General features: G+C 44.1%; 39 protein-coding genes and 3 pseudogenes (1 of these 42 cut by a window edge). 40 read left to right on the forward strand and 2 right to left on the reverse strand.

Translation table 11 applies throughout. The features are described 5' to 3' along the window. The 10 genes and pseudogenes from L6I86_RS26085 to L6I86_RS26130 form a co-directional block, all read left to right on the forward strand. Positions 1-86 carry the end of a pectinesterase family protein gene (locus L6I86_RS26085; RefSeq protein WP_236291325.1) on the forward strand. The gene continues 4,513 nt to the left of window position 1, outside the view, so 86 of the gene's 4,599 nt are visible here — the last part of the coding sequence; its start codon lies beyond the left edge, outside the window; its stop codon occupies positions 84-86. Between the two features lie 252 nt (positions 87-338). After that, positions 339-785 carry a hypothetical protein gene (locus L6I86_RS26090; RefSeq protein WP_236291326.1) on the forward strand — a complete coding sequence of 149 codons (447 nt, stop codon included), beginning with the start codon at positions 339-341 and terminating at the stop codon, positions 783-785. A gap of 1 nt (position 786) precedes the next feature. After that, positions 787-1,014, forward strand: a complete 228-nt coding sequence (locus L6I86_RS26095) for a helix-turn-helix transcriptional regulator (RefSeq protein WP_236291327.1) — start codon at positions 787-789, stop codon at positions 1,012-1,014. Next, positions 1,011-1,724, forward strand: a complete 714-nt coding sequence (locus L6I86_RS26100) for a DUF4386 domain-containing protein (protein WP_236291328.1) — start codon at positions 1,011-1,013, stop codon at positions 1,722-1,724. Before L6I86_RS26095 ends, L6I86_RS26100 begins: the two co-directional genes overlap by 4 nt. A gap of 27 nt (positions 1,725-1,751) precedes the next feature. Then, complete coding sequence (locus tag L6I86_RS26105) at positions 1,752-2,669, forward strand: NAD(P)-dependent alcohol dehydrogenase (protein WP_236291329.1); 918 nt, start codon at positions 1,752-1,754, stop codon at positions 2,667-2,669. Between the two features lie 717 nt (positions 2,670-3,386). After that, a pseudogene (locus tag L6I86_RS26110) lies at positions 3,387-4,037 on the forward strand (fructose-bisphosphatase class III); the annotation flags it as partial. Positions 4,038-4,362: 325 nt separating this feature from the next. Continuing rightward, on the forward strand, positions 4,363-4,500 hold the full coding sequence (locus L6I86_RS26115; RefSeq protein ID WP_236291330.1) for a hypothetical protein: 138 nt from the start codon (positions 4,363-4,365) through the stop codon (positions 4,498-4,500). Positions 4,501-4,993: 493 nt separating this feature from the next. Beyond that, positions 4,994-5,788, forward strand: coding sequence for a Cof-type HAD-IIB family hydrolase (locus L6I86_RS26120; RefSeq protein ID WP_236291331.1), 795 nt, complete (start codon positions 4,994-4,996; stop codon positions 5,786-5,788). 989 nt (positions 5,789-6,777) lie between these two features. Then, positions 6,778-7,107, forward strand: coding sequence for a helix-turn-helix domain-containing protein (locus L6I86_RS26125; protein ID WP_236291332.1), 330 nt, complete (start codon positions 6,778-6,780; stop codon positions 7,105-7,107). 98 nt (positions 7,108-7,205) lie between these two features. Beyond that, the gene (locus tag L6I86_RS26130) at positions 7,206-7,502 is read left to right on the forward strand and encodes an immunity 53 family protein (protein WP_236291333.1); all 297 of its coding nucleotides are present in this window, start codon (positions 7,206-7,208) and stop codon (positions 7,500-7,502) included. Between the two features lie 261 nt (positions 7,503-7,763). Here the strand turns inward: L6I86_RS26130 and L6I86_RS26135 are convergent, their stop codons facing one another. Further along, on the reverse strand, positions 7,764-8,267 hold the full coding sequence (locus tag L6I86_RS26135) for a C40 family peptidase (RefSeq protein ID WP_236291334.1): 504 nt from the start codon (positions 8,265-8,267) through the stop codon (positions 7,764-7,766). A 265-nt stretch (positions 8,268-8,532) separates the two neighbouring features. Between L6I86_RS26135 and L6I86_RS26140 the strand changes: the two genes are divergently transcribed. Further along, on the forward strand, positions 8,533-8,916 hold the full coding sequence (locus tag L6I86_RS26140) for a hypothetical protein (protein WP_236291335.1): 384 nt from the start codon (positions 8,533-8,535) through the stop codon (positions 8,914-8,916). Positions 8,917-9,099: 183 nt separating this feature from the next. Continuing rightward, positions 9,100-10,605 carry a polysaccharide lyase 6 family protein gene (locus L6I86_RS26145; protein ID WP_236291336.1) on the forward strand — a complete coding sequence of 502 codons (1,506 nt, stop codon included), beginning with the start codon at positions 9,100-9,102 and terminating at the stop codon, positions 10,603-10,605. Positions 10,606-11,289: 684 nt separating this feature from the next. Here the strand turns inward: L6I86_RS26145 and L6I86_RS26150 are convergent. Beyond that, complete coding sequence (locus tag L6I86_RS26150; RefSeq protein WP_236291337.1) at positions 11,290-11,607, reverse strand: NIPSNAP family protein; 318 nt, start codon at positions 11,605-11,607, stop codon at positions 11,290-11,292. Positions 11,608-12,139: 532 nt separating this feature from the next. Here L6I86_RS26150 and L6I86_RS26155 point away from each other — a divergent pair. From L6I86_RS26155 to L6I86_RS26290, 28 genes and pseudogenes are all read left to right on the forward strand, one after another. Beyond that, positions 12,140-12,376, forward strand: a complete 237-nt coding sequence (locus L6I86_RS26155) for a hypothetical protein (protein ID WP_236291338.1) — start codon at positions 12,140-12,142, stop codon at positions 12,374-12,376. Beyond that, positions 12,349-12,672 (forward strand): carboxylesterase family protein, encoded by a 324-nt coding sequence (locus L6I86_RS26160; RefSeq protein WP_236291339.1) that lies wholly within the window; start codon positions 12,349-12,351, stop codon positions 12,670-12,672. The genes L6I86_RS26155 and L6I86_RS26160 overlap by 28 nt, the downstream gene beginning before the upstream one ends. 146 nt (positions 12,673-12,818) lie before the next feature. Beyond that, positions 12,819-13,613, forward strand: a complete 795-nt coding sequence (locus tag L6I86_RS26165; protein WP_236291340.1) for a hypothetical protein — start codon at positions 12,819-12,821, stop codon at positions 13,611-13,613. Between the two features lie 511 nt (positions 13,614-14,124). Beyond that, entirely contained in the window at positions 14,125-15,252 is a 1,128-nt protein-coding gene (locus L6I86_RS26170) for a glycoside hydrolase family 88 protein (RefSeq protein WP_236291341.1), read from the forward strand. Between the two features lie 85 nt (positions 15,253-15,337). After that, positions 15,338-17,680 (forward strand): helix-turn-helix domain-containing protein, encoded by a 2,343-nt coding sequence (locus tag L6I86_RS26175; RefSeq protein WP_236291342.1) that lies wholly within the window; start codon positions 15,338-15,340, stop codon positions 17,678-17,680. A 150-nt stretch (positions 17,681-17,830) separates the two neighbouring features. Beyond that, entirely contained in the window at positions 17,831-19,525 is a 1,695-nt protein-coding gene (locus L6I86_RS26180; RefSeq protein WP_236291343.1) for a type 2 periplasmic-binding domain-containing protein, read from the forward strand. Positions 19,526-19,605: 80 nt separating this feature from the next. Further along, complete coding sequence (locus L6I86_RS26185) at positions 19,606-20,526, forward strand: ABC transporter permease (protein ID WP_236291344.1); 921 nt, start codon at positions 19,606-19,608, stop codon at positions 20,524-20,526. 13 nt (positions 20,527-20,539) lie between these two features. Beyond that, positions 20,540-21,421: a carbohydrate ABC transporter permease gene (locus tag L6I86_RS26190; protein ID WP_236291345.1), complete on the forward strand. Its 882-nt coding sequence runs from the start codon at positions 20,540-20,542 to the stop codon at positions 21,419-21,421. Positions 21,422-21,474: 53 nt separating this feature from the next. Continuing rightward, positions 21,475-25,491 (forward strand): beta-xylosidase family glycoside hydrolase, encoded by a 4,017-nt coding sequence (locus tag L6I86_RS26195; RefSeq protein ID WP_236291346.1) that lies wholly within the window; start codon positions 21,475-21,477, stop codon positions 25,489-25,491. A 2-nt stretch (positions 25,492-25,493) separates the two neighbouring features. After that, the gene (locus L6I86_RS26200) at positions 25,494-27,254 is read left to right on the forward strand and encodes a beta-xylosidase family glycoside hydrolase (RefSeq protein ID WP_236291347.1); all 1,761 of its coding nucleotides are present in this window, start codon (positions 25,494-25,496) and stop codon (positions 27,252-27,254) included. A 208-nt stretch (positions 27,255-27,462) separates the two neighbouring features. Continuing rightward, entirely contained in the window at positions 27,463-29,286 is a 1,824-nt protein-coding gene (locus L6I86_RS26205; protein ID WP_236291348.1) for a sensor histidine kinase, read from the forward strand. After that, positions 29,264-30,841 carry a helix-turn-helix domain-containing protein gene (locus L6I86_RS26210; RefSeq protein WP_236291349.1) on the forward strand — a complete coding sequence of 526 codons (1,578 nt, stop codon included), beginning with the start codon at positions 29,264-29,266 and terminating at the stop codon, positions 30,839-30,841. Before L6I86_RS26205 ends, L6I86_RS26210 begins: the two co-directional genes overlap by 23 nt. A gap of 144 nt (positions 30,842-30,985) precedes the next feature. Beyond that, a complete protein-coding gene (locus L6I86_RS26215) occupies positions 30,986-31,846 on the forward strand; it encodes an ABC transporter permease (RefSeq protein ID WP_236291366.1) in 861 nt (286 codons plus the stop codon). Next, positions 31,840-32,700 carry a carbohydrate ABC transporter permease gene (locus L6I86_RS26220; RefSeq protein WP_236291350.1) on the forward strand — a complete coding sequence of 287 codons (861 nt, stop codon included), beginning with the start codon at positions 31,840-31,842 and terminating at the stop codon, positions 32,698-32,700. Before L6I86_RS26215 ends, L6I86_RS26220 begins: the two co-directional genes overlap by 7 nt. Positions 32,701-32,746: 46 nt before the next feature. After that, entirely contained in the window at positions 32,747-34,300 is a 1,554-nt protein-coding gene (locus L6I86_RS26225) for an extracellular solute-binding protein (protein ID WP_236291351.1), read from the forward strand. Positions 34,301-34,320: 20 nt separating this feature from the next. Further along, entirely contained in the window at positions 34,321-35,601 is a 1,281-nt protein-coding gene (locus tag L6I86_RS26230; RefSeq protein WP_236291352.1) for an FAD-dependent oxidoreductase, read from the forward strand. A gap of 168 nt (positions 35,602-35,769) precedes the next feature. Next, positions 35,770-39,762 carry an OmpL47-type beta-barrel domain-containing protein gene (locus tag L6I86_RS26235; protein WP_236291353.1) on the forward strand — a complete coding sequence of 1,331 codons (3,993 nt, stop codon included), beginning with the start codon at positions 35,770-35,772 and terminating at the stop codon, positions 39,760-39,762. A 268-nt stretch (positions 39,763-40,030) separates the two neighbouring features. Continuing rightward, positions 40,031-40,552, forward strand: a complete 522-nt coding sequence (locus tag L6I86_RS26240; RefSeq protein WP_236291354.1) for a DinB family protein — start codon at positions 40,031-40,033, stop codon at positions 40,550-40,552. Between the two features lie 160 nt (positions 40,553-40,712). After that, on the forward strand, positions 40,713-41,522 hold the full coding sequence (locus tag L6I86_RS26245; protein ID WP_236291355.1) for a hypothetical protein: 810 nt from the start codon (positions 40,713-40,715) through the stop codon (positions 41,520-41,522). 115 nt (positions 41,523-41,637) lie between these two features. Next, entirely contained in the window at positions 41,638-41,940 is a 303-nt protein-coding gene (locus L6I86_RS26250) for a Dabb family protein (RefSeq protein WP_236291356.1), read from the forward strand. Between the two features lie 263 nt (positions 41,941-42,203). Beyond that, positions 42,204-42,800, forward strand: a pseudogene (gene thyX / locus L6I86_RS26255) (FAD-dependent thymidylate synthase); the annotation flags it as partial. Between the two features lie 238 nt (positions 42,801-43,038). Then, the gene (locus L6I86_RS26260) at positions 43,039-43,548 is read left to right on the forward strand and encodes a DinB family protein (RefSeq protein WP_236291357.1); all 510 of its coding nucleotides are present in this window, start codon (positions 43,039-43,041) and stop codon (positions 43,546-43,548) included. Positions 43,549-43,900: 352 nt separating this feature from the next. Continuing rightward, a pseudogene (locus tag L6I86_RS26265) lies at positions 43,901-45,074 on the forward strand (IS110 family RNA-guided transposase). A gap of 502 nt (positions 45,075-45,576) precedes the next feature. Next, entirely contained in the window at positions 45,577-47,430 is a 1,854-nt protein-coding gene (locus L6I86_RS26270; protein WP_236291358.1) for an RCC1 domain-containing protein, read from the forward strand. A gap of 135 nt (positions 47,431-47,565) precedes the next feature. Continuing rightward, a complete protein-coding gene (locus tag L6I86_RS26275) occupies positions 47,566-48,021 on the forward strand; it encodes a hypothetical protein (RefSeq protein ID WP_236291359.1) in 456 nt (151 codons plus the stop codon). A gap of 159 nt (positions 48,022-48,180) precedes the next feature. Further along, positions 48,181-48,345, forward strand: a complete 165-nt coding sequence (locus L6I86_RS26280; protein WP_236291360.1) for a hypothetical protein — start codon at positions 48,181-48,183, stop codon at positions 48,343-48,345. A gap of 98 nt (positions 48,346-48,443) precedes the next feature. Next, positions 48,444-48,923, forward strand: a complete 480-nt coding sequence (locus L6I86_RS26285; RefSeq protein WP_236291361.1) for a hypothetical protein — start codon at positions 48,444-48,446, stop codon at positions 48,921-48,923. A gap of 140 nt (positions 48,924-49,063) precedes the next feature. Next, positions 49,064-49,504: a hypothetical protein gene (locus L6I86_RS26290; RefSeq protein WP_236291362.1), complete on the forward strand. Its 441-nt coding sequence runs from the start codon at positions 49,064-49,066 to the stop codon at positions 49,502-49,504. The last annotated feature ends 653 nt before the right edge of the window (positions 49,505-50,157 follow it).

Consider the following 50,157-nt stretch of genomic DNA (forward strand, 5'->3'; position numbering starts at 1 on the left):
TGAGTCTTTCCGGTCCTAGTGTCACGATTCGAACGGATCACGATAACAGGGACAAAAATCCAAACGACCCAAAAAAGGGTAACTAAACTTGTAGAGCACTCCTTAAAATAGACATTGGAAAACCCTTTGGTTAATCCAGTGAATTATAAGGGGTGCTTTTTTTATGGCGGTCTTTGGAGGATTTCATGAAATTATTGAACTGGCGTTAATAGCGACCCTCCAAGGTTGTCCTATTCAGATGGTGATCGGCCTTTTTTTGTATAATAAAATTGACATAATGTATAGTTTGTTATACATTATGTTTAGTGTATTTTACTTTATTTAGGGCGGTGTCATACATGACTTATCAAGAAAAGAAGAGCATCGTATCGCTAATCAGCACCATACTCATTTTTACAGTATATTGCTTGTACAAGTACCCAGAGTATCCCAAAGAAGTACTGGATTCAAAAGTAACCTTCCATTACTGGGGATCCTTCATTCTTGTATTGACCTTGGTTTCGATCGCAGCACATATCGTGATTAGCATTATTTTTAATATCGTCTTCCGAATGACGACGGGTGAAAAGGAACCTACATTCGCGGATGAACTGGATAAGCGTATCGACCTGTTGGCCTTTCGAAATTCATTTGCAATGTTTGTCATTGGTTTCCTTCTGGCTATGGGCACATTGGTAATTGACCAGCCCTTGAAGGTGATGTTTATCGTCCTAATCATCTCTGGATTTCTTTCAGACGTAACCGGTTCAATATCGAGACTGTATCACTACAGGAAAGGAGTTTAAGATGGGTAAGGTTCTTGTTGGCAATCACATCAGAAAATTACGATTCAATCATAATGAAATGACCCAGCAGCAGCTGGCCGACAAGGTGGGTGTAACTAGACAAACAATCGTGGCTCTTGAAAAAGGAAACTACTCCCCGTCACTGGAGTTGGCCTTTCGTTTTGCTCACGTCTTTAACTTGCCGTTGGAAGAGATATTCTTTTACGGAGAAAACGCAGAGGAGAGATGAGGAAAATGGATTTTTCATCGAAGACAGCATCAAGAATCGTAGGTGTTCTGTTTATTGTGGCTGCCCTTACAGCTATAGTAGGTGTTATTTTATATAAACCGATTCTGAACGATTCGGACTATCTGATTCAAGGTTCCGCACATGCTAATCAGGTAGTCCTTGGAGCGCTTATGGAGTTAACTCTTGTCGTTTCAGCGGTCGGTACTGCAACCACAATGTTCCCGTTCTTGAAAAAGTATAATAGAACGATTGCTATTTGGCATGTTTTCTTCCGATTTATGGAGGCTGTTGTTATTACGGTTGGGATCATCAGTGTACTGTCCTTGTTAGCTTTAAGCCAGGACTATGTAGCAGCGGGGGCTCCGAATATCACGTCTTATCAGGTTTCGGGTACATTGCTAAAAGCAGTGCATGACTACACATTTTTGCTTGGCCCTAATTTTTTTCTAGGAATTAATACGATGATGTATAGTTATATCTTTTATAAGTCAAAGCTTGTACCCAGGTTCATCCCCGTATTGGGTTTGACAGGGTCAGTATTGATCTTACTTGCTGCCTTACTAGAGATGTTTGGGGTCATTGATCAAGTCTCTGCGTGGGGAGCGATCTTGGCGATTCCGATATTTGCCAATGAAATGATTCTAGCGGTGTGGCTCATTACGAATGGGTTTAATGGATCTGTAGTCCATTCAAGGCAAACATCAGTATGAAAATATTACAATCAAGGAGGGTAGAGGATGAGAGCAATTGTATATGCCAAATACGGATCGCCCGATGTTCTTCATCTGATGGAGCTTGAGAAGCCTACTCCCAAGGATAATGAAATACTGGTCAGAATATATGCGACAACGGTAACAGCGGGGGACTGGCGCATGCGAAAGGCCGACCCATTTCTTGCAAGACTGTACAATGGTCTCTTAAGGCCCAAAAAAGTAACGATATTGGGGTTTGAGTTAGCTGGGGAAGTTGAAGCCGCAGGCAAAGATGTAACACGCTTTAAGATCGGTGATCAAGTATTTGCGTATTGTGGTTTTCGCTTTGGTGCATATGCCGAGTACAAATGTTTGCATGAAGATGAAATGGTGGTCATCAAACCGATTAATGTGAGTTATGAGGAGGCCGCTGCTGTTCCCATCGGGGGAATAACAGCGTTGAACCTTCTGAGGAAGGGGAATATCGCGAGAGGAATGAAGGTTCTTATTTATGGAGCATCTGGAAGTGTGGGTACTTATGGGGTGCAGTTTGCCAAGTATTTCGGTGCAGATGTAACAGGGGTTTGTAGTACTGCCAATATCGAGATGGTAGGATCTATAGGAGCCGATCGAGTCATAGATTATACGAAACAGGATTTCATGGCGCTTGAAGAAAGCTATGATTTAATCTTTGATGCAGTCGGGAAACCGATATCGAAAATCAAAAAATCGACATTCAAAAAAGCACTGCGTACGAACGGAACATATGTGAGTGTGCATATGTCTCAAAAGCCCCGTGTTGAAGACCTTATTTTCCTCCAAGAGCAACTTGAAACCGGTAAAATTAAACCAGTTATCGATAGACGCTATTCATTGGAACAAATTCCTGATGCCCATCGTTATGTCGAACAAAAACATAAGAAGGGAAATGTAGTCGTAACTGTAAGAGACACTTGCCGTTAGTGACAACGTGGGGTTTTGTATACGATTCGATATTACGAATGTGAACTCGACAGTAATCGAATTATTTGAATATATTTCGAAGAAAATAAATCATATTTTGTTAGGTTGGTTTGAATGGTTGGTTTGAATCTAGAGTTAACCTAACGAGAACAACCAATAGAACATCAGGAGAAGGCTGCCGAGATCAAGGGATCGGTAGCCTTCTCAGCTAAAGGGCAGATTAGTTACAATAAAGGGAATATGCGTTTTTAACTTACGATCCAAGGAGACCCCACGATAAAAATGAAAGTCCCATTCGAGTAAGATGATCATGATGAGGAAAAATATTTGATTGTGTATTAAAGTTATTGAAAGTAAATTTAAAGGGTTTTAATTTTATCGAAGTATGTGTAAGTGGACAAAAACATATATGCATTATCAGCCGCGTATGACGCGGATTTTTTATTTTATGGATACAATTTCTTGTCTTTTCCAAAAGACAAGAAATTGTATTGTGTTCCATTGAAAGAACTAATGATGATGTGTTCTCCGAGGTAATTGAACGATGCCTTTTGAGGGTTGTTTTTCATAATACAATACACATTAGTGACTCGCAATTCGGCTAACGCAGAACGATAGTGTGGGAAGTTTCAATTAATAGCTGTAAGTAAGAGTACCAAAGGGAACTTTGGAAACATAATGTTTTCCCCGTTACTGTTTATATTAAGCTTAAAGCATGCTTTTCAGCATGTACTAAGAAACGGGTCTGGTACCGTAAAAGAAAAAATCAAAGCCTTGTTCCGTGAGGTTTGGACAGATCATGAAATCAATGATTTTACGGCGTCAGTTTATTATCCAGAAGAAAAAATACAGCTGGTTAAAGAAGACCTGTGCAATAAACAAGCCTTGAACCGATGGTATAGAAAAACGATTGAACAAATGCTTAAGCTCATTTCTAATGCCTCTTCCAAATATACGCGCTCGAAATTACGTAAAGCTTTGCCGGAGCAGTTTGTATACATTGTAGAAGAGCTTCTATACAATACGGATTCGACCAACAATAAGGACCCTTATTATGAGGAAATATACCGGCAAATTGTTTCCTTGGGCCAGGCGGACAAGCTCATTATCAGTCTTGCTTATACGACCCAGCGCCTGGTGGTTGACCATCTTCATGTGGTCGGAGATATCTATGACCGAGGACCGGACCCCGATAAAATTATGGACACGCTGATCTACTATCATTCTGTAGATATTCAGTGGGGGAACCATGATGTCCTGTGGATAGGCACCTATGCGGGTTCCCTGGTCTGCCTTGCGAATATTATCCTGATCTGCGCCAGATACGACAATCTGGACATCATCGAAGATGTATATGGAATCAATTTAGTTGGTTAATTGCCGCTTTAGCCTGTGGTACGAGTAAAGTGCTGTTAATTGCCATGGGATAAAATCACTCTTTTTCTCAATGTGCTTTATTTTGTGGAGATTGAGGGGAGGATTATGCAAGAATAATCTCAATCTCCTTTGAAAAGCTTTAGCTCCCAGTAAGAAATTATTGTTTAATTTCGCCCACCAACTAAGTGATTGGCACAATGTGTCTGCTTATATTACTTCTTAAGTGAGTACAATATGTATGTTTCAAATTAACTCCAAAGAAAAGCGTGAAATCAGAAACTTATTATTTCATCAAGATAGAAAGGAGGTAATTTCAATGTCTGATAAAACTAAAACTAAAACTAAGATAACCAAATCTCAGCGTACCGTAGATAAGGAACTGCAATCTCGAACTCGAAAATCGCCTGACCAGTCTGCACAAAATAATACACACGATCAACCAGGTGAAGCTTAAAAACATTTAAGCGAACCATTAGATTAACAGTTCCATGGCACAGGACAAATTGTTAAGCAACTGAACAATCAAGCCCAAGCCGCGGATATTGCAGCCGCAAACGAACATAGTTCAGAACTGGATGAAATCATTGATATGGATGTCAATTCCTAAGTTGAGCTTCGGTATGAAACGATCTAAAGTGAATACGAGTTAGAGACCTGCTGCATGCTTCATGCTGCGGGTTTTTTCTTGTTCGGCGGCACAAACATAATCGTTATCTTCAGGTTGGTAGGATAAGTTGAATTAATAACATTTGCAGACGTGTGTCGGGTGACAAGAACTTGATCTCATTCCCGACAGATGAGTTTGGGAGTGAATGAGGTGGATATAGAAATACCTTGGAAAGGATACCTAAGATTGAACTAAAGGGCAGACTAATTCAATAGTGAGTATAGCATCTCTCCTAAAATTAGGTTAATATTGGAAGAATTACTTGTGAGGAGAGATGCAGATGTCGGACATACAGGCAATTGTTTTAGACTTGGACGGAACTTTGCTCGGCAGTGACAAATCCATATCACCTAGAAATTATCAGACCGTTAAAAGATGTTTTGATTCTGGAATTCATATTATTGTTGCCACGGCGCGACCGCCTAGAGCGGCTGATCAATTTGTAAAGAGTTTTCCTTTTGTAGACTACTTGGTTTATTACAATGGTGCCCTTATAACATGCAAGTCTAAGCAAACTCAGCGGCACATTAGTATCCCAATTGAGATTAACCAACAAATTAACAACTTCATCGAGTTACATGCACCTCAATCGTTAATTTCATACGAGGTCAATGACTCATGGTATATGTGTACACCAATTCCCGACTCGCAACTTGGTCATTTCGGTATCCGTTCAAATGATCCTAAACCCCTGGTTGTTGATAAGGATTTTGTTAGTTCACTATCCCCGACAAAAATATTGGTTCATGGCTACAGCACGTGGAGGGATGTTATCGAGCAATTCGGGGACCATGTGAACGTAATCGCAACCGATGGAGGATTATTGGTTCAAATCATGCAAAAATCAGCCTCAAAGGAAGAAGCCGTGCAATGGGTGCTTCATGATATCGGGGTGAAGTCAGAAAATGTAATGGTATTCGGGGATGACTTTAACGATTTAGGACTATTCCATAAGTGCGGATTTCCGATTGCTATGGAAAACGCGATAATTGAGTTGAAAAATTTTGCAAAACACATTACCGAATCAAATGATAACGATGGTGTTGCTGTTGCTCTTGAGAAATTTGTGGTTTAATCACTTGCTGATGATAATACAACTACCCTGAATGTAGCCGCTCACCAATCGAATTTTGGGACATGGATGGCTAACGAATGACTATAGTTGAACAAACGTAAAAAGGCTGCCGCGTGCAGCCTTTTGTGCTAATGGGCAGGATAATTGAATCATTTCACGAATACCTTAATCAAAATGTAGAATTTGAGAAGTAAAAAAGGCAATTTTATTAAATAGCCTAAAATAATGATATGGAGCTAAATCAAGGGTGAAATTTCATTTTAAGAAGACAATCATAATTACATTGGTTGTATATCCAATATTCCTTTTTATATTTTACTTAATGGCGGGCTTTGTTATTGAGGCATTTGTTTTGTTTTCAGTTATATTTTTATTTTTTTTGATTTTCCTATTCGGATATTACTGGGTAATTGAAGGAGAGAAGATTAATAAATACATATTTTTTAAGAAGCATATCGAAATTGAAATATCTGAAATAAAACTAATTGAGGCATATAAAGTGGAGGAAATAGGGACTATTCACTTTTATTTAGGTAAGGGACCACATGAAGGTGAATATCAATTCATTTTGAAGGATGGAATAATAATTAAGAGTTACTCACATTGCTATAATTCGAATGGTATAACTATAGGACGTTATTTGAATCACGAGAAGCGAATAACGCTAATAGAAAAAACTAGATATAAAATCAATAATTCATAGGGATTCGGTATTCTTCGAGGAAGGGGCTCCTTTTGATAACACCGTATTTACGCGTAGGTCTAGCGCCCTCGGTCTGTCCGGAGATTTCGGAGAAGCGACTCAGGTAGGCAAACCTGCACCGCCTACCACATCGCATCAACGCAGAACGTTAGTTATAGCGGTTGCTTCGGCATTCCGCTTTTTGCTGCTCCGCTAAGTTCTTATTTGGAAAAAAGAGGATATTTGTCATTTTTCTAGAATATAAAACTATATACGGTAAATAAATGTGGGGTTTATGGAGGGAAATATGAAGAATTATGCATGTGCCTTGGCTATTGTTTTTCTAGGACTTTGTATCATAGTTGGATGTTACCTGTGTTCGATTTCATTTAAAAATAAGGTAATAACCCCAACGGTAATAACCCCAACTTCTAATCATCAGCTGTTAAATCGCTCTGAATTAGCCCATTATTTAGGAATAAGTGAAATCGAGGTTGACAAACTTGGTCCGCAAAATATTGGTGCTGGACAAACTCAGAGTTTAATACCTTACGTGAAAATCGGTAATAAAATATATTATTCTGTAACTGCTATTGATAAATGGCTGGAAAGTGCAAATGGCGTGATCGTACAGTAGTTTGTTCCGCTAACGAGAAACGTTAGCTTATCCAAGTAGCAAAATTGCTGGGACAATTATTCTAAGATTCCACATTGGCTATATTAAGGGAGATTTAAATGACAAATAATTTACTTTGGTTACAGCAGTGGTTTTTTGATCAATGCGATGGTGACTGGGAGCATATGCAGCAAATAAAAATTGATACAGTGGATAATCCTGGTTGGTCCATTAGAATCGATTTACTTGAAACGAGTCTCGAAAAAGAAATTTTCAATCGTATTCAAATAGAGCGTACAGAAACTGACTGGTTAATATGTAGAGTTGAAGACCACACTTTTATGGCAAGTGGAGGAGTCTTTAATCTAGATGAAATAATAGAAATTTTTAAAAATTGGGTAGCTACAATTAAATGATATTTAATTCATCCACCTTACGGCAGTCGGTCACAACGATCGGGTGCCGTTTCCACGCTAACGGGCAGGTTAATTCCAAAAATGGTGCCCAAGTGACATGAATAAATATTGGTGGCAGAAACCGATCTCAGGTTTTAAAACTCGATCTTATTATGTCATCTCTAATACATAATTATTAGGTTAACATATAATAATAAACGAACTACTAATCTCAAAGAGATCAATAGTTCGTCAACCCTTCTGTGATTAAAGTTATTTTGACTATTTAATCACTCGTCGTGCTGTCATGTAGTGAGAATTCCAGTAGGAGTTAATCGTAGTGATTTTCACACCGCCAGCACCATAAGTGTTTAACATTTTGTTATTTCCAAGGTAAACGCCTACATGACCGACTCCTGATCTGCCAGGGACGGAGAAGAATAGCAGGTCGCCTTTCTTCCAATTGTTTTTCGAAACATAACTACCGACTTTAGATTGCTGAGCAGCTGTCCGCGGTAGGCTAATGCCGTATTTCCCGAAAATGTATTTCGTTAATGTCGAGCAGTCGAAGTTGCTAGTTTGTCCAACTTTAGCACCGAATTTATAAGGCGTACCCAGATATCTTTTCCCTAAAGAGATAATGCTATCAGCTTTCGTCGTTGCGGTTATTGTAGCAGTAGCAGCTTGAGTAGGCTTTGGACTACTGATTACCCCTCCTGAGATAGCAACGGTTGCTCCAATTGTCATAATTGCCAAGCGTCTGCTCCATTTATGATGTAATTTCATAGTTGTTGTCCTCCTCCTTGTTTTTGAGCGCTGTTTTCTTAGCTAAGCCTAGTATAGCAGACTGGAAGTCTCCTATAATTTGCTAGAAGTAGAGAAAACAGTGGGTTTGGAGGGGACAAGCCCACTTTATTAGAAAACCATGAGAATCTTCTTTGAAAATTATTCTTGACTAGCTTAGATCAACAATAAGCTTGATCTATCAACGGTTTGAGCCATTAAATAGTTTAAAGTAGCAGATGTTTATTATTTATTTCCGTTAGTGTTTGTGAAAACAAAAAATACGATAGGCTTCAGTACAGGGCTTTCGCCTTTACCACAACAGGCAGAGAACAAATACTCAAAAAGCTTCGACCAGATTTACGTCAGGTCTTCAAATGCTTACCTATTGCACGTTTTTGATGATAGAGAACATAATACAATTTTCTTTACCTTTAGAGGGAATGCAATCGGTGGAGAGATAAAAATCTCATTTCCAGTAGAAATTGAGGAAGTTTCGTGGATAGAGCCCCAAACAGTAGAAGAATACATACGTATTCCAAGTGAATTAAAGGGATTAATAACTAATAAATCATCTCACCATATATACTTAGAGGAATGGTTACCACAATACTTAATAAAATTTGTTGAACTAACGGAGAACGTTAGTTGAATAAAGTACTGCGACAGCCGGCCATGACGATCGGCTACCTTTTCCATGGTCAGGATAGTTAAATGGGCTCGAAATAAACTAAAAAATTACCAAATAAATCCACAGTAGAACTAAAAAAAACCACAAACTTGTCCTGGAAAGTATAGGATAATATCTGTAGATTTACATAAAGGAGGAAATATAGTGAAAAAGTTAAGGAAATCTTTATTGACGCTTAGTATTGTAACCGCTTTCTCTGTAATCCCTTTCGGTGTATCGGCTGAGGAATCGGCGGTAGTGAAGGTCTCTTCAGTGGACGAAATTTCAGCAGCCATGACCAAAGCGCAACCCGGTGATACGATCGTGATGAGGAACGGAGTTTGGAAGGATGCTGCAATTGTAATGGAAGGTGAAGGCAAGCAGAATAAACCCATCACGCTTCGCGCGGAAACACCGGGACATGTAGTGCTCACCGGAGCCTCCACACTCAACATCGGGGGATCGTATCTTGTGGTGGATGGTTTGGTATTCAAAGATGGGGGAGATATCGATGATTCCGGTGTCATTGAGTTCAGGGTGGGAGATCATGAAGCGACGCATTCCCGGCTTACTAACGTCCAAATGCTTGATTATAACCCTCAAAGCAACGTGAAGAACACGAAGTGGGTAGGATTATACGGCAGTTATAATAGGGTGGATCATTCCTATTTCAAAGGGAAGAAAAACATCGGTGCCACAATGGTAGTTTGGAGAGAGCAGCCGGTCGAGCAGCACCATGTCATTGATCACAATCATTTTGCGGGCAGGCCTATCCTGCGCGACGATAGTGGACAAGTGATTAGTAATGAAGCGGAAACACTGAGAATCGGAACCAGTACCTATTCGCTCTCGGATTCCTATACGACGGTAGAGAATAACCTGTTCGAGAATAATGATGGAGAAATCGAAATGGTTTCGGTTAAATCAGGGAAGAATGTGATTCGCGGCAATACATTTTTGAACAATGCAGCGACCGTTACCCTTCGTCATGGCAATGGAACGCACATTGAAAACAATTTCTTTTTCGCTAATGGCAAGGCGAACGCTGGCGCGATCCGTGTTATAGGCGAAGATCATGTGATAGCCAACAATTATATCAGTGGCATTGTGGGCAGTAATACGACACGAGGGGCCATTGTTCTAACAAACGGCATACCTAACTCGGATCTCAACAAATATTTTCAAGTTAAAAATGTGCTCATTACTCACAACACACTTGTGAACAATGATAACAACATCATCGTTGGCGATAAAAAAAGCGGTACGAATTTGTTAGCACCTGTAGACACGATTATTGCAAATAACGTCGTACAGGCAAGCGGAAGCCCTAAGCTTCCTCTTATTAAGGTAATCGACGATTCAGCAGTTCTTACGTATGAAGGAAATTTCATGTATGGCGCCGAACTCGGGATCGAGCCGGTTGCAGGGATTACGCAGCAAAATCCTCAGCTAGCTTTGGCAGAAGACGGATTATACCGTGCGGACGAAGAAAGTCCGATTATCAACGCGTTGAAAAATGGAGCTTACTCCGTAAAAGAAGATATGGATGGCCAGCCCCGACCTCAGGGGAACAGGGATGCCGGAGCGGATGAGGTATCCATAACGCCTATACGGAACAAGCCATTACAGCCGAGCGATGTCGGACCCGAGTGGCTGAACGGATCTGAATAAGAAGTCCAGCTTCCTCCTAGGTTCCATCAATTGAAATCGCGATCCTTCGGATCGTTATCGTTTTTAGTATTGAAGTATTGTTAATTGAAAACTTCGGAAAAGCCCATGAAATAGGGGCTTTTCCGAAGTTTTGATAGGCTATTCTATTATTTTAGTACTCTTTTGATTGACTTGATAACACGAAAATAAATATATTTTCTATAAAAAATGTATTTATTTATTAATGAGTAAAAAGTAATGGATCGTCCTAGCTCTAATTTACAGATAAGATCTAACTTCATGGTACATTTAACAAGAAAATGGGCTGCTGCAAAATGATTAGTACTAACGGGAGAACGATACATAGCACAATTACAAATAGGCTGCCAGCACCCGCGGCAGCCTATTGAAGTAACGTGTAATTCCTAATTATGGAAATATAAGAGCAAGTAAATATTCTGTGGTTCTGGGGGGAGTAGAGATTAGATATTCAAAAAGTAGGTGGTCTTTTGTTCTAGGCTGTATAATAGTGTCCTCTATTGCTTTAGCGATTTTTGCACCTAACTATTTTACAAATAATCCTCCAGAAAATCCTGTTCTAAGAACAGTCGCATCAAGCAACGCTTTTGATGTAACCGATACACGTAGGCTAGGCTGTAAGCTCCGTTCCTGTATTATCCCGTTGAGGGGCAAGTGCCAGACGCGCTATCGTATAAAAAATTCGGCCCGATTCATAAATATTTCCTCAATCTTCTCCACTATGGGCCCGCTTTCCTCGGATTTGCGTTTCACCTCGATCCATTCCGGGTCTTGTCGAAACGCACCCCACAGCCGTTGCCGTTCCTCCATATCCTTATATTCCATCACGTAATACAACTTCGGAAGCCCCGTCTGATCGATCCAGAAATCGTACACCTTTATTTCTAACCGCTCGAAAATACTAAGTGTATGCTGGCTGAAACGTTGCAGAATCGCTTCCATTCTCCCCTCATGCATGGTATAAATGCGCAACTCGTAAAGCATGCCCATTCCCTCGCTTTCTGTAAATCGTAGAGTTTTTTCGTTGATCGTTGCCTACTCTCAGTAATTTTACCAGTAATTTTCGACCCTGGGCAATAAATGTTATAAATAATAACCCGACTAATGCATATCATGTTAGATTGGGTGATGGTAGGTGGTTTGTGTTTGATCCTGAACATTATTTCTTTTCACATTTAAGGAATAACATTTTAAAATCATACGATTTAATCAATAACAAGGAATATGACCATACTGGCAACTATATTGAAAATAATAAGTTTAAATCAGGTCATTTCGTAATTTATGAAAATTCAATGGATTCTTCTATTTGTGATATGAGAACTGATGATGTTATACATTTTTTAAATACGAATTAGAGCCTCTTTGGAAAATTAAATGAACGTGGAAAGAAACATGTCACTTACTTTTGAAATCTTTAGATATAGCATGAGCATGAATAGTATATTGTTACGCTAACTGGGAACGTTTGTGAAGCCTTCATAACTAAATGACGACCAATGAGAGGAATATATGAATGACAATACAACCTAGATCTCTGAATGTCGAAATAACCAAAAAAGTACAGATAGATTATCTCATTTCTCATCCTGAGGGATATGATGACTCAACTCATGAGTGGGGACTTATTATTTTTTTACATGGTATGGATAAGAAGGGTGAGGACGTATCCCAACTATCTATTTATGGACTGCTTGAAATAGTTAACGAAGGTAAGGATATAGTATGGGAGGATATGGAGTTTGGGATTTAGCTATCCATAATCCGAAAACGTTTGCTGCAATTGTGCCATTGAGTTCAGGTGGACAAATTTCTAAAGCAGAGCATCTTAAAAATACTGCAATTTGGGCTTTTCATGGAGCCATAGATAAGATTGTCCCATTAGAACAGATGACAGATATGGTAACCGCAGTAGAACAGCATCAAGGAAGTGTAAATCTTACCATATACCCTGATTTGGGACATGATATATTGCGAACAACATTGAGCAACCAAGAGCTATATAGTTGGCTACTTAAACAAAAAAGTAGAGTGGAACTACCTTTATGAGGGAAAAACGTTAAACTAACGAGTTAAAGAGTACAGCGGCAGCCGTCAGGATGCTTTTTTGAACTAAAGAGCAGGATTCTTGAAGTGATACATTGAAATATAAAACGAATATTTAGAAGTAATCTGCTAGAAGGGTGAAGAAAAGGGTGCTTTCCAAAGAAATACTATATTCATTTAATCTTAGTGGGGATATTGTGCCATTGAGTGGCGGACAGAAAACGTCAGTAAAAGTCAGTAATGCTGTATTAAAACCCGTTGATGACATACAACATTCTGAATGGTTATTGAATATTATTTACAATATAATCCCTCAAGGTGGTTATAGAGTATCAAAGCCTATTAGAAGTAAATACGGTACCTTTGTAAGTAATGGTTGGGCTTGCACTCAGTATGAGGTAGGTAAGGATGTAAAAGGGCGAATAGAAGAAAAACTTCTGGTATCGAAGTTATTTCACCGTGACCTATCGTTCATTAATTTTCGAAACTTCCCTCATACTGATAATCCTTGGTCCAAGGGTCATCGTATAGCATGGCAAATAGATAAATTGCCAGAGGAATTACCGAGAGAAACACAAGAAATTATTAATAAATTACTAAGTAGGGTAAGCCTAAAAGAGCAATATAAAGTGCAGATTGTTCACAGTGATTTGTCGGGAAATATTCTTTTTGACCATGTTTTGAGTCCTTTAGTAATTGATTTTTCTCCAACAATTGCTCCAGTAGAATATGCAGAAGCCATTTTAGTTTGTGATTGTATAGCATGGCAAGGAAGCAATATTTCTGGGATAGATCTGCTTCCAGATAATGAACTAAATAAAGAAATGATTATTCGAGCAATCATTTTCCGTTTATCTGTTTCCGCTATATTTTCAAAAGGTGATTATCTTAAATTTTGCCAAGAGTATCAGGCATTCGAAGCAATATTAGAATATATAAAGTAGCATTCAACAATTCAACTATCGCAGAACGTTAGTTCAATGAACTGTCTCCTTTATTTGTGTCAGAAGTACTTCATAACTTAATTGTATTTAGGATTTTTGAACACCATAACCACTTCAAAAACTTTAATGTCTCCCAACATTATTTGTCGGAGACATTAAAGTCTTGAAGTAGAGTTTTGAATCCAACTAATTTTTAGAAAAACAATAAGAACTTTTGTTTATCTAACTACAAGATTTGGCTGCCACGAGATTCGCCATGTGGAATTAATGCTGAATCTCACAATAGCGTATTTGTTACATATATAACCCGCCTCATTCTCCTTATAGAGATGAAGCGGGTTATGTTGTTTCTGGAGAAATGGAGCTGAATGACTCACTGCGCGCTCCGATATTGGCAATGGGCTATCAATCTTAACAACGTATAGTTCGTCGGGGAGAGGAGGATTGATACAATTGGAGTAAGCGAAGTGATGCACACTGTTCGCATGCGTACTAGGAGGAGAGAAAAAAAGTGAAGAGGATATACGAGTTGGAAATCGAAAGTATCATACAGCAAATTGACCGAAATTTGGAAGAGTACGGCCATCGTTTTCCCCATATTCATCGGGATGGACGATATGCCGAACATTTCTCGGAGGACGGGAGCTGGACGGGATCATTTTGGACCGGAATGGTTGCGATGGCCTACCGATACACAAATAACCCAAAGTATCTAACGTATTTGCATGGCTACTTGCCCTTGTACCAAGAACGACTGAAAAAAGGATATACGGACCATGACCTTGGTTTCCTGTATCAATTGTATGCAGTGGAAATGTACCGGTTGACCGGGAGCTCTGAGTATAAGGAATTGGCTGTGGAGGCGGCCGACAAGCTGCTGTCGCGATACCATGTAAAAGGGGGATTTATTCGCGCTTGGGGGCCAATCCAATCCGATATTCGCCGAGGCAAAATCATCATTGACTGCATGATGAATCTGACACTGCTTTATTCCGCTTCCGCGCTGACAAGCGACCCCAAGTACCGCGAGGCAGCACTTTCCCATGCAGAAAATTCACGTAAGCACCTGCTGCGCCCTGACTTGTCCACTTATCATACATTTGATTTCGATCCTGAAAGTGGGAATCCTATCGGCGGTTTTTGCGAGGACGGCTATGGAGACGAATCGACATGGTCGAGGGGACAGGCCTGGGGAGTTTACGGCTTTCAGCTTTCATACGAGTTAGTCGGGAAAATGGAATTTCGTGATACGGCTGCTGCGATGGCCGATTACTTTATCAAACATACACCTGAGAGTCTCATTCCACCCTGGGACTTCCGTCTGCCTGACGAGGCAATCCAACTGCAAGATTGTTCAGCATCGGCAATCGCAATATCGGGTATGTTCGATTTGGCAGATTCGCTGGACGACACTGTTCGAGCCGATTACTATCGGAGTAGAGCGAACAATATGCTGCAGGCACTTTTGCCGTATTCAAGCGAAGCGGAACAGGAACGAAACGGCATTTTGTCAAACTGCTACGGAAGAACGGAAGAGGGGCAATTCCATATGTACACCATATGGGGTGACTTTTTCTACATGGAAGCACTCTTCAAAGCGATAGGCCATAACTGGCGGATGTGGTCTTCCAGTATATAATGGAAGCCCCGTTGACAAAGAACTTTGATGCCGATCGGCATAGAAGAAAACGATAGCATGTAACCACAGGGGGTCATCAAGAGATATGAAACCGAACCGCTTCAAGCTTCCATTCCGCAAACGTTCAGGCAGCATGATGATGCCGCTATTCGGATCTTTCATCGCCGTACTACTGCTCGCAATTGTCATCGGTTCAATCCTGTATTGGAAAGCAAAAACTGTCGTGGAGCATACGGTAGACAACACCAACGCCGCCATGCTGGAGCAACTGCGTGAAGTAGCGGACGGACGTTTGAAGGAAATCGAGCAGTTGGAGCAGCAGATTGCATTTCACCCGCGTCTTGGCTGGCTGTTTAATCACGAAGGATCATACACTGATCAGGATGCCTATTCCATCATTGAGTTTACGAACGATCTGCAGCGTTTCAAAAACCTAAGCAAGCTGATTCACGACTTTTACATCTATGATATGAACAACCGTCTCATTATCGGCCCTAACGTCAAGTCCACACCAGAAATCGTATTCGATCTCGTATACCGGTTCGCAGGTAAAACAAGCGCCGATTGGGTGACGGAGTTAAAAAAACCGGCTTTGCGTTCCTATGAACCGGCGGCTTCTGTTCGGATGGATAATGGTAGCACGAAGCCGTTTATTGTTTATCGGCAATCACTGCCATTCGGTGATTCCGCATCAATTAAGGGTTCCTTGTTCGTCATGATTGATGAGGGGCAATTCCGAAGCTTATTCGACAAACTGGCATCCGTTAATCGGGGCGAGATTTATATCCTTGACCAACAGAACCGGGTCATTAGCTCAACAGCCGGCACAAGAAGCGGGATCTCCTTATCATATAGAAATATGGCGAACGATTACGGCAAGTTGGAGGAGATTAAGGACGGACAATCACAGATCGTGACCTATACAACATCCGCTGTGAATGGCTGGAAATATGTTTACGTTGTTCCACAGGCCGTGTTCCTCGATCAGGTATACGCTGTCAAGAGGTGGGCGATACTCCTGCTTTCGCTCTGCGCGTTAGGAGGTGGAGCAGCCTCGTTATATCTTGCCTACCGGAATTATATACCCGTCCGGGACGTTGTTCGGATTATCCGTAAGTGGAGTGGATCCGAACAGGAGACTGGCCTCGGTGAATTCGAACTGATTCGATCGACGATTGAATCAGCACGTCTGACGGAATCACAGCTGCGTGGCATGCTGGCCCAACAAGCGCCAATTCTTCGCGTCAACTTCTTGACGAGACTTATACGAGGATACGTGCAGCCAACTGAATTGGAGCCGGATTCGCTGGCTTTTGTTGGCATTTCGTTCATATCTTCGTCATTCGCTGTAATTCTAATTGATGCGAGTGATATCAGTGGCTTCGCGCAAGATGGCGGGGAACGGGAATGGCCGTTTGTCGGCTTTATCCTATCTAATATTGCCGGTGAGCTTGCAGGCGAGCATCATCTCGGATTTCCCGTCGAGCTTGATCGCGGAAGAGTTGCGGTTCTGATCAACCTACGTACAGAACGATTGAGCATGGCCAAAGCGGAAATGCAAGAGATGGCAGAGAAGATGACCGCATTGCTGCAGAGCCGCTTCCATATTAAGCTGTCAGTCGGCATCAGCGGGGTAGTTAAGGATCCGGAGGGAATCGGAGAAGCATTCCGAGATGCGCTTAAACAGCTCGACGAACGGATCGTCTTTGAGCGGAGGAACGAAAGGGACCGCTATACGGAAGCTTCGACGGAAGAATCCTACTTCTATTATCCACTTGAGGTGGAGCAGCAGCTAGTCAATCTGGTGAAGGCAGGGGAGGACGACAAAGTGGATAAGCTGCTTGTCGCCTTGTATGATGACAATTTCACAACGAACAGCATCTCCCCTGAGCTAGGTCGCTATTTGCTCGTTACTGCTACGTCAACACTGCTTCGGATCGTGCAGAGCTATCCGGATCTGAAATCGACGATGGCAGAGCGGGTCGCCTTAATCGAACGTGCCGCAGTTAGCGATTCCACATATGCCGCATTTGAGGAATTGAAACAATCTTATCGAACCATTTGCCGTAATCTCAAGGAAAAGCGAAGCGATACGAACGAACTGATGCAAAACGGCATCAAACAATATATTGAAGCCAATTACGGCGAAAATATGCTTAGCGTCAACTCGATTGCAGATCATTTTAATCTGACTCCGCAATACATCTCGGCAGTTTACAAGAAATCTAGCGGGCAAAATCTGACTGACTATGTGGCAGAGGTGCGCATTCGCGAAGCAAAGAAGCTGCTCACCCATCAAGCGATGACGATCGCCCAGGTAGCTGCGAAGGTCGGCTACGCTAATGATATCGGCTTTATCCGCTTTTTTAAGAAATATGAAGGGATTACTCCAGGCGCATACCGATCTAGTTTACAAACGGATAAGTGATATGCGATTCCGATAGCCCGAAATCTTGCAATTGGATCGTTAAACTTAGAAGTAGATCATACCAAACCTATAGAACGAGGCGATACAATCGAAGAAAGGTCGAACGTTATAAGAGGCGGCCCAATTCAAATGATAAGGGGAGTTCAATCGATGAAAAAAAACGAAATGAGCGTTCAAAGTGAATTGCGTGATAGCAAGAAGGGGCGGAACAGGTTTAGTATCGTAACGGCCTCCATGCTGGTGATTTCAGTAGCAGTTCTCACATCAGGCTGTAGCGGGGAAAAGAAGGAAGGAGAAAGCGCTTCTCCTAGCGCAGCAGCATCTACAACTGTTCCCGCAGCGCTTCCCGATGGCAAGATCGTATCCTCGCCGCTTACGCTTAGCTACTTCGTTCAACTGTCTACGAATCGGCCCAGCGGCATGAACAGCTTAAATGATATGGAAGCATACAAAGAGCTGGAAAAAATTACAGGAATTCATGCGGATTTTAAGCACCCGACAGCAGGGCAGGAAGCCAACCAGTTCAATCTAATGCTTAGTTCTGGGGACTATCCGGACGTCATTGAGTGGAATTGGAACAGCTACCCTGGCGGTGGACAGAACGCGCTGAAGAATGGCGCGATCATCAAGTTAAATGATTACATCGATAAATACGCACCTAATTTGAAGAAGCTGCTGGATGCGAACCCGGAGATCCGTAAGCAAATTTCAACAGACAGCGGAGAGATCTATTCGTTCCCGTTTATTCGCAATGATCCCTATTTGCTCACATACTATGGACTCACGCTGCGCAAGGATTGGCTTGACAAGTTGAAGCTGGAGGTCCCAACGACAATTGAAGAATGGCATACGGTGCTGAAAGCATTCAAAGAAAAAGATCCGAACGGCAATGGCAAACCGGATGAAATTCCTTTGTTATTCCAAAAGGGCAAAATGAACTGGGGCAACGACATCCTGAACGCATGGGGAATCCGCAACGACTTCTATTTAGATACGGCGACTGGCAAGGTACAGTATGGTGCTCTGCAGCCACAATTCAAGGAATTTCTCACAACGATGCGCAGCTGGTTTAAGGAAGGCTTAATCGATCCCGATTATGCGGCGACAGACGATAAGCAGAAGAACGCGAAGGTAACCGGGGATCTGGTCGGAGCGACCGAGGTAACCGTCGGTGGTGGCATCGGCACGTACCTAGCAGCAATGAACGGCAAACATCCGACTTTCGACTTGGTAGGAGCGCCATACCCGACATTGAAGAAGGGTGACAAGCCGGCGCTAGGGCAGCAGGAGCCTATCTTCAACGGACTTGGAGCGGCAATATCCAAGAACAATAAGCATATTATCGAAACAGTCAAGTGGCTGGATTACAAATATGGTGAAAAAGGCGCCATGCTATTCAACTTCGGTATCGATGGCAAGAGCTATACGATGGACAACGGCTATCCGAAGTATTCAGATGATGTCATGAAGAATAAGGATGGGCTTGCATTCGGTGTAGCACTGACGAAATATGCGATCCCTTTCGGAGCTCCGATCTCCCAGGATAAGCGCTATATGGAGCAGAATGCTGCTTTGCCACAGCAGAAGAATGCACTGACTACATGGATGAAGGCAGACAACCGGGGATGGCTGCCGACCCTGTCACTCACAGCGGATGAATCGTCAAAGTTGGCAGCCGTTATGACCGATGTCCGGACGTACAACGATGAAATGTTCGATAAATTTATCATGGGCGCTGAGCCGATTGAAAGTTTCGACAAGTTCGTCGATAGATTGAACAAGATGGGGTTACAGGATGTGCTAAAAATTGAGCAAGCCGCATATGACCGCTACTTGAAAAGATAAAAAAGTCCGCCTCGGCCGAACCTGCCGAATGTCGTCAGCCGGGGCGTTTCACTTAAATAATCGAATAGGAGAACATCGATATGAAAGCGTTATCATTTCGAAATGTGACGAAGGATTGGGTGAGAAACAAATACATCTATCTCATGCTGCTTCCCGTCGTTGTCTTTTATATCATATTCATGTACGCACCGATGTACGGCCTGCAAATTGCATTCAAAGACTTCATGCCGACGAAAGGCATTTGGAACAGCGATTGGGTAGGCTTCAAGCATTTCGTTTCATTTTACAACAGCTACTACTTCTGGCGGATTGTACGCAATACGATTCTGCTAAGCGTGTTCGATCTGATTTTCGGCTTCCCGGCACCAATCTTGCTGGCGCTCTTGCTGAACGAACTGCGCAATAAGCTGTTTCGGAGCATTGTGCAATCGATCAGCTATCTGCCGCATTTCATCTCCATCGTCGTAATCGCAGGCATGATGGTCGACTTCTTGGCGAGTGACGGCTTGATTAATCAAATCACTTCGTGGTTCGATGTGAAGCCAATTTCTTACCTGCTTCTCCCACAATGGTTTCGTACCATATATGTATCGTCTGGTGTTTGGCAAGGCGTCGGATGGGGTTCCATTATATATTTAGCTGCTATATCTGGTATCGATCCTTCGCTGTACGAGGCGGCGAAGGTCGATGGAGCAGGTCGGCTTCGGCAGCTGACGAATGTAACACTTCCGGGGATCATGCCGACCATTATGATACTGCTTATCCTGCGAGTCGGTCACCTGCTGTCGGGAGGCAGCTTTGAGAAAATTCTGCTGTTGTACAATGCGACCACCTACGAGACATCCGATGTCATCTCGACCTTCGTCTACCGGCGAGGACTGCTGCAGTTTGATTACGGTTTCTCTACTGCAATCGGCCTCGTAAATAATCTTGTAAATTTCGTTCTGCTGCTCACAGCCAACGCGCTGAGCCGACGTCTGAGCGAGCACAAACTCTGGTAGGAGGAGATCCGATATGATTAGAACCCGACCTTTGGGCGAGCGGGTATTCGACCTAGTTAACGTACTATTCATGCTGGGACTGATAGCGGTGACGCTATATCCGTTTCTGTATGCGGTATTTGCTTCATTTAGCTCCCCTGCCGAGCTGATGCAGCATCGTGGTTTACTCGTTGCACCCGCCGGCCTCAGTCTGCAGGCATATAAGCTTGTCCTTCGCGATCCGATGATGACCATCGGGTATGGTAACACGTTGTTCTATGTAATCCTTGGAACATTGCTTAATTTGTTGCTGACTTCGTTCGCAGCGTATGCCTTATCGCGCCGCAACGTACTGTATGCGGGGAAAATCATGTTTGCCATCGTATTCACGATGTTTTTCTCCGGCGGACTAATTCCGACTTATCTCATTATCAAAAGCTTGCATCTGTTCGATACCCGCTGGGTTATGATCCTTCCGACAGCTATCAATACGTGGAATCTACTCGTTATGCGCACCTCATTCCAACAGGTGCCCGCAGCGCTTGAGGAGTCAGCGCGCATCGATGGCGCGAATGACTTCGGGATTTTATTCCGCGTCTTTATTCCTGTATCGTTGCCGATTCTTGCGGTGATGACTCTGTTTTATGGCGTACAGCATTGGAATTCTTACATGGATGCCATGATTTATTTACGCGACCGCCACTTATACCCACTTCAGCTAGTGCTGCAGGAAATTCTGATTGCGAATAGTACGGAATCAATGACTACAACGGTCAGCGATTTCGACAAAGGCCTTGTTCAGGAAACAATCAAGTACGCAACGATTGTAGTAGCGACAGTGCCAATTCTGCTTTTGTATCCATTTTTACAACGTTATTTCGTTAAAGGCGTGATGTTGGGCGCGATCAAGGAATAATCGTTAAGCGGTTTGATAAGTAATTTAATTAGTAAATGAAGGGATGTGGATTCATGGAACGATGGACGTGGCAGAAGGGACTGCTGCTCAGTCTAATCATAGCAATTCTTACAATGTTAACGTACGTGCCGCAAAGCTGGATTCCAAAAGCAGAGGCTTTTACTGATACGAGCACGATGAGTGACCAGCAGTTTTTTGGTGTCTGGAACGCCGGTACTTCAGCATGGACGACAGCAAGTAAAATCAACTATGCATATAACAGCGCATTGCTCGGTGTAGAGAGTGCCGTAAAGGCAGGCAATTATACACTGGCGAAGTCTAATTTGTTATCATACTACCGGACACGTACGGGTCATGGTGCGTTTCCTTTAACGACGAGCGGGACGTTCTTAGCAGATTTGGTCAAAGATAACATTTTAACGGCTTATGGAGAATATCAGGAAAACCGGTTTACAGTGGGTTCTGCAGACGCAATCCTATCGACAGATGTGACTGGGGGTGTCAAATCGGTACTGAACAATGGTGCCAAAGAAGTCAATTATTACCTCATGGGTCGTTATAAGGATGATACGAAGCTAGCCCAATTCAACAGCAGGGAACAGGCTTTGAATAAGCCTGTTCTAGAACTGAAGTTAGACGATGGTTCAACGCAGATACTGACCGTTACGAAGGATACCTATACACGGCCAGGGACTTATGCCGATGTGAATTATGGCGGCGGCAATTTGTTGTACGTTCAAGACAGTGGCATTTCGACGAGTACTCCTTTTGACGTAAACACGAGAAGGGCATACTTATCCTTTGATTTATCAGGTGTTACGGGCAACATTACATCGGCGACACTAAAGGTTTACGGCAAAATGGCGGCGGGCACCGGCTCGATGGATATTCTCGTCATCCGTACCGACAGCTCATGGGGCGAAACAGCGCTGAAGTGGAGCAACCAAGCGGCCAATACGTTCTCCTGGAACGGCATTGCGGCCGGACCTAATTGGACACAGCCTGATAGTGGGGCATTCAACGAATATAACTGGATCATAAGTCGGTTCCAGTTCATCGGACCATTGGCCGCTGCCTACGCAAACTCGGTGTCGGTGGGGGCGCCAAATGAGTTGTATGCCAGCGAGACGCTTCGGCTAATGTTGGATTTTATCGGCACGAGCCATACGGGGGAGGGATTCTCCGATTCCTACAACTACCCGCGCAGTCTGGACGTCTCCTTCCGCACGTTTGTCTGGCCGCGTGTGTATGAGATTATTCGGAGCTCACCTTCGTTGGATGCAGATGCGAATACGGCTCTCTTAAAGCAGCTATGGCAGACGGCACATTGGCAGGCGGTTGACCCGGCTGGCTATACAGGCTTCAACTGGGCTGTCAACGAGACGAAGGGACTGTATGCAACAACGGTTTATTTTCCGGAGTTTGCTGAATCCAGTCTGTGGAAATCGACGGCTGACCAGCGGATGGATAGTCTGATCACGTCACTTCTCACACTTGACGGTGGGTACGCGGAAGGGTCTTACAACTATACGATGGTGTCACTGCAATCGTTCTATGATATGAAGCGTTTGGCTGATCTAAATGGTACGGAGGTAACGCCGACCATGCGCAACGGTATCTTGAAGCTGGCGCATTTCCAAATGGATTCAACGCTGCCGAATGGGTATGATCCTGTCTATGGAGATGGTCATTACGCCAGCTTCGCCGCCACACTCAAGCAGATCGGTAACGATTTTGGCGACGAAGAACTGAAGTATGTGGGCAGCGTGCTTGACTCGGCAAGAATCGGCTCGTTGCCTAAGCATACAAGCAGCTACTATCCGGATAACCTGTCGGTTACGCTTCGTTCCGGCTGGGATGCCGATGATTCCTATATGTACTTCACAAACCGTGCTGGCCCGCACGGACATCCGGATCAGAACGCAGTCATAGCCTATGCTTATGGTAAAGTGTTGTTGACAGATACGGGGGTAAACTCCTATCTGAGCTCCGATTCGGTCTCGAATTGGCAGTTCAACAGCACCGAATCACACAATACAGTGCGCATCAACGGGCTGTCACAGAACAAGTATAAGGATATTTCCAGTATAAACAAGGATACGATCGACCGGTTTCGAACTAACGGTTCCTTTGATTTTACTGAAGGTACGACATATGCGACACCGGGCTTCGCACATACTCGAAGCGTTCTGTTCTTAAGGCCGGATTACTGGATCGTATCGGACCGGGTGGTAGGCAGCGGCACGAACAGCTACGAAGTGAACTGGCATATGCTGCCTGGGGCGAATCCGACACTTGATCCGGTTACGAAAAAGATCAATTCCCATTTCGCCAGTGAGCCGAACATCCAGATCGTTCCCGCAGACCCAACGGCGCTTACGACTGCTTCGCTGAATGATGGCTATTACGACCGTACAAGTGTCCCAAATATGAAATTCGGCAAATATGGGAAAACCCTCTCAGGCGACGCTTCGTTTGATACGGTGCTGTACCCGACCGATACTGGGGTTGCCCGCAATGTGCAGGTCACACGGCTCACAACGACGCCTTCAGTTGCGGCTGAGACCGCTAGTGCACTCAAGATCGATCTGAATGCGGGAGTAGGAGGCAATACGGCCTATTATTACTTATCCCATGAAGCTTCAGCTACGAAGGAGCGTTCGTTCGACGAATATGCGTATGACGGTAAGCTCGTCTATATCGAGAAGCTTTCGTCCGGCACATTGGTATCTGCTTCAATTGCAGAAGGCAAGATGTTGAAAAAAGGCGGAGTCCCACTTATTCAGTCCGAGGATCGGGTGGATGATCTAGGCGTGAAGTGGAACGGCACGGCACTCGACTTAACTGGCAGCAATCTAGTACTTGACAGCAGTCCGGTCACAGCAATCGCAATCTATGCGCCTGCCGTATCAAGTGTAACAGTAAATGGGAAAACGACAGCCTTCGAGCGTAATGGCGACTATATTTTCGCTGCTCGTGCAGCCACATCCGTTTCTGCGGCTAATCGTGATTATGAAGGAACACAAGGTGCAGGCGGCTGGTTCTATGAAAAGGACGCGTTTGCGAGTTCTCCGCTTACTTGGGCCACCGCTGGTACAGGAACAGGCACGGCAGGGTCGGATACATTCACTTCTACTTCGCTCGACAGCCAGTGGCAGTGGGCGAAGCCGCCGACGGCGAACTGGTCATTGACAGCAGCACCAGGTAAGCTGCGCATTATTACCGAGCCCGGTGATACATGGGCGGGAAGCAATAACCAAAACAATATTCTGCTGCAGCGTGCTGCATACCCGGATTACATTGCGGAGACGAAGGTGTCCTTCAACAATACGGTCAACTATCAGTCTGCAGGACTTATCCTGTATGTCGATGACGACAACTATATCAAGCTGGACCGGGCTTACAATAGCACGAACGGCGGGAAAATCATCCGGTTAATCCGCGAATACCAAAAGGACCCCCAGACGATATTCCGCGATTCCGGTATTTTCGCCGCAGACACATTCGGCTCATCGGACGTTTATCTGCGACTGAAGAAGGTCGGTCCGATCTTGACAGCTTTCTACAGTGGAAACGGAACCGATTGGACACAACTTAGCGGCTCTTTCCATATTCCTTTGGACGCACCCCGTATTGGACTTGCAGCTATGAATACGAACACTGCTGTTACTGCAAACGCAGATTTTGATTATTTCAATGTCACTCAGCTGCTTCCACCACATTGGTCTGGCGACAGCAGCGATCCAACCATTACCTCGGACTATGTTATACCGGGCACATCATCTGATGCTGTGCAGAAGTGGGTTGCACCAACAGACGGTACCGTACAAGTAGCGGCCCGTGTAGCGAGTCATGACACCTACATGCAGGGTGACGGCTTTCGTGTGAAGTTGTTAAAGAACACAGCCAATGTATGGCCAACCTCAGGCTGGCAGACGGTCGATAAGGCAGACACGACCGGGGATGCTATCTCCGAGACAATCCCGGTTGCAAAGGGTGACGTACTTGCATTCGTAACAAACCGAAAAGTGATGCAGCATATGATATTGCGGATTGGAGCATCGAACTGACGATGTCACCTGGTGTTAAGCCTATGTCTAGCGACTTCGAAGGTACGACACCTAACACAGGTTGGACACCGCTTAATACGGGCCGTTGGGCGGTTAGCGGAAGTGGTAGTGGCAATGCCTATTCGATTACAACGACCGGCTATGCGGTGCAGAGCGGTGGGCGACCGGGCGAATATGCACTGCGTGGTGATTCTGCAGCAGACCGGTATAATCTGACATTAAAAGCTAAGTTAGGGGATGATGTCACCATAACCCCTAATGCCAACGCTGTTGTCCTGTTCGATTATCAGGATGCGAACAATTACTATTTCCTCCAGTTGGACAATAGAGCTGCCAACGTCAAGCTCTACAAGGTAAAAGGAGGTTTAGCTGCCACATTGGCCGATTCAAACGGCACCGACTGGCTGAGCGACAATGCCTTCCATACCATAACGATTGAACGAGATGGGACGAACGGCTCGATTACAATCCGTTTCGATAACATGACGATGTTAAGAGCATCGGATTCTGAATTCAAGGGAGGCTTGTTTGGCATAGGCTCCATGAACGGCAAAGCTTCCTTCGATGATGTCCGCCTCGTCAACTTAGGCAACCGGACTGATGATTTCGGTCAGACAACTCTCAATCCCGATTGGAGTTGGATACGCGAGGAGCCGGCGAACTGGAGCTTGACCGCTGCTCCGGGTAAGCTTCGGATATCCGCAGTCACCACATCGGATATATGGAAAACTGGCAACACCCAGAAAAACCTGCTCGTCCAGTCGGTTCCTAACGAAGACTTTGCGCTAACAACCCGACTTTCCTTCAAACCGACTGCTGACTATCAAAGTGCTGGTCTGCTCGTTTATACGGATGACGATCACTACATCAAGGTCGAGCGCGCTTATAACGTCGCCGAGGGCGGAAATGTCTTCCGTCTTATCAGGGAGAACGGCACGACAAGTACAGGAAAACAGATTACATCGGATCCCATTAGCAGCAATCTGGTTTACTTGAAGCTGGTCAAAGTAGAAAATAGTTTTACTGGTTACTACAGCGTGGACGGAACATCATGGACGATTATCGGTGTACCAGAAACTATACAATTGGTGGCCCCTGTGCAGGTGGGGCTGCATGCTCAGCGAAGTGGCGGATCGGCGGCGATCAATGCCGACTTTGACGACTTCCGGATATCCCCGTTAAATAAGTCCGACCGCTTCAACGGTACGACTCTTGGAAGCCAGTGGACCATTTTGAATCCGGTCAGCGGTCATACGAGCCTGAGCGCGAAGCCAGGAAACTTGCGAATTACCAGTGATCCAGGAGATCTCTGGGCAACCAGCGGCACGGAGAAAGATATACTGCTGCAAACACCAGCCTCCGACGACTACACCTTAACGACGAAGCTGGCATTTATGCCAACCATAAATTACCAGAGCGCTGGTTTGATTGTGTACTCGGACGACGATAACTATTTCAAAGTGGAACGTGCATTCAATACCGGTGACAAGGTACGAATTGTGAAGGAAACCGGTGGAATCGGCACGCAACAGACAGTTACTGTACCGACGACAGCGGGAGGCAGCATTTACTTAAAATTGGTGAAATCGGGCACGACATATACAGGCTACTTTAGCATTGATAGCTTGGTCTGGACACCAATTGGTTCGCCTGTAACAGGCGTTACGCTCCCGAATCCGAGGGTAGGCCTCCACGCGCAGCACAGCGGTTCGGGTACGCCGGCAATCAACGCCGACTACGAATATTTTGAGATTCTGCCTTAGCGGTAAAACCAATAAGATCGTCCTCATTCCTAGCCATTTCGCTAGGCGGGGGCGATTTTTTTATTCAAATTGCTGATTGGGTGTATGAAAGCAATTATTTACGGATGAACCGCTCGGTTTACGTTAAATATGTTCAATCGGCAAGATAAAACTGTACCTGTTCACGATAAATAAAGTGCTGTAACATTAACCGTATAATAGGCGGATTATGTCATTTTATGGAGAGGGTATGTTGAAAATGATGGGACTTCTTCGCAAGCTGCTGCCGCAAAAAATTAAATTCCGGTTATTCTTCGGCTTTGTACTCGTGATTTTGATTCCTTTGTTTATTTTGCAGCTCTACTATTACCGGCAGACAGAGGACCTGATCGTAAACAAAATCAGCGAGCAATTCAGCGCGCAACTGAACATTATGAAAACGGACTATAACGACACGGTGAAAGTTATGTTTCTGCACCTGGTTCAATTGGAAAAAGAACCTGCCGTTATGGAAGCGCTGCATGCCGGCAGCAACATTCCGCCTGGCGATAACACTAGGCAAATTCGCGAAGTGCTCGAGAAAATGCGTAACCGCAATCTATCTCAAAGCCGGTTTTTGTATGTGTCTGTGGCAGACGTCACTGGCAGTCAATACGATTCGTTCGATGTGCCGCAAGGGGAAAATCTGCCTGATTGGAGCGTCCGGGCTATTCGCGAGTTGGAAAGCAGTAAAGAAAGCTATCGATGGCTGTCCGCAGACCGAAACGATTTGCCAGTGGGGCTTAGTGAAAGTGCACACATGCTGACGTTGACTGGTTCGCTCAAGGAGCGGGGGAAGCTTGTAGGTGTCGTGCGTATCCGTTTCGATTATGAGGCATGGATGAAAGGAATTGCCAAGGATTTTCCAGTGCAACAAAACTATTATTTGGCCGATGAAGCGGGCAACTTGCTTGCTCAGACGGAGAAAATGAGCGGGATGAGCTCAGAAGTCGTTCGTAAGCTGCTTCAAAGCCCCGATCAGGAACTCCTGTCTTATATTGATGAACGTTATTCTATGCTGTATAACTCGATAACGCTGACTCCGCAGAAATGGCAGATCATAGGTGAATTTCCGCTTCGCTTTTATTTCGGCGACCTGAAGTTACTGGAAAGGCGCATGGTACTTACCTTTTTGCTGCTGACCGTTGCATTTATTGGCTTGACGCTGTTTGTCTCATCGACGATCACAAGACCACTTCACCAACTCAAGAAAAAAATGGAGAACATGGTGAAAATGAGGCTGAAAACGTTTTTACCGGAGACGAACTACCGGGGTGAAATACTTGCGCTCGCACAATCTTTTAATCAAATGGTCACCGATACGAATTTACTGGTGCATCAACTGAAACAGGAGGAACGGCAGAAGGAAGCCGTACGGTTTCAAATGCTGCTCGCCCAGATGAAGCCTCACTTTTTGCTGAACACGCTAAATACGTTGAAATGGCACGCGATCGACCGGGAAGATAAGGTTACATCTGAAATATGCATACAACTAGGGAAGCTGCTAGAAACGAGTCTCAATGCGGAAGTGGAGCTGATCCATCTAAAAGAAGAAATTGAACTGATTAATGCGTATTTGTACATTCAAAACGTTAGGTTCGACCATCTGTTCAACTTTCGTTACGAATACGAAGAGAAGCTTCAGTATGTGCTCGTCCCAAAGCTCAGCTTGCAGCCTCTAGTGGAAAACGCAATTGTACACGGTTTCGCGAGAATGAGTCGAGGGGGTTTAATTGTCGTTCGCATCTATGAACAGCATGACTCAGTTGTTGTGGAGGTGCAGGATAACGGACAAGGCTTGCAGGAGGCGGAGCGGGTGAGGCAGAAACGGATGCGCAAAGGTATCGGATTAACAAACGTAAAAGAACGGCTGGAGCTCTTGTTTAAACAAAATGCACAGTTGCAGTTGATGGAGATAGAGGAAGGAACATTGGTACGGCTGCGATTTCCTATGCTGATGTCGGTTCCATATAGCAAGGGAGGAGATCATCATGTGGAAACTGATCATCGTTGAGGATGAGCCATTAGTGAGAAGAACGATCATCGGCAGAATCAATTGGCAGGAGCACGGCTTCCTGCTTGTAGGCGAAGCAGGGAATGGCCAGGAGGCTCTTGAGCTGATCCACTCGTGCAACCCCGATCTCGTCATAACGGATATCGTCATGCCTCTGATGGATGGCATCGAGCTTCTAAGGGAGACCCGTACGGGGGGATGGGACTGCCGATTTCTAATGCTGACCTGTATGAATGAATTCGAATTTGCGAGGCAGGCGCTTGAATATGGTGCTTCCGCGTATTTGCTTAAGCTTTCCATGGATGTGAAATCGTTGGAGGCGGCACTGCATAAAATCAAGCGGGAACTAGAAAGCCGAGCAGAAGTTCGCGAGCTGCAAGCGAAACAAAGCTTGTATAGGTACCGCGACTTGTATCGCTCGCTGTGGGATCGTTTTTACCTTAGAGAGGGCAGGCTTCCGGGCTTGGAAGATGAGATAGAGGCGCTGCCTTCATACTCTTTGCAGCATGTATTTTTGTGTGCTTTTTTACACGATAACGTGGAATTTTGCATGGAGCAAGCACGAAGAATCGGTTTCCTTGACTCGGATGAGATGAATAGTCCTTCCTTGTGGTCATCGTTTACACAGGACGGTATTACGACCGTCTTTTGCTGGAGCGACGGCGCATTCACTTGGAAAGCGCCTTCAGCAGGTGAATTCGGCATTTTGTACGCCGCAGTATATGCTAAACCGTTCTCGGCCTCGGAGCTGGGCACGGTCTGGTTCGAGGCGCTGCTCAAGTTGGACAGATGCTGGCATGACGGGCGATTAGGCCTCGTAAGCGTTGATGGCCGCTTTGAGCCATCGAAGGCTTACGAGGCCGTATTGGGAAAGGAGGTTTCCTCCTTAACGAGGCAACCCTTCTCTGCTTTATCATGGTCGCACGAGAGGGAATTACTGCTCATCTTCGAACAGAGTAAAGCGGAAGCTTGCAAGACGATACTTGATTTGCTATGGAACGAAATGAGGGTGCTGACGATACCGGTTACGTTTGTTAAAGAAACAACGGTAAGGCTAGACCGCCTTTTTGCGCGGATAGTCAATCATCCTGGACTGCCTTTTGGTGAATTGACGGGAGTTGCTTCTTCTCAGCGGCTGAAAGAGCTGATTTGGCAGCGAATCGAAGGGTATTTGCAACATAAGGCGGGGTCCGAGGAAGAACTGACAGATCACGAAGAGATAAATAAAATCATCCGGTTTATCCGGCAAAATTACGATGAGAATATTACCCTCAAATCGATGGCCCGATATGTTGCTATGGAGGAGCATTACGTCAGTCGGTTGTTTAAGTCAAAGGTGGGGGAAAATCTGATCAACTACGTACAGCACTATCGTGTCGAAAAAGCGAAGGTATTTTTGGCTGAGTCCGATTTATCCGTCAGCGATGTAGGCTGCAACGTTGGCTTCAGCAATGACAATTATTTCATCAAAATATTCAAGCGTGTGACTGGAATAACGCCTAGCGTCTATCGAAAACGAATGGAGTCACAGGATGAACCGCAGCATACAAGTTAAATCCGTTCTATGATATAGGCAATTCCGTTCCTTAATCTCACCTCAGGTACCTGTTACGATAAGTTCATAACAAGAGGAGAGGAGGTTTGCCGATTGGAACATGCTTATTGGAGAAGGGTTTGGAGCTTTAGGGCATTTTACCTGATGCTGTTGCCAGGAGTTGTCTATTACATCATTTACAAATATGTTCCAATTTACGGCTTGATCATTGCTTTCAAGGATTACGACATCCTGGAGGGTATTGTTAAAAGCCCATGGGCTGACCCGTGGTACAATCATTTTCAAGAGTTTTATGAATCCCCTTATTTTTCGCAGCTGCTTGGCAATACGGTTCTAATCAGTTTATACAAGATCATCTTCGGGATGATTCCGCCAATCGCCCTTGCGATTTTACTGAATGAATGCCGGCATAAATGGTTGAAAAGCATCGTTCAAACGCTCAGCTACATGCCGCATTTTTTGTCATGGGTCATCATTTACGGAATTTTGGTCGTGTTGTTATCTGAAAATTCCGGCATTGTGAACCGCTGGATCATGGAGGCAGGTGGCGAATCAATTCCATTCCTCAGTTCAACCGAATGGTTTCGGTCCGTTCTGGTCGGTTCGGACATTTGGCAGAACATGGGCTGGGGGGCCATTATTTACTTGGCTGCGATGGCGGGAATTGATCCGACACTCTATGAAGCTGCTCGTGTTGACGGGGCGAGTCGAATGAGAATGATTTGGCAGATAACGCTGCCGGGGATCCGGAACGTTATCGTGTTGCTACTCATTTTACGTCTAGGACAAATGCTTGATGCGGGGTTCGATCAAATCTACATCATGTATAACGTACACGTTTATCCAGTCGCTGACATTTTGGATACTTGGGTGTTCCGTACTGGGTTGGAACAATGGAACTTTAGTTTGGCTTCCGCCGTCGGACTATTCAAATCACTGATCGGCCTTGTGCTTGTGCTTGGCTCTAATCGGTTGGCGAGAAGATGGGGGGAGAGCATATGGTAAGAATGCCGGAGGAACGAGTGTTTAATGGCATTGCCTACACGTTGCTTGCCTTAGTTGGACTGGCTGCTGTCTTGCCTCTCTTATACGTCGTTTCTGTGTCGCTGACGCCTTACGGAGAAGTGCTGAAAAACGGAGGTTACGTGATTATACCGAAGCACTTGACGTTAAGCGCTTACAGCAAACTGTTAGAGACGTCGAACATTTTCCGCTCGTTGCAGGTAACGGTTTTAATCACGGTAGTCGGCACATTAATTAACCTCGTGTTGACCACACTCATGGCCTATCCGTTAAGTAGGAAAAATATGCCATGGCGCAGCTTTTTTCTTGGGATGGTGGTCCTTACCATGCTGTTCGGTGGCGGGATCATTCCGACTTACTTGGTTGTGAAGGCAACGGGACTGATCGATTCCATATGGTCGATGATTCTTCCCAATGCCATATGGAGCTTTAATGTGTTAATTATGAAAAGTTTTTTTGAAAACTTGCCGGAGGAGCTGCTCGAATCAGCGCGTATTGACGGGGCTAAGGAATTTCGCATTTTGAGGCAGATCGTCGTTCCGCTGTCTAAGCCATCCTTGATCACGATTGGATTGTTTTATGCGGTCGGTCATTGGAATCAGTTTTTCGCCGCAATTATGTATGTGACGGACCGTAGATTGTACCCACTTCAAGTGGTTGTCCGTGAAATTTTGATGATGACGCAGCAGCCACTAGAAAGCGCCGAAAACATGGTACCGACGGTGACGATGCAAATGAGCGCTGTGGTGCTCGCGAGCTTGCCCATCATTGTTGTATATCCATTTTTGCAAAAACATTTTACAAAAGGAATGTTGCTCGGTTCTATTAAAGGTTGAGCTAGGATATGTCCAACACAAAGATGAAGAAAGAAGGGGTTCGTGCATGAAAAAAACATGGAAACGAGTTACCGCAGCTTCGGCTGTATTGGCGCTGGGAGGCAGCTTACTAGCGGGATGCGGACAAGGAGATGGAGAGAATAAGACCTCTCCTACAACAACAAATCAAAGCGAAAGTGCCAAACCCACTGCTCCCGTAACGTTAAACATCTCGTTGACAGGAACGGGGTTGCCTTTACCAGAGGCGGATGTGCTTAAGAAGGAGTTGGACGCTAAGCTTGGAACCAATCTAATGTTGACCGCGATCCAGACGGCTGAGGACTACAACAATCAGCTGCGGGTTCGCATGTCGGGCGGCAATTCCCCTGACTTGTTCCAAGTTTCAAACATCGATATGAAGGAGTATGCGGACAAAGGGTTACTGCTTGATTTAACGCCGTACCTCGACAAGGAGCTGAAGCCGGCGAAGACGTTTATCACGTCACTTGGCAGCGATCTACTAAAGAAATCAACGGTTAACGGTAAAATTTATGCAATTCCGCGTAATGGCGACTTGCCTTTCAACTCATTCTGGATACGAAAAGATTGGTTGGATAAGCTGCAATTGAAAATGCCGACGACGATCGACGAGCTGTTGGAGGTGGCTAAATCGTTTACGGAGAAAGATCCGGACGGCAACAATAAGAAAGACACCTATGGATTAACGGGTCTTGAGCTCAATGCATTTGCTCCAGTGTTAGGTGCGTTTGGTGTTAGCGACATGTTCAGCTCTGGTGTCTTTTACGGCAAAGACGGCAAATTAATGAATGCTTTCAATGACCCCGCAATGCCTCAAGCACTTGCTTTCATCCAAAAGATGATCGATGCGAACGTGGTTGATCCTGAGTTTATGACAAACAAAGGCAGCAACGTGCAGCAAAAAGCATTTCAAGGAAAAGCAGGTATTGTCAACATGGCTTGGACCGACATTGCGAAGGACGAAATGGTCAATCAATACAAGACGGTAAATCCGAATGCCGAATGGGTTCAGCTGCCTGCTCCAAAAGGACCAGCGGGACAATTCGACGGTTCGTTCGATTTCGACAAACCCTCCCGGTTGATGGCTATTCCGAAGTCGCTTGAGAAAGATCAGGTCAAATTGAATAAAGTGTTCGAATATATCAATTATATATCTTCGCAAGAAGGAAACAATCTGGTCATGTACGGCATCGAGGGTAAGCATTACAACCTGAAAGACGGTAAAGTTTCGATGACCGAATTGCTTGCTAAGGAAGGTAATCACTTCTATATGTATCAAATAACGGGGCGTCCGAATGATCAATATTTAAGCACGAAGTTCCCCAAACAGAAAGCGATTATTGAATTTGCGGCAAAAGCGCAGCGCATTCGTCTGTTTGACAGCTCTGTTGTGCCGCCTGCCGGGTTCAACAAAGCAGATGCTGATCGCTACGCAGCTGAAGAGTTGGTTAAATTCGTGTATGGCAAACGACCAATATCAGAATATAGCGATTTTTTGAAAACGCTAGAAGGTACTTTTAAATATAAGCAGTACACGGAAGCAGCAGAAAAGCAAATCAAGGAGCAAGGTTTAATTAAATAACGTGCAGAGGAGTTGAGAACATGCTGGAGTTGGAATATGACGTCATCGTGGCAGGAGGTGGTCCAGGCGGAATCGCCGCCGCAGTCTCATCTGCCCGTCTTGGGGCGAGAACGCTGCTCATTGAACGGTATGGCTTTCTTGGCGGTGCCGGGACGGCTATGATGGTTAATCCATGGATGCCGTATTGGGCTAGTACAGTGGATGGCAAAGAGGTGCAAGTTATTTTTGGTGTATTGCAAGAGCTGATTGAGGGGATGACGAAACTAGGTATGTACGGACACCCGAAACAAAGGGCAGCTTTCGATCCGGAGGCGCTAAAGGTGGTTGCCGAACGATTGTGTCTAGAAGCGGGAGTCGAGTTGCTGTACCACACCTTTCTGGGTGGCGTGAAGATGGATGAGACTGGAAGCGGCATCCGTTCGGTCATTGTTGCGAACAAAGCGGGACTGACAGAGCTGCGTGCCCGCATGTTCGTAGATTGCACAGGAGATGCCGATTTAGCTGGTTTTGCGGGAGCTGATGTGGAAAAGGGACGCAGCGTAGATAGTCTAATGCAGCCGATGACGCTCAATTTCCGTATGGCGAATGTCGACACTGATCGCATGCCCGATAAGTTGGAAATCACGCGCCGTTTCCTTGAAGCGAAAGCGCGCAAGGAAATTGATTGTCCGCGTGAGGATATGCTCTGGTTTTACGCGAACCAGCCGGGTGTCATTCATTTCAATACAACGCGAATTATTCTGAAAGATGCGACGTGTCCATGGCAGTTGACAGAGGCGGAAATCGAAGGCAGGCGTCAGGTACAAGAGCTCGTTGTATTTTTGCAGAAGCATGTCGAAGGGTTCGAGGAGGCTTATTTGCAGACAACGGCTCCACAAATAGGCGTACGCGAGTCGCGCAGAGTGGTCGGCGACTATATGCTGACGGCTGAGGAACTTTTGGCTGCATGCAAATTTGATGATTGTATCGCACGTGGCACATACCCTGTGGACATTCACAATCCGAACGGTGAAGGTACGGTCATTCAACATTTGGAACCGGGGAGATGGTACGAAATTCCGTTCCGCTGTCTTGTACCGAAAAAGATTAATAATTTATTGGTGGGCGGCCGACCGATATCCGCCACGCACGAAGCGCATTCGGCCATACGCATTCAGCCAATTGCCATGGCGATCGGACAGGCGGCGGGAGCTGCTGCCGCTTTGTGTGCACGGGGGAATATGACGCCGAGACAGGCGGATATCCGAAGTGTGCAAGAGGCTTTGACAGGGCAGGGGGCGCAACTCGGACTGTCGGTGTAACAGACATAGTCCAAACAGTAAGGCAAGGTGGTAGGCAAGAGAGAGAGACAAATTGAACGAAGAATACCGTTGTTGGACGTTGGTACGCTAGTGATAGCGTACCAAGCGTTCTCTCATGGGCTGCTTCCTAAAGCAATAAAATATGAATTTAAGAAAGGTTGGTGACTTATGAAAAAGAAGATCAGCACCATACTTGTGGTCGTTATGATAGCGGTAACTATCTTGCAATTATTCATTTATGAAAGCGTTGCCAGTGCGGCTGCGAACGATAATTTATTTGCTTACAACAGTGGTTTCGAGCTGACGCCTGATTATACCGGTTGGGGGAAAGGCGCTGTATCTGGCGCTGCTGTCACGATTCAGGGAGGTGTGGTTAGAAGCGAGGCAAAAGCGGCAAAAATCGTTTTTGACGGAAGCGATAAGACGTTAGAAATCGACCGGTTTTCTGCTGTTGAAGGCGGCACGGCTTATTATTATGAGCTGTGGCTGAAGACGGACAATATCACAAGCAGTGGACACAAGCCGCAAATTACATTGATGGGCTACAATGGAAACACATTTAAAAGAGTGATTCAGTCAACAGTTGAAACAAGTTCAAATCAAGATTGGACGAAATACGAGGGAACCATTGTGATGAACACGGATGAAAACAAAGTAAGGCTGTTGATCCGAAGAACAGCTGGTGGAGGGGGCATCACAGGTACGTTGTATGCGGACGATACTGTGCTAGCCAAAAAACCGGATTCACTGACTGTTACACCGAATTACCGGCAGTTTTCAATAGGCAATAGCTTTGACTTAAGTATGCTGCCTGTATCAGCCCAATACGGTTCGACATCGATCGAAGTTACGCCAGCGGTCAAGTGGTCTGTAAGCTCTAGAACGGCGTATGTGCTTAACAACCGACTATACTTTACTGGCGGTCCAGGAGGTGGCACGGCAACACTGCAAGCGTCCTATTTGGGCACATCGGCAACCGCGACGATCGATTTCGTTCAGGACAATGAGTCTCCGACCGCACCGGGTAACTTGAGAGCGGAGCAGATCGGCATCTCTAAGGTGAAACTAAGCTGGGACGCAGCGAGCGATAACATTTTGGTTACCGGATACGATGTGTACATGAATAATGTTTTGACCGCAACGGTTACTGGAAACGTGTATACACCAGAAGGGCTGACGCCGAATTCTTCGTATGTGTTTAAGGTGATAGCAAGAGATGGGGCTGGCCTTCTTTCCGGACCCAGTCAAGAGTTGACGGTAAAGACGAAGAGTGACGTATCGGCGGCAGCAGCTTCGATCGACACGAGTGATATTGTCAAGCAGGCTAGTAAGCGCATGCTCGGCTATAATCATGACTGGTATCAAAGCCAGATTGCGATCATGGAAGATAATCCGGCGAGTCTAAACATCAAAACTGAATATACGAGTCTGCTCCAGAATTTCGGCTTACCCATGCCGCTAAACCGGATGGCGGGCAGCGACTCCCAGGTATTTCGATGGCAGCAGGCAGTTGGCGATCTTGCACAAAGAACGCCGCAAAGTACATGGGGTGAACCCGCAGCTGTCTACCGTTTTGGACCTGCTGAGTGGCTTCACTCGGTACTGGAGGTCGACCCAAATGCCGAATTTGTCTGGAATTTCAACATGATGCTGGATACGCCGGAGGAGCATGCCGATGCCGTCGAATATTTAACTGGAACCGGCGGCGGTGTCAATCCAAATGGTGGCATCGACTGGGCACAGCGGCGAATTGATGCAGGCATTATTGCTCCGGTGAATGTAGCCGTATGGGAGCTTGGGAACGAGCTTGATTTTGCCAAGTATAAATCCAAGTTCGGTCCAGACGGAGTCGAAGCCTATATTCAGGCGTGTAGGGAGACGATTCTTGAAGTTCGTAAACTGATCCCAGGTGCGAAGATTGCCGTCTTAGCCAAAACGTCGCCATGGAGCGACTATAACGATGACGTAGTATGGCGTGAATGGCATCAAACTATCCTGCAGGAGCTAGGCGACGAGATCGATTATATGACCTTCCATCCGTATTATTTGGGTTACCCGATCAGCAAGATGGAACAATATTTGGATGCGATTCGTGACGATATCGTGGGGATTACGGGCACTGACCGAATCAAAGTGTTTCTGTCTGAACATTCCGTATGGCCGGATCAACTTCCAGGAAAAACATGGAAGGAGAGCTGGTATCAGACACATGCGCTAAAAGGCATTTTGGGAACGGCACAGTTTCTCAACCGTATGTTCCAACGCCCTGAAATTGCTGCTGCCACCTATCATGCATTTAGTTCCGGACCTTGGGGCTTGGTGTACAAATCACCTGATACTGGCCAACTTTATTTGACTGGTATGGCAGATCTAATGAAGTTGCTGAATGAAAGCCTTGGCAGCGAGGTGGTGCACGTATCGCTGACGGGTGAATCCACAGAAGTTGGGAATCAGTATGCCAGTCTCACGGTGAATGCGATGAAAACCGCTACCGGGATCAACCTCGTCATTGTAAACCGTGAGCCGGAATTAAAGCGGCAAATTCTGTTCAGCGGGTTGAACGGTTACGTGCCAGTCAAGGAAACCATATTGACCGCCGATTCGCTCGAATCGCATAATACGGGAACAAGCCAGGAAATCCAGGTCAATTCGTCTGAATTAACGGGGAATGTTCCGTTTACCACATACCTAATGCCGGCAAAAAGCGTGGTTGTGCTCGCGCTGGATACGATCACGCCTCCTGATCTAACACCACCAGCAAATGCTGCACTAGCAGCAGATATTACAACACCTACCAACACTGACGTGACTATAACGATCAGTTATCCAGCTGACGCAGCGATGAAGGAATACAAAGTGGGCGAAAACGGTATATGGTCGGCTTATACAGTTCCTGTCGTCGTTTCGGCAAATGACACGGTGTTTGCCAAGGGAAAGGATGCGGAGGGCAACGTATCTAATGTTACCAGCTATTCGGTTAGCAATATCGATAAAACAGCGCCAGTTACGACTGCAAGCGTATCGCCTTTGCAGCCGGACGGACCCAATGGTTCGTACTTGAATCCGGTCACCCTAACATTGAATAGCACCGATAACTTGTCGGGTGTGGCGAAAACCGAGTACAGTTTAGATAACGGGACAACATGGCAGCTTTACACGTCTGCTGTTACGTTTGATAAGCAAGGTCAGATCAGCTTGATATATAAGTCAAAGGATCAAGCAGGGAATGTTGAGCATTCTCAGAATCTTGGCTTTACGCTTGCTGCGACAGCTGTGAAGGTTCAGCTTAAAGACAGCAACGGAAATCCATTGAGCGGCGGTGCGGTCAAATACTATGACGGCGGTTGGAAGGATTTTGGCATAACGGATGCCTCCGGAACGGTAAGTAAATCTTTACTGAATAAAAGCTATACCTTCGCGATGACTTATGAAGGAACCTACAAAGAGAAGATGCAGAATTCCGGGACTGACGCTGTGGTTGTCTTCCAGACGGTAAATGTGAAGGTGCAGCTGAAGAATAGTCAAGGAAATCTGATAGACAGCGGCAATGCAAAATATTATGCGGGAAGCTGGCGTACGATCGGAAATACAAGCGGCGGAGAAATCAGCAAGGAATTATTGCCTGGTTCTTATACCTTCGGCATGACTTATGAAGGAACGTACAAAGAGAAGGTGCAGAATACCGCAACCGATACCGTGGTTGTCTTCCAGACGGTAAATGTGAAGGTGCAGCTGAAGAATAGTCAAGGAAATCTGATCGACAGCGGCAATGCAAAATATTATGCAGGAAGCTGGCGCACGTTCGGAAATACAAGCGGTGGCGAGATTAGTAAGGAGCTATTAGCCGGATCTTACACCTTCGGCATGACTTATGAAGGGACGTACAATGAAAAGGTGCAGAATATAGGAACCGACGCAATGGTTGTCTTCCAAACGGTAAACGTCAAGGTGAAGCTGAAGGATAGTCAAGGAAATCTGATGGACAGCGGCAATGTGAAATATTATGCAGGAAGCTGGCGAACTATCGGAAATACCAGCAGCGGCGAGATCAACATGGAATTATTATCAGGCACCTATACCTTCAGAATGACCTGTGGAGGAGCTACGAAAGAGAGTGCAAATAATATCACAACAAATCCAACGATCGTATTCCAGATGTAAAATTAAATAGATTTACTTTTTATAAAACAAGAAGCCCATCCAAACTTGAGATGGGCTTTCGTGTTTTTCACAACATTTCTATAAAAATAAAAGGTGTCGGGGTGTCGGATGACAAGAACACTATCTCATTCCCGACGGATTGGTAGCAGACTTTTTTGTTGGCAATCGGATCGGTTGCCTTTTCTAAACTAACGGCAGTTATCTTCAATCAAAGATGTGGTAAAATGTAGGAGAACCTAAGAGCGGATCTGAGATTGGAGGATTAACAATGTTTTACGATTTACAAGGTGAAGCCAACATGTCGCCAGTTGTGGGAATGTTATATTCCGATGTGAAAGAAAATAGCCAGCGACTACGACTCATCACTGAGGGCATGTCCCAAGAAGAGGTTGATTACAAGGGTCCCAATAATAATTTCAACAGCACTGCACAGTTAATAAGACATCTCATGTATGTTGATTTGAATTGGGTATATCGAATGAAAGGACAACCACTTTCCGAGACATTAAAAGAACAATACGGCCCCATGATAGATGCAAATAGCAGGCTTCCGATGGTTGAAGGGATGTCTTTGAACACACTGATGTCTCATTATGAAGGTGTATTACAAATGTTGAAAGATACATGTACACAATTTAAAGATGCTGACCTGGACAAAGTTGTCACTTTTGGTCATCACAATGAAAAACAAGCAACCATTCGCTGGGGGTTATGGCATATTGCTGACCATAGCCGTTATCATCAAGCTAATATTAATTTGCTAAGAAAGTGGTATGCTACTTTTGAATAAAAGAGGAGTAGAGTAAAAAGGTACTGACAGGTAGACGGAATAACTGCAATTAGAACGTATGAAAATTGCAATTATGTTAAAGACGATGAACAGATGTTAAAGAAAAGGTTGGAGGATTAAGTTCTAACGGAAGAAGACCAAAAATTTTAGAGAAATTGAGGTGGTATCTCTGAATAACCAAAACCAAACATTAGGATTTCAAATCGTAACCACAAGGTTCCTTGGCACTAAAGAAGCGGCAAGTTTCATAATTGACACCTTAAAGAAACTTCCAAAAAAATATTGGCCTACTAAATCAGAATATTATTCGAGTAAAAACAAAGGGCTCTTTTCATTTGAAAATACAAAAGATTTTGTAGATAAAGTACCAGGCACCTACTTGTTTGGAGGATATGCAAAGCTTTATAAAGTAAGAGACTTATTCTCAATTTACGTCAATTGGACAAGATGCCCTACCACTCTAACAGATGATCCAACTCTTGTATTTAATAGTATCTCGATTTATTTTGACAATGGATTGGATCTCTTAAAGAATAAAAAAGATTTTAACGAAGTTGAATCAATATGGGTGGAATTATGCAAGAGGTTTAACGCATGGTATGGGCAATGTCATTTATTTAGTAATACAGAAAGAAGTAATGAATATTTAGGTTGGGGATTTGGACGATGTATCTCACGATTACATTGGAAAACGTACTTCGGTAAGGAGTATAATACAAAATTTGATATTAGAAATCTTAATTTAAATGATTTGTGTACGATTAAACGTTATTTCGAGGGGGACTTTCTTTTGACAATAAATGCAGCCCCTGAAGAGGTTGTTACGAGAACCAACACTGAAAGAGAAATTATTAAACTGATAGGAAAGAATTATTTTTGGGATGAAAATGACAACAGGTTGGATCCAAAGGGAGAATACATGCTTCCATCCTTAAATTATTCGGAAGTTATTTATGAATCAATAAAATAGTGCTTCTTCTTTGGCTGTTAAATTGAAATCAACAACTCAATCGATATATGGGTCATTAAGCTAAAGAGGAACTATAGCACCACAACATTAAGCTTAAAAAAGGAGCAATTTAGCGATGTACGAACATCTCGTTGTATTCAAGTTCAATACTAATGTCACGCCAATCAAGCAACAGGAATTGCTGGATCAATTGTTAACGTTTCGGGATCGTATCCCCGGGATATTTGATATAAGTGCAGGCATCAACGTAACTGAAGAAACGGAAAATATTAAGGGTTATACTCTCGGATTACGGGTAACGTTTGAAGACCTTGAGTCGCTGCGTTCATATGGTCCGCATCCCGTTCATCAGGAATTTGTTAAATCGCTGGATGGTATACTGGAAAATGTTATTGTAGTTGATTACCCATTGGTTTAAGCAAACAATACGAGGCTGCCGGTATAGATCGGCAGCCTCGTTGCGCTAAAGGGCAGCATTCTTTAATAGTACTATTGCAGGAATTAATAGTATCTTTGAAGAAATTGGTAGCTACACAAAAAGGGGGAGAAGGAACAATGTCATTTATTAAAGTATTGGATGAGGGTTATGTACGGCTAGTTGATCATATGGGAACCGATTTGACTGTTGTTAATGCAGCTCGTGTCTCCTATGCAAAATAGTCAAAGGAATTAAGCGAACGAGATATAAAACTCATTAAGTTCTTGGCGCGAGAGGGCCATACTTCACCTTTTAGGCATGCAATTGCTCAGTTTGAGGTGTACGCACCATTAATGGTCGCAAGACAGTGGTGGAAGTATGTAGTCGGTTCAGCTCATTATGAAGGAACTGGCGATAGTTTAGATGCTTGGAATGAATCTAGTCGACGTTATATAACCGAAGAACCAGTTTTTTACACCCCAAAAGCGAATGAATGGAGATCAAAGCCTGAGAACTCCAAACAGGGCAGTGGAGATATCATTTCTTGGCAACTTGGTGAAAAACATACACAGGAATTATTGTCTTACATCGAGTTAGGGATGAAAAAGTACGAGCAAGCATTGTCAGATGGAATTTGTGCTGAACAAGCGAGATTGTTCTTACCTTCATATGGGATGTATGTTCGTTGGTATTGGACTGCATCCGTTCAATCAGTTGCTAATTTCTTAACGCAACGATTAGAGCATGACGCACAAAAAGAAATTCAGGACTATGCTAAGGCTATCTTGGAACTAATCAAATCAGTTTATCCTATATCTCTAGAACAATTGGTTTCTAAAGAAATCGGAGCATTGAACTAACGAAAAAACTATAGTTGAGGAGCTTGCTTCGTGGCTGCTCCTTTTTCGTTTTCTGAACTACGGGTAGATTATCGTGGCGTAACTAAGTGGTTGCTTACTCTCAATTGTTGGAAGGAAAGTTCTATTCTTTCGCGAATTCATTAGACATGCCGAAGTTACGAATTTCGCAAAAAAATCGCGGTAGAGCATTGGAAAGAGCATTTTAGTTTTCTATATCTTCATAGAAAGGTGATTACGCATGAACCAAAGACCGTCAAAAGAAGAATACGCCGGGGACGCCGGCGAGTATATCCGGTTGGTGCCGGAAGGCAACATCATCGACATTCTGCTCGCCCAGGAAAAGCAAATGACTGAGCTGCTGGCATCGTTGACCGAAAGCCAGAGCGCCTATCGGTATGCGGAAGGAAAATGGACGCTGAAAGAAGTCGTGGGCCACATCGCAGACAGTGAACGCGTCATGATCTACCGCCTGCTCCGATTTGCAAGAGGAGATCAGACGCCTCTGCCAGGTTTCGACCAGGAATTGTTCATTCCTCCTTTCGGAAGCTGGACAACCGCGCAATTGGCCGAAGACTACCGGGCCGTACGGCAATCGACGATCACACTGTTGCGCGGGTTACCGACGGAGGCGTGGTCCCGCAAGGGCACAGCCAACAACGTAAGCATTACGGCGCGCGCCATCGCTTACGGCATCGCAGGACACGAGCTTCATCACATGGGGGTCATCCGAAATCGTTACTTGAGTTAGTCGTCCTTACTTTATGGTACCCTTCCCGCCCCGTTCATAGACTGATATGAAGAGAGGACAAGACGGGTTAAAAAAAACAGCAACGATTGGTTGCTGACTGGAGTTTAATGTATAGCAAATAATAATCTCAAACAAGAAAAAGTCATTCAGCTAACGGAGAAACGTTTGTTAAATAGGCACATAATCTGAGAAGCTGCCAGGCGACTGGCAGCTTCATTACATTAACGGGCAGCATTCCTATTATGAGGAAATATGAAGTTTGAGAAATAAAAAGACTCCTTGGTATTATGTTTATGGGTCCTAGATGCTGGCCAGCGAACGGATCCAAAAACATTACCAAGGAGAATACAAAATGAATTCTACTCAAAATGAACGAATTAATCAAATCACTTCTTCCACTCTAATTATCGGAGTCGACATCGCAAAATTCAGACATGTGGCTCGTGCGCAAGACTTCCGCGGAGTCGAGCTCGGGAAGCCTATTACGTTTGAAAACAATCGAGAAGGCTTTGAATTGTTCGTGAACTGGTTCCGAAAGATTTCAGTAGATCAAGAATTCCAGGACATTATCGTTGGCATGGAACCAACGGGGCACTACTGGCTTAACCTTGCTCATTTTCTAAAAGAAAAGCAAGTAAAATACGGTGTAGTGAATCCACTGCACGTGAAAAAAAGCAAAGAGCTAGACGACAATTCTCCAACAAAGAATGACATGAAGGACGCGAAAATGATCGCACAACTGGTCAAAGACGGGAGATACGCCGTACCGAGTCTTCCTAAGGGTATTTATGCCGAATTACGGGAAGCTATGAAAATTCGTGAACACCTAACAACTGACCTTTGTGTTGTGCAAGCACGTGTCCATAACTGGTTAGATCGGTATTTCCCAGAGTTTTTGACGGTTTTTAAAGACTGGGAGTGCAAATCTGCCATCCAAATGCTTAGCCTTCATCTACTGCCGCATGAACTTGTTGACGTTCCGGATACAACCTTGCTACAGCACTTGAGAGAAGTTGCAAAGCGAGGGCTTGGTCTAGGTCGAATTATTAGTTTAAAAGCAGCAGCAAGCCGTTCTGTCGGCATAAGAGAAGGTTCGGAGTTAGCTAGAATGGAGTTAAAATTACTGTTGACCCAGTACGAATGGTTTCAAAACAAGCTTGAAGAATTGGGAGCAAAGTTGGATGAGCTGCTCCTGCAGATCCCACATGTACAACTATTGTTGGGCATAAAAGGAATCGGCAGAGACACCATTGCAGGTTTTCTAGCTGAGGTAGGCGACATCAATCAGTACCGTCATCCCAAGCAGATCACGAAGCTTGCTGGATTGAACTTGAAGACAAATTCATCAGGTACACACATCGGACAAACGAAAATAACTAAGCGAGGCCGTAAACGTCTTCGTGCGTTGCTCTTTCGTTAAGCTTATACGAGTCTTTTTCGGCATATTAACAAAAGGACATGAATTCAGTGAAGAAAAGATGTTGCAGGATATCCCTCGATTTGCAGAGTTACCGCAAGCAGCTTAAATAACGATACTTAGTTCTGATGATCTAAGCAAAGGAAAAGATAACAAGAAGCACGGATGAGTCGGAAAGGCACTATCCTTACGGACAAAGATCCTGTCGGGCAGCATATCTGACCTCCACCTCATGGACAGGTTGAATGAAGGAATGTGGGAGCGTAGACTCTGCGAGATGTGGGAGGGTTGACCGCCATGAGCTCATGTGGAGATCCAAAGGTGCAACCATACATTACCATACCATCCGTTTTTTACATCAGGTGGTTTAGGTAGAGAGATTTTTGCCCCTTAGCATATCCATAAATTTCTTCCTCTACAACTTCATACCATTGAAATGTTATCTGTTAAAACGTGTTGATGGTCAAATACTGAGAAAACGAGAGTATTTAAGAGCAAAGCGTTTCTCCATAGAGGGAGGAATTATATGAAATTAAAGGTTTTCCTAATAATTTCTAGAAGTATTTCATACAATAATACATTTTTACCCAAATCACCTTAGGAGCGCTACTATGAAAATTCGAATCTTCTTTCTCGTTTTATTTCTTCTTATCGGAGGTTTTCCAATTCCAGAATCACAGGCTTCCGAAATACCACCCCCCATATCAGTCTTATTAAACGGAAAGCCCCTCGGCTTTGAAACCTCACCAATTGAGGACAACGGTAGCATCTTGGTACCAATGCGAAGCATTTTGGAGGGAATGGGAGCCGAAATTCAATGGACCCCGGAGACTCAGACTGTGGCCGCTCAGCTTGATGATACAAAACTCATGTATACAATTGGAGAAACAGTCGCTTATCAGAACAGAGACAAACTTCAACTTGTAACACCAGGGCGAATTGTTGGGGGCGCTACCTTTATTCCAGTTAGCCTTATTGCGGAAGCAATGGGAGCGAATTTAGAATGGAATGAGGCTAGTCGTACGCTATCCATAGAATATTTAATGAGACATAATATCCGCGTCGAGCAAGTTTTAGACGGGATGTATCTTTCCATCCGCTACATCGATGGGACAAAAGAAGGAACAGAAGAAACTGTGCGCTTTGCTGGCATTTCCCCTATTCATAATGGTCAAGAGATAACAGGATATATAAGGTCGCTACTCCCGAAAGGTGCGGAGGTGTCGATTGAAATCGTAGGTTTACGGGATCGGAACAAGAACTTGCATGTAAATGTTTACTTGCAAGATGGCATCATTTTAAATGAAAAGCTTGTAGAAGAGGGATACGCTGCCACTAGTTTGGATCTTCAAAATGATGGTTTAGCAAGCACACTCAATCCGTTACAGGCCGATGCCATACAGAAAAACAAGGGTCTCTGGGCAATGCAAGTAACTACTTCGCCTGCTTCAATACATAAAATCAACATTTATACGACCGATGTTGTGGTCGTGACCGATGAAGGGGAATTATGGACATGGGGGCAGTTTTATGAGAAGCCAACTCGTATTCTTCAGGATGTCGTGGACGCGCAAGTGGATAGCGATGCTGGTATTGCTTTAAAGAAGGACGGTACAGTTTGGGTTTGGGGCTTCAACAATGCGGGACTATGGGGCATTGGAGAACAAAAATATGAAACAACTGTTCTCCCTAGACAGGTAGAGGGACTCCAGGACATCGTTTCTATTGCAATTCAGCATTCAAGTATTTTTGCGGTTGATCGCGAAGGTAGCGTATTCGCCTGGGGATCGAATTACAAAGGTAGGCTGGGGCAAACTTACAAGATGAGCGAGATCATCTATAAGAAGCCTTATCAGACACCATGGGTAAATGTTCGATCTGTTAGTCCCGGATTTGAATTTACCGTGGTACTTAAGAATGACGGTACCGTGTGGCAAACACAACCAACTAAATCTGTTCTGAAACAGCTGAGTTCCCTAAAAGATATTATTGCGGTTTCAAACCATAATAACTTTGCAGTGGCTCTCCAAAAAGACGGGACCGTATGGACATGGGGTGTTAAGAGCTTCTTCGGTGTTGGAAATGCCGAAAATCCTGAACCAAAACGTGTTGAAGGTCTTTCGAATATCATTCAGGTGGATGCGGGGCATGACCATGCTCAAGCAGTGGATCGAGACGGTAATCTGTTTTCGTGGGGTGATAACGAGTATGGACAACTCGGAAGCGTAGTCTTTGGGGATAGCATAGCACAACCTACACTGGTGCCTAACCTTCCCCCAGTCAAATTAGTGGAAGCAGGTAGAAGGCAATCCCTAATTCTCATGCAGGACGGAACTTTATGGGGAGTTGGGGCGAACGCCCACTATATTTTGAGCTCTCAAACTCTGAGAGATAGATATGAAAACAAAGTGTTATATCAAAACAAATTAACACAGATCAATCTCAATCTCAAATCATTACGCTAATGGAAGAAGGAGAGCTCAATAATCCAGACGAAAAGGCAACCGATTAAAAGCGGTTGCCTTTTCCCCGCTAACGGGCAGAATAATTCCATTATGTGGTATATTTAGATAAGGGATTTGAACAAGGGAGGTACTATGTTGAGAGAAGTAAAGCATTTGGTTAAGAGTCCTTCAAGGATTGGAACCATTATAGGCATGATTGCTATTATATGTAGTCAATCTATCCTTGTAGTGAGATCATGGGATCAGATAAGTGTATACTACGCTTCGTTAATGGTGATTCTTCTCTGTTTAGTTGTACTGTTACTCGCATTGTACAGAACATTCTTCAAGAAACCAACCGAGTTATGCTTATCCAATGACCAACTCATATTAAATGGAATTTTAATTAATTCGGGGGATATTAGAGTGATAATGACTAAGGGATACTTTAAACCTGTTATCGGGATATTACCTCACAGGAGGAAGATCGTCCCATTAGATATGGCATTTAGGTATTCAGGGGATGAAGATAAAGGTATCACGGATTTAAAGAATTGGGCAAATATGAACAATGTAAAGATGGTCAATAAATCGTTTCAAACGTGGATATAAGTATAATTAATAAAAGGGTAACATACTTGTCCGTTACGCTAACGAGAGAACGATAGTGAAATTGAGCAGAGTGCCGTGGCAGTCTGCTATATTCGTTGAAGTAATGGGAAGTTTAATGGAATAATATGTATGATACAATGGTGTTCTGGAGGTGTATTCATGCAAAAGGCAATTGTAGTTCATTATTATAACGATAAAAAGAATAACTTAATAGATTTAAATCAGCTTTTACAAGAGGGATGGAAGGTTGTATCTCAGAGTGCTATGTCAGGCGGTGAGATGGGTGCAACAGTTTATTCACTTGTTATATTAGAGAAAAATTAGGAAACAATGCTTCGAGACTCATTGAAAAAACCGGGAACTATAGTCCAATGACAAAAGGCTACCAGTATATACGGTTATTAATTAGGGGGAATTTCAATTTGATAATAATTAAATTTAACGAATTCCTAAATATTGCCAAAGCTTTAAACGATCAATTTAACATTGCTCCAGTATTGTATGGTTCTCTAGGTCTGCAGATGAAATCCGGTATTGATTTAAACCCTCAGGATATCGATGTTCTTGTACCATTAGAATATTTACATGAAAGATGGGATGTCTTGCGACAAACAGTTGAAAGATTAGGGTATACGTTTGTTGACTTACGAGAACATGAATTTCATAAAGAGGGAACCAAGTTAGCATTTGCTTTTGTAGAAGATTTAGCTGATTTTGCGGGTGTAGATTACAAAGGATTAGAGTTGATTGAACAGAATGGGGTACGTTATCAATCCTTAAGCTTAGAAGATTTCTTAAGAGTTTATTCTAAATCCATTAAAGACGGGTATAGAAGAATCAAAAACAATAATAAAGATGCAACTAAAATCGAAGTAATTACGAAACTATTACAATCATCTTAGAGCCTTTGGACATCGTCATTAAGGGGCTTGCCTTCGCGGCAGCTCCTCTTTTGTTTATTATAGTAAGGGGCGGGCGGAACGTTAAATATGAACGAAACAAATACCTGGCAAGTACGTCAGATAATGTAGGGGGCGAATCAGTGAAAAAAATAATATTTATCGTGGCGGGATCTGTTGTTATCATCTCATGCATTTTGCTATTAATAATAATTGGATGCTATAAAGACCCGAAAATTGAAGGGGCAAATAAGATTAGTCAAATGGAGAGAACCTCCACATCAGAGAAGATATTTAAACAGAACAAAGACGCGGACATTCTATGTGTCTATGGTGCACGTTTTTATACACGTATCGAAGAGCAGGAGCAATACAAACAAATGGATTTGAAAATAAATCATGAGTTAGGCGAGGTAAGAAAAGAGTACAAAGATGGAAATATTTTTGAAGATTACATGGCAACTAAACTCCAAGTTGGGACAAAGATATTTACGATTCAAGGTCAAATGCAATCTGAATTGCTTCTTGTACAACAGGGAGAAAAATACATTGTTTATGTATATCAGAATTCAAAGAATTTGTAAAAGACCCCTCGTGTGAAGAGATTCATGAAACTAACGGAGAAGATTAGTTCTACAAACTGTTAGGCAGTCGAACATTATTATTATGGATCCGCTGCCTTGTTACGATTACTATAGCTTTTTGCCCATATTGTACCAAACGGCACCGCCATGCTCAGAGTCTGAGACTCCGTGGTTGACGTATACCCATATATCAATCCTGTTAAATTGATCAATAAGGAAAGTAAGATTGATTATGATAAGGTTTTTGAGTTATGTCCCAATCTCATTACAGCACCTAATGGAGTAACTCAAGCGTTATGCGTGAATCATGTTATTTGGAGTTCATTAACAGATGAAGGAGATCCAATTGCAATTTAATTTAATGATCTATTCAAACCGTTAATTGATCTTTTTAATGGTGGAGGATCTTGGAGAACTCATCATGGCATGTTAGATATAAGCGATAAATTCCTTTGTTTCCTCTCAGATTGGAAGGAATATAAGACGATTGAGTTACCCTAAACATTCCTGTATAGCCTAAGAAATGGGCTTTGTCAAAAAAGGAGCGCCTCGGTATGATGGGTTTGTCGACGGGTAGATACCCAACACCATCAAGGAGGCGCTCTTATTATGAAGTTTAAGCAATCAGACGGACAAAATCAACGTATTGAACG

Origin of the sequence: Paenibacillus allorhizoplanae (assembly GCF_927798215.1) — a bacterium.
Classification (GTDB): domain Bacteria; phylum Bacillota; class Bacilli; order Paenibacillales; family NBRC-103111; genus Paenibacillus_E; species Paenibacillus_E allorhizoplanae.

What these genes read in the sequence shown, in the direction of transcription:
- L6I86_RS26090 (WP_236291326.1), top strand. Translation starts at nt 339, where the DNA reads ATGACTTATCAAGAAAAGAAGAGCATCGTATCGCTAATCAGCACCATA.
- L6I86_RS26095 (WP_236291327.1), top strand. Translation starts at nt 787, where the DNA reads ATGGGTAAGGTTCTTGTTGGCAATCACATCAGAAAATTACGATTCAAT.
- L6I86_RS26100 (WP_236291328.1), top strand. Translation starts at nt 1,011, where the DNA reads ATGAGGAAAATGGATTTTTCATCGAAGACAGCATCAAGAATCGTAGGT.
- L6I86_RS26105 (WP_236291329.1), top strand. Translation starts at nt 1,752, where the DNA reads ATGAGAGCAATTGTATATGCCAAATACGGATCGCCCGATGTTCTTCAT.
- L6I86_RS26115 (WP_236291330.1), top strand. Translation starts at nt 4,363, where the DNA reads ATGTCTGATAAAACTAAAACTAAAACTAAGATAACCAAATCTCAGCGT.
- L6I86_RS26120 (WP_236291331.1), top strand. Translation starts at nt 4,994, where the DNA reads ATGTCGGACATACAGGCAATTGTTTTAGACTTGGACGGAACTTTGCTC.
- L6I86_RS26125 (WP_236291332.1), top strand. Translation starts at nt 6,778, where the DNA reads ATGAAGAATTATGCATGTGCCTTGGCTATTGTTTTTCTAGGACTTTGT.
- L6I86_RS26130 (WP_236291333.1), top strand. Translation starts at nt 7,206, where the DNA reads ATGACAAATAATTTACTTTGGTTACAGCAGTGGTTTTTTGATCAATGC.
- L6I86_RS26135 (WP_236291334.1), bottom strand. Translation starts at nt 8,267, where the DNA reads ATGAAATTACATCATAAATGGAGCAGACGCTTGGCAATTATGACAATT.
- L6I86_RS26150 (WP_236291337.1), bottom strand. Translation starts at nt 11,607, where the DNA reads ATGCTTTACGAGTTGCGCATTTATACCATGCATGAGGGGAGAATGGAA.
- L6I86_RS26155 (WP_236291338.1), top strand. Translation starts at nt 12,140, where the DNA reads ATGACAATACAACCTAGATCTCTGAATGTCGAAATAACCAAAAAAGTA.
- L6I86_RS26160 (WP_236291339.1), top strand. Translation starts at nt 12,349, where the DNA reads ATGGGAGGATATGGAGTTTGGGATTTAGCTATCCATAATCCGAAAACG.
- L6I86_RS26175 (WP_236291342.1), top strand. Translation starts at nt 15,338, where the DNA reads ATGAAACCGAACCGCTTCAAGCTTCCATTCCGCAAACGTTCAGGCAGC.
- L6I86_RS26180 (WP_236291343.1), top strand. Translation starts at nt 17,831, where the DNA reads ATGAAAAAAAACGAAATGAGCGTTCAAAGTGAATTGCGTGATAGCAAG.
- L6I86_RS26185 (WP_236291344.1), top strand. Translation starts at nt 19,606, where the DNA reads ATGAAAGCGTTATCATTTCGAAATGTGACGAAGGATTGGGTGAGAAAC.
- L6I86_RS26190 (WP_236291345.1), top strand. Translation starts at nt 20,540, where the DNA reads ATGATTAGAACCCGACCTTTGGGCGAGCGGGTATTCGACCTAGTTAAC.
- L6I86_RS26195 (WP_236291346.1), top strand. Translation starts at nt 21,475, where the DNA reads ATGGAACGATGGACGTGGCAGAAGGGACTGCTGCTCAGTCTAATCATA.
- L6I86_RS26200 (WP_236291347.1), top strand. Translation starts at nt 25,494, where the DNA reads ATGTCACCTGGTGTTAAGCCTATGTCTAGCGACTTCGAAGGTACGACA.
- L6I86_RS26205 (WP_236291348.1), top strand. Translation starts at nt 27,463, where the DNA reads ATGTCATTTTATGGAGAGGGTATGTTGAAAATGATGGGACTTCTTCGC.
- L6I86_RS26210 (WP_236291349.1), top strand. Translation starts at nt 29,264, where the DNA reads ATGTGGAAACTGATCATCGTTGAGGATGAGCCATTAGTGAGAAGAACG.
- L6I86_RS26215 (WP_236291366.1), top strand. Translation starts at nt 30,986, where the DNA reads ATGCTGTTGCCAGGAGTTGTCTATTACATCATTTACAAATATGTTCCA.
- L6I86_RS26220 (WP_236291350.1), top strand. Translation starts at nt 31,840, where the DNA reads ATGGTAAGAATGCCGGAGGAACGAGTGTTTAATGGCATTGCCTACACG.
- L6I86_RS26225 (WP_236291351.1), top strand. Translation starts at nt 32,747, where the DNA reads ATGAAAAAAACATGGAAACGAGTTACCGCAGCTTCGGCTGTATTGGCG.
- L6I86_RS26230 (WP_236291352.1), top strand. Translation starts at nt 34,321, where the DNA reads ATGCTGGAGTTGGAATATGACGTCATCGTGGCAGGAGGTGGTCCAGGC.
- L6I86_RS26235 (WP_236291353.1), top strand. Translation starts at nt 35,770, where the DNA reads ATGAAAAAGAAGATCAGCACCATACTTGTGGTCGTTATGATAGCGGTA.
- L6I86_RS26240 (WP_236291354.1), top strand. Translation starts at nt 40,031, where the DNA reads ATGTTTTACGATTTACAAGGTGAAGCCAACATGTCGCCAGTTGTGGGA.
- L6I86_RS26250 (WP_236291356.1), top strand. Translation starts at nt 41,638, where the DNA reads ATGTACGAACATCTCGTTGTATTCAAGTTCAATACTAATGTCACGCCA.
- L6I86_RS26260 (WP_236291357.1), top strand. Translation starts at nt 43,039, where the DNA reads ATGAACCAAAGACCGTCAAAAGAAGAATACGCCGGGGACGCCGGCGAG.
- L6I86_RS26270 (WP_236291358.1), top strand. Translation starts at nt 45,577, where the DNA reads ATGAAAATTCGAATCTTCTTTCTCGTTTTATTTCTTCTTATCGGAGGT.
- L6I86_RS26280 (WP_236291360.1), top strand. Translation starts at nt 48,181, where the DNA reads ATGCAAAAGGCAATTGTAGTTCATTATTATAACGATAAAAAGAATAAC.